Below are 57,671 nucleotides of genomic sequence, written 5' to 3' on the forward strand. Positions count from 1 at the left end.
TGGCCTTGATAGACATCGTTGCTGACGGCACCCGTTGCCGTGCCGGAGCTCTGGCCAATCGGGATGGTGATGATTTGACCATTGGCCAGGGTCACTACAACCGGACTTCCAGTCGCCGGCGCCCCCACGCTGGCGGTGTAAACGATGGTGCCGCCCTCGGCCACGGATGGCGTAGCTGTGAGGGTAACCGTGGTCGTGTCAGTTACATCAGTTACAGCAGTGCTGGCAGGATCCGTGTTGGCAACGAGGTTTTCATAGTTACCGCCGCTGACAGCAGTGATGCTATTTGTGACTGCATCATGTCCTTGGTAGACATCGTTGCTGACGGCGCCGGTTGCGGTGCCAGAGCTTTGTCCGACGGGGATGGTGATAGATTGACCATTGGCCAAGGTCACTACAACCGGACTTCCAGTCACCGGCGCCCCGACGCTGGCGGTGTAAACGATGGTGCCGCCCTCGGCCACGGATGGCGTAGCTGTGAGGGTGACCGTGGTCGTGTCAGTTACATCAGTCACCGCAGTACTGACCGGATCCGTGTTGGCGACAAGATTCTCAAAGTTGCCGCCACTGACGCTGGTGATGCTGTTGGTGACCGATTCATGCCCTTGGTAGACATCGTTGCTGACGGCAGCCGTTGCAGTGCTGGAGCTTTGGCCAACCGGAATCGTGATGAGTTGGCCACTGGCCAAGGTCACCACGACCGGACTGCCAGTCACTGGCGCGCTGACGCTGGCGGTGTAGACGATGGTGCCGCCCTCGGCAACAGCTGGCGTAGCGGTCAGGGTGACCGTTGTCGTGTCTGTTACATCGGTAACGGCAGTGCTGACGGGATCCGTATTGGCGACAAGACTCTCAAAGTTACCGCCACTGACGGTGGTGATGCTGTTGGTGACCGATTCATGTCCCTGATAGACGTCGTTGCTGACGGCGCCGGTTGCAGTGCCGGAGCTCTGGCCAACCGGGATCGTGATGGTTTGGCCGTTGGCCAAGGCCACTACAACCGGAGCGCCAGTCACCGGCGCTCCGATGCTGGCGGTGTAGACGATGGTCCCGCCTTCAGCCACGAACGGTGTCGCGGTCAGCGTCACAGTCGATGTGTCGATGGTATCGGTGACGCTGGTCACTGCAGCAGTGCTGTTGATCGCGAGGTTTTCGAAATTGCCGCCGGTTGCGTTGGTAATACGGGCACTGACCTGACCTGCATCGATGTATGGATCATCGCCAGGCGCAGCGACGGTGATGCTGCCAGTGGTTTGGTTGGCATTGATGGTAATGGCCTGGCCATTGCTCAGAGTCACAGTGACCGGCGACTGAGCGGCGTTGGTCAGAGTAGCGGTATAGACGATCTGGCCACCCTCAGCGACGGTTTGCGTGGCCGACAGGGAAACCGTTGTCGTGTCCGTTACATCGCTAACGACGGTGCTGACGAGGTCGGTGTTGGCCACGAGGTTTTCGAAGTTTCCGCCACTAACGCTGGTGATGCTGTTAGTGACCGCCTCATGCCCCTGATAGACATCGTTGCTGACAGCAGCCGTTGCAGTGCCGGAGCTTTGGCCAGCCTGAATGGTGATGAGTTGACCATTGGCCAAGGTCACTACAACCGGACTTCCAGTCACTGGCGCCCCGACGCTGGCGGTGTAAACGATGGTGCCGCCCTCAGCCACAGATGGTGTGGCGGTCAGGGTCACCGTTGTCGTGTCCGTTACATCGCTAACGACGGTGCTGACGAGGTCGGTGTTAGCCACGAGGTTTTCGAAGTCACCGCCACTGACGTTGGTGATGCTGTTGGTAACTGCCGCGTGGCCCTGATAGACGTCGTTGCTCACGGCGCCGGTTGCAGTGCCGGAGCTCTGGCCAACCGGAATGGTGATGATTTGCCCATTAGCCAAGGCCACTACAACCGGAGCGCCAGTCACCGGCGCGCCGACGCTGGCTGTATAGACGATGGTCCCGCCCTCAGCTACCGATGGCGTGGCGGTTAGCGTCACAGTAGTGGTGTCAGTTACGTCAGTGACCGAGGTGCTGACCGGGTCAGTATTGGCGACCAAATTCTCAAAGTGACCGCCACTAACGCTGGTGATGCTGTTAGTGACCGCATCATGCCCCTGATAGACATCGTTACTGACGGCATCTGTTGCGGTGCCGGAGCTTTGGCCAACTGGAATCGTGATGGTTTGGCCATTGGCCAAAGTCACCACTACCGGACTGCCAGTCACCGGCACGCCGACGCTGGCGGTGTAAACGATGGTGCCGCCCTCAGCCACCGATGGCGTAGCGGTTAGCGTTACAGTGGTGGTGTCAATTACGTCAGTCACAGCAGTGCTGACAGGGTCCGTGTTGGCAACGAGGTTCTCGAAGTTACCGCCGCTGATAGCAGTGATGCTATTTGTGACCGCATCATGACCCTGATACACATCGTTGCCGACGGCACTGATTGCAGTCCCGGAGCTCTGGCCAACCGGGATGGTGATGGTTTGGCCATTGGCCAAGGTCACTACAACCGGACTTCCAGTCACTGGCGCCCCGACGCTGGCGGTATATCCGATGGTGCCGCCTTCAGCCACGGTTGGTGTGGCGGTCAGTATCACCGTCGTGGTGTCCTGAACATCGGTTACGACAGTACTGACAGTGTCGGTGTTAGCGACGAGATTTTCGTAGTCACCGCCGCTGACGCTGGTGATGCTGTTGGTGACCGATTCATGTCCTTGGTAGACATCGTTACTGACGGCACCCGTTGCCGTGCCGGAGCTTTGGCCAACCGGAATCGTGATGATTTGCCCGTTAGCCAAGGCCACTACAACCGGAGCGCCAGTCACCGGCGCGCCGACGCTGGCGGTGTAAACGATGGTGCCGCCTTCCAACACAGACGGCGTGGCGGTGAGGGTTACTGTCGTTGTATCCGTTACGTCTGTAACGGCAGTGCTGACGGGATCCGTGTCGGCAACGAGATTCTCGTAATTGCCGCCGCTGACGCTAGTGATGCTGTTGGTAACTGCCGCGTGGCCTTGATAGACATCGTTGCTGACGGCACCCGTTGCCGTGCCGGAGCTTTGACCAACCGGAATGGTGATGATTTGGCCATTGGCCAAGGTCACCACGACTGGACTACCCGTCACCGCTGCGCCGACGCTGGCGGTGTAAATGATGGTGCCGCCCTCGGCAACAGATGGCGTAGCGGTCAACGTCACGGTCGAGGTGTCGATGGTATCGGTGACGCTGGTTACCGCTGCTGTTCCGTTGATCGCCAGGTTTTCGAAGTTGCCGCCAGTAGCGTTGGTAATACGGGCACTGACCTGACCGGCGTCGATGTACGGATCATCGCCAGGCGCGACGACAGTAATGCTGCCTGTGGTCTGGTTCGCATCGATGGTAATCGTCTGGCCATTACTCAGCGTCACAGTGACGGGAGATTGAGCGACGTTGCTCAGGGTGGCGGTATAGACGATCTGCCCACCCTCAGCGACGCTTTGCGTAGCCGCGAGCGAAACCGTGGTGGTGTCCTGCACGTCAGTGACTGCGGTGCTCACCACGCCCTTATCGGCGACCAGGTTCTCGTAGTTGCCGCCTGACACATTAGTGATGCTGTTGGTAACTGCCGAGTGGCCTTGATAAACATCGTTGCTGACCGCGCCGGTAGCGGTGCCCGAGCTCTGTCCGACCGGGATGGTGATTGATTGGCCATTGGCCAAGGTCACCAGAACCGGACTACCAGTCACCGGCGCGCTGACGCTGGCGGTGTAGACGATGGTGCCGCCCTCGGCGACGGATGGCGTGGCGGTCAGGGTCACGGTGGTGGTGTCCGTTACATCGGTCACGGCTGTGCTGACGAGGTCAGTGTTGGCGACCAAACTTTCGAAGCTACCGCCACTGACGCTGGTGATGCTGTTGGTGACAGCATCATGGCCTTGATAGACATCGTTGCTCACGGCGCCGATTGCAGTACCTGAGCTTTGGCCAACCGGAATGGTGATGATTTGCCCATTGGCCAAGGACACCAGGACCGGACTGCCAGTCACGGGCACGCCGACGCTGGCGGTATAAACGATGGCCCCGCCTTCAGCCACGGATGGTGTGGCGATCAGGGTCACGATGGTGGTGTCCGTTACATCGGTCACGGCAGTGCTGACGAGGTCAGTATTGGCGACCAGGTCTTCGAAGTTTCCGCCGCTAACGCTGGTGATGCTGTTGGTGACCGCCTCATGGCCCTGATAGACATCGTTGCTGACGGCGCCCGTTGCCGTGCCGGAGCTTTGGCCAACCGGAATGGTGATGGTTTGGCCGTTGGCCAAGGTCACTACAACCGGGCTTCCAGTCACCGGCGCGCCGACGCTGGCGGTGTAGACGATGGTGTCGCCTTCGGCGACGGATGGCGTAGCGGTCAGGGTTACCCTAGTGGTGTCCGGAACATCTGTGACGGTAGTGCTGACGGTATCGGAATTGGCGACGAGGCTCTCGAAGCTGCCGCCACTGACGCTGGTGATGCTGTTAGTGACCGCCTCATGACCCTGATAGACATCATTGCTGACGGCGCCGGTTGCAGTGCCGGAGCTTTGGCCGACTGGAATGGTGATGGTTTGGCCGTTGGCCAAGGTCACAACAACCGGACTGCCAGTGACCGGAGCGTTGACGCTGGCGGTGTAGACGATGGTGCCGCCTTCGGAGATGGATGGCGTAGCGGTCAGGGTGACCGTTGTGGTGTCAATTACATCGGTAACGGCAGTGCTGACGGGATCCGTGATGGCGACAAGATTCTCAAAGTTACCGCCACTGACGCTGGTGATGCTGTTGGTGACCGCATCATGGCCCTGATAGACATCATTGCTGACGGCACCCGTTGCGGTGCCGGAGCTTTGGCCAACCGGGATCGTGATGGTCTGGCCGTTGGCCAAGGTCACTACAACCGGAGCGCCAGTCACCGGCGCTCCGATGCTGGCGGTGTAGACGATGGTCCCGCCTTCAGCCACGGACGGTGTCGCGGTCAGCGTCACAGTCGATGTGTCGATGGTATCGGTGACGTTGGTCACCGCAGCGGTGCTGTTAATCGCCAGGTTTTCGAAGTTGCCACCGGTTGCATTGGTGATACGCGCGCTGACCTGACCTGCGTCGATGTAAGGGTCATCGCCAGGCGCAGCGATGCTGACGCTGCCAGTCGTTTGATTGGCGCCGATGGTGATGCTCTGGCCATTGCTCAGGGTGACGGTAACGGGTGACTGAGCGGCATTGGACAGCGTGGCGGTGTAGACAATTTGGCCACCCTCAAGGACGGTTTGCGTAGCCGAGAGGGAAATCGTAGTGGTGTCTTGCACGTCAGTGACTGAGGTGCTTACCACGCCTTTATCGGCGACCAGGTTCTCGTAGTTGCCGCCTGACACATTAGTGATGCTGTTGGTAACTGCCGAGTGGCCTTGATAGACATCGTTGCTGACCGCGCCGGTAGCGGTGCCCGAGCTCTGTCCGACCGGGATGGTGATTGATTGGCCATTGGCCAAGGTCACCAGAACCGGACTACCAGTCACCGGAGCGCTGACGCTGGCGGTGTAAACGATGATGCCACCCTCAGCCACGGCTGGCGCAGCAGTAAGGGTCACCGTGGTCGTGTCAGTTACATCGGTTACAGCAGTACTGACAGGATCGGTATTGGCCACAAGGTTTTCGTAGTTTCCACCGCTGACGTTGGTGATGCTGTTCGTGACAACCTCATGACCTTGATATACATCGTTGCTCACGACACCTGTTGCGGTGCCTGAACTCTGGCCAACTGGAATCGTGATGGTTTGGCCACCAGACAAGGTGACAGTCACCGAACTTCCTGTCACCGGCGCCCCGACGCTAGCGGTGTAGACGATGGTGCCGCCTTCAGCCACGGATGGCGTAGCTGTGAGCGTGACCGTTGTAGTGTCCGTTACATCGGTCACGGCTGTGCTGACGATGTCGATGTTGGCGACCAGGCTTTCGAAGTTACCGCCACTGACACTGGTGATGCTGTTGGTGACCGCATCATGGCCCTGATAGACGTCGTTGCTGACGGCGGCGGTTGCTGTGCCAGCACTCTGACCAACAGCAATAGTGATGATTTGGCCCCCAGCAAGGGCAACGAGTACTGGGCTCCCGGTCACCGGCGCGCTAATGCTGGCGGTGTATACGATGGTGCCTCCCTCGGCGACCGAGGGTGTAGCGGTCAGCGTTACGGTCGATGTGTCGATGGTATCGGTGACGCTGGTTACCGCTGCCGTGCTGTCGATTGCCAGGTGTTCGAAGTTGCCGCCAGTAGCGTTGGTAATACTGGCACTGACCTGGCCTGCGTCGATGTACGGATCATCGCCAGGCGCTGCAACGCTTATGCTGCCTGCAGTCTGGTTGGCGCCGATGGTAATGATCTGGCCATTGCTCAGGGTAACGGTGACCGGCGACTGAGCGGCGTTGGACAGGGTGGCGGTGTAGACGATCTGCCCGCCCTCTGCGACGCTTTGCGTAGCCGCCAGCGAAACCGTGGTGGTGTCCTGTACGTCAGTGACAGTGGTGCTCACCACGCCCTTATCGGCGACCAGGTTCTCGTAGTTGCCGCCAGACACGTTGTTGATGCTATTGCTAACTGCCGCATGGCCTTGATAGACGTCGTTGCTGACAGCATCCGTTACCGTGCCGGAAGTCTGGCCAACCGGAATCGTGATGACTTGGCCATTGGCCAAGGTCACTACAACCGGGCTTCCAGTCACCGGCGCGCCGACGCTGGCGGTGTAAACGATGGTGCCGCCTTCGGCAACCGATGGCGTAGCAGTCAACGTCACGGTCGAGGTGTCGACGGTATCGGTGACGCTGGTTACCGCTGCTGTGCCGTTGACCGACAGGTTTTCAAAGTTGCCGCCAGTGGCATTGGTGATACGCGCACTGATCTGACCGGCATCGATGTACGGATCATCCCCAGGCGCAGCTATGGTGACGCTGCCGGTAGTCTGGTTCGCGCCGATGGTAATGGTCTGGCCATTGCTCAGGGTTACGCTGACCGGCGACTGAGCGACGTTGGTCAGGGTAGCGGTATATACGATCTGGCCACCCTCAGCGACCGTTTGCGTAGCCGACAGTGAGACTGTGGTTGTGTCCTGCACGTCGGTGACGACAGTGCTGACGGTATCGGTGTTGGCGACCAGGCTCTCAAAACTACCGCCACTGACACTCGTGATGCTGTTGGTGACCGCCTCATGGCCCTGATAGACATCGTTGCTGACAGCAGCCGTTGCAGTGCCGGAGCTTTGGCCAACCGCAATGGTGATGGTTTGACCATTGGCCAGCGTCACTACAACCGGGGCGCCTGTCACCGGCGCGCCGACGCTGGCGGTGTAGACGATGGTGTCGCCTTCAGCCACGGATGGTGTAGCAGTGAGGGTCACCGTTGTGGTGTCCGTTACATCGGTCACGGCTGTGCTGACGATGTCGGTGTTGGCGACCAGGCTTTCGAAGTTACCGCCACTGACACTGGTGATGCTGTTGGTGACCGCCTCATGGCCTTGATAAACATCGTTGCTCACGGCGCCAGTTGCGGTGCCTGTACTCTGGCCAATCGGGATCGTGATGATCTGGCCATTGGCCAAGGTCACCACGACCGGACTACCGGTTACCAGCGCACCGACAGTTGCGGTGTAGACAATGGTGCCGCCCTCAGCCACAGATGGTGTGGCGGTCAGTATCACCGTCGTGGTGTCCTGAACATCGGTTACGACAGTACTTACAGTGTCGGTGTTAGCGACGAGATTTTCGTAGTCACCGCCACTGACGCTAGTGATGCTGTTGGTGACCGCCTCATGCCCCTGATAGACATCGTTGCTGACGGCACCTGTTGCGGTGCCGGAGCTTTGGCCAACTGGAATCGTGATGGTTTGGCCGTTAGCCAATGCGACTACAACCGGAGCGCCAGTCACTGGAGCGCCGACGCTGGCGGTGTAGACGATGGTGCCGCCTTCCAACACAGACGGCGTGGCGGTGAGGGTTACTGTCGTGGTATCCGTTACGTCTGTAACGGCAGTACTGACGGGATCCGTGTCGGCAACGAGATTCTCGTAATTGCCGCCGCTGACGCTAGTGATGCTGTTGGTGACTGCCGCGTGGCCTTGATAGACATCGTTACTGACGGCACCCGTTGCCGTGCCGGAGCTTTGGCCAACTGGAATCGTGATGGTTTGGCCGCCGGCCAGCGTCACTACAACTGGAGCGCCATTCACCGGCGCGCCGACGCTTGCGGTATAAACGATGGTCCCGCCCTCGGCCACGGATGGTGTGGCGGTCAGGGTAACCGTGGTCGTGTCAGTTACATCAGTTACAGCAGTGCTGGCAGGATCCGTGTTGGCAACGAGGTTTTCGTAGTTACCGCCGCTGACAGCAGTGATGCTATTTGTGACTGCATCATGTCCTTGGTAGACATCGTTGCTGACGGCGACGGTTGCGGTGCCTGAACTCTGGCCAACTGGAATCGTGATGGTCTGGCCACCAGACAAGGTGACAGTCACTGAACTTCCTGTCACCGGCGCCCCGACGCTGGCGGTGTAGACGATGGTGCCGCCTTCAGCCACAGATGGTGTAGCGGTCAGGGTCACCGTTGTGGTGTCCGTTACATCGGTCACGGCTGTGCTGACGATGTCGGTGTTGGCGACCAGGCTTTCGAAGTTACCGCCACTGACGCTGGTGATGCTGTTGGTGACAGCATCATGGCCCTGATAGACATCGTTGCTGACGGCGCCGGTTGCAGTGCCGGAGCTTTGGCCAACCGGGATCGTGATGATCTGTCCGTTGGCCAACGTCACTACAACTGGGGCGCCAGTGACCGGAGCGCTGACGCTGGCGGTATACACAATGGTGCCGCCTTCAGCGACTGATGGCGTGGCCGTAAGCGTCACGGTCGAAGTGTCGATGGTGTCAGTGACGCTCGTTACCGCTGGCGTGTCGTTGATCTCCAGGGTTTCAAAGTTGCCGCCAGTGGCAGTGGTAATACGGGCGCTGATCTGACTAGCGTCTGTATACGGGTCATCGCCAGGCGCAGCGACGCTTATGCTGCCAGTCGTCTGATTGGCGCCGATGGTGATGGTCTGGCCATTGCTCAGGGTTACGATGACCGGCGACTGAGCGACGTTGGTCAGGGTGGCGGTGTAGACGATCTGGCCTCCCTCTGCGACCGTTTGCGTGGCCGATAGCGAAACCGTAGTGGGGTCTTGGACGTCAGTGACTGCGGTGCTGACGGGATCCGTGTTGGCGACAAGATTCTCGAAGTTACCGCCGCTGACACTGGTAATGCTGTTGATGACCGCTTCATGTCCTTGATAGACATCGTTGCTCACGGCGCCAGTTGCGGTGCCTGCACTTTGGCCAACCGGGATCGTGATGGTTTGGCCATTAGCCAAGCTCACCACGACCGGACTGCCAGTGACCGGAGCGCTGACGCTGGCGGTGTAGGTGATGGCACCGCCCTCGGCAACAGCCGGCGTAGCGGTCAGGGTGATCGTTGTCGTGTCCGTTACATCGGTAACGGCAGTGCCGACGGGGTCCGTGTTGGCGACAAGATTCTCAAAGTTACCGCCACTGACGCTGGTGATGCTGTTGGTGACCGTATCATGGCCTTGGTAGACATCGTTGCTGACAGCACCCGTTGCGGTGCCAGAGCTTTGTCCGACGGGGATGGTGATTGATTGACCATTGGCCAATGTCACCAGAACCGGACTGCCAGTCACCGGTGCGCCGATGCTGGCGGTGTAGACGATATTGCCGCCCTCGGCTACGGATGGCGTAGCAGTCAGTGTCACAGTGGTCGTGTCAGTCACATCATTCACAGCAGTGCTGACAGGATCCGTATTGGCAACGAGGCTCTCGAAGCTGCCGCCGCCAACGGCAGTAATGCTGTTTGTAACGGCATCATGTCCTTGGTACACGTCGTTGGAAACGGCTCCAGTCGCCGTACCTGAACTCTGTCCAACCGGAATTGTTATGGTTTGGCCATTAGCCAAGCTCACCACTACCGGACTCCCAGTCACCGGCGCGCCGACGCTGGCGGTGTAGACGATGGTGCCGCCTTCAGCCACGGATGGCGTGGCGGTCAGGGTCACGATGGTGGTGTCCGTTACGTCGGTCACAACTGTGCTGACGATGTTGGTGTCGGCGACCAGGCTTTCGAAATTACCGCCACTGACGCTGGTGATGCTGTTGGTGACCGCTTCATGGCCCTGATAGACATCATTGCTGACGGCGCCGGTTGCCGTGCCGGAGCTTTGGCCAACCGGAATGGTGATGGTTTGGCCGTCGGCCAAGGTCACTACAACCGAAGCGCCAGTCACCGGCGCTCCGATGCTGGCGGTGTAGACGATGGTGCCGCCCTCGGCCACGGACGGCGTGGCGCTCAGGGTTACCGTAGTGGTGTCCTGAACATCAGTGACGGTAGTGCTGACGGTATCGGAATTGGCGACGAGGTTCTCGAAGTTACCGCCACTGACGCTGGTGATGCTGTTAGTGACAGCATCATGGCCCTGATAGACGTCATTGCTGACGGCAGCGGTTGCAGTGCCTGAGCTCTGTCCGACCGGAATGGTGATGGTTTGACCATTGGCCAAGCTCACGACGACTGGACTGCCAGTCACCGGAGCGCCGACGCTGGCGGTGTAAACGATGGTACCGCCTTCAGCCACGGATGGCGTGGCGGTCAATGTCACAGTCGAAGTGTCGATGGTATCGGTGACGTTGGTCACCGCAGCGGTGCTGTTGATCGCCAGGTTTTCGAAATTTCCGCCGGTTGCGTTGGTGATACGCGCGCTGACCTGACCGGCACCAATGTACGGATCATCGCCAGGCGCAGCGACGGTGATGCTGCCTGTCGTCTGGTTCGCGCCGATGGTGATGCTCTGGCCATTGCTCAGCGTTACGGTAACGGGTGACTGAGCAGCGCTGGTCAGCGTGGCGGTGTAGACGATCTGCCCGCCCTCAGCGACGGTTTGCGTAGCCGACAGGGAAACCGTGGTGGTGTCTTGCACGTCAGTGACTGCGGTGCTTACCACGCCTTTGTCGGCGACCAGGTTCTCGTAGTTGCCGCCCGATACGCTGGTAATGCTGTTGCTGACCGCCTCATGCCCTTGATAGGCATCGTTGCTCACGGCATCCGTTGCCGTGCCGGAGCTTTGCCCGACAGGGATGGTGATTGTCTGACCATTAGCCAAGGTCACCACGACCGGTGCGCCAGTCACGGGAGCATTGACGCTGGCGGTGTAGACGATGGTGCCGCCTTCCGCCACCGAAGGGGTGGCGCTCAGGCTGACGGTAGCGGTATCGAGCACATCAGTAACGGTGGTACTCACGGGCGTGGTCACGGCGACCAGGCTCTCGTAACTGCCGCCGCTGACGGCACTGATACTGTTGATGACCGCAGCGTGTCCCTGGTAAGCGTCGTTACTGACCGCTGCGGTAGCGGTGCCGGCGCTTTGCCCCACGGCAATGGTGATGACCTGACCATTGGCCAAGGTCACCACGACAGGGCTGCCAGTCACCGCAGCGCTGACGCTTGCCGTATAAACCACCGTACCGCCTTCGACAACGCTGGGCGTGGCCGTCAAGCTGACCGTGGTGACGCTCTGAACGTCGGTGACAACAGTGCTGACCGGCGCGGTGTTGGCCACCAGGCTTTCGAAGTTGCCACCGCTTACGCCGAGGATGCTATTGGTCACAGGGGCATGGCCCTGATAGACATCGTCGCTGACCGCGTCGGTCACCGTAGCGACGCTTTGCCCAACCGCAATCGTGATCTGCTGGCCGTTTGCCAGGGCCACGACGACCGGGCTACCCGTCACCGGTGCATTGACGCTGGCGGTGTAGACGATGCTGCCGCCCTCGACGACTGCAGGCGTGGCGCTGAGCGTGACCGTGGTGGTGTCGAGGGTATCGGTGATGGTGGTCAGTGCAGGCGCGCTGCTGATCGCCAGGTTCTCGAAGCTGCCTCCGCTGGCAGTGGTGATGCGCGCGCTGACCAACCCTTCGCCGCTGTAGGGGTCATTGTCCGGAGCCGGCACGCTGACGCTGCCAGAGGTCTGGTTGGCTGCGATGGTGATGACCTGGCCATTGCTCAGGGTCACGTTCACAGCCGTCTGCGCCGGGTTGCTGAGCGTCGCGGTATAGACAATCTGGCCGCCCTCGGCCACGCGCGGGGTGGCGCTCAGCGAGACGATCGTGGTGTCTAGGACTTCGCTGATCTGGGTGCTGACCGGGGTCGGGTCGGCGGTCAGGTTCTCGAAGCTGCCCCCGCTGACCGCGCTGATGCTGGTGCTGATCTGCCCTGGCCCCTGATAGGCGTCGTTGGCCACCGGCACGCTGACCGTGCCAACGCTCTGGCCCACGGGCACGGTGATGACCTGTCCATTCGCGAGGGTGATCAGCACCGGTGAGCCGGTAGCGGGCGCCGAGAGGCTGGCGGTATAGACGATGCTGCCGCCTTCGCTCACCGACGGTGTCGCCGTCAGGGTCACTGTGCTGCTGTCGAGCGTGTCGTTGATCACGGTCAGGGCCGGCGCCGGGTCGGCTACCAGCAGCTCGAAGTTGCCGCCGGTTACCGATGTGATGCTGGCACTGACCGTAGTGGCGCTTTGGTACGCATCGTTCGCCACCTGCAAGGCCACACTGGCGCTGCTTTGACCCGCAGCGATGGTGACGACCTGCCCGTTGGACAGGCCGACGACCACGGCTGTCTGTGCCGCATGGCTGAGGGTTACGGTGTAGACGATCGCTCCACCCTCGGCTACGGCGGGGCTGGCGCTAAGCGTGGCGGTGGTGGTGTCGAGCGTATCGACCACGCGGGTAGTGGCCGGGATAGCGTCGATGCTCACGCCGATGCCGCCGCCGCGGGCTTCGGTGATGGTGACCGACAGTACACGGTCGTCGATGTAAACCGTGTCGTTTGCCGGCACGGCAACCTTCACCGAACCACTGGTCTGGCCTGGAGCGATGGTGATTACCGCGCCATTGGACAACGTCACGGTCAACGCGCTGAGCGGCGCCTGGCCGACGCTGGCCACATAGGTGATGAGGCCGCCGCCTTCGCTGATCGAGGGTGTGGCGCTCAACGTCACGGCCGTGCCTGTACTCACCGCCTCGGTTGCAGTGGGGGCAAGACCGGCGAATTGTTCCAGGCGCAGGCCTTCGCTGAAATTCAGCGGCCCGGTTGGGTAGCCGACGGTCGGGTCGACGCGGCCCGCCGTTTCCTCGAGCATGACGAAGCTATGCCCACCGCCCAGCGCGCCGCCGCCGTTGGCGCTGGTCGGGCCAGCGGCCGTGGCCTCCAGCGCAGTGGTCGGGTCGGCACCCGCCTGGATCGCCTGCTGCAGCTGCTCGACCGACGGTGCGGCTTGCGCCGTGGCCAGGGCCATATCGGTGCCTCGGTCGGGCAGGCCTGCGCTCCACTGGCTGTCACGGCCAAGGTCCAGGTAACGGCCATCGGCCAACTGCAAGGTAACGGCGCCGCCCACGCCGGTGAGTACCTGCTCGCCTGCATACAAGCGATCACCCTCGATAAGTACACGGCGAATGCCTTCTGGGGATACCGCGATAACCTGGCCAACAATGCTTTTGACGATGGCAACAACCGTGCTCATGGGGCTCTCCAGATAACTCTACCGGTACATGTCGAGGGTGCGCGTGCCTAATATTTCAGGGGCGTTCACTCGGCAGGCGTCAAACTTACGTTGATCCAGATCGCGAACCATTAAAAGCGCCGCTATATTGACTCGCAGTAAGCTGGTGCAGAAAACTGCCAAACTAAGTCATACCGTTTAAATGGAAAAAACCAATACTTACTTTCGTATTAGTTGCATGGTGACGCGAGTTGCAGGCTTGTTCTGTCACGGCGCAGAGGCCCGGAATACCTGGGCTTGAGCAGTAAAGCGCACCCCGCTTGGATTTTTTTTGCGAAGTTTTGCACTTGCGCCCGCTGTATCTGAGGTTAGTCTTTAGTTATAGCGCTCTGGCTGCATTACACCATTCACGACATGCACACGAACCTTTGCGCGCTGCCACCGTCTGCTGCAAACAACACCGGGCCAATGTTGATGGGGGTTATGCCCCAACTACTGCAAGGAAGAGAGTGCCACGTGGAATCCGAAGTCCGTCGAGTTCAACTCAGTCATGACCCGCGCAGCCAGCACGACGATCCCTTGCTGGATTGCCTGCTGACCCTCTGTGTCCTGCATCAACGGCCTGCCAGCCGAGTCATGCTGACCACCGGATTGCCCTTGCCTGCGCAGCGCCTGAGCCCCGAATTGCTACCCCGTGCCGCCGCTCGTGCCGGCCTGCAAGGGCGTCTCTTGCAACGCAAGCTGGAGCAGATTCCGACCATCGCCATGCCGGCCATCCTGCTGCTCAAAGAAGGTCGCGCGGCAGTGCTGTTGGGCTGGGAGAATCCCGAAACGGCGCGCCTGCTGCTGAGCGAAAGCGACGGCGGCGAAGTACTGGTGACCCGCGAGGCGCTCATCAGCGACTACAGCGGCCGCGTCTTCTTCGCACAGCCCCAGCACAAGTACGACGTCAACCACGGTAACCTCATCCCACGCTCGCGCTCCTGGTTCCGCGACACCCTGCTGCGCAGCAAATGGCTGTACATCGATGCCATTGCAGCCAGCCTGGTCATCAACCTGATAGCCCTGGCCGCGCCGTTGTTCGTCATGAACGTCTACGACCGCGTGGTCCCCAACCAGGCGACCTCGACCCTCTGGGTGCTGGCAGTGGGCATTACCGGTGCCTACCTCTTCGACCTGATTCTCAAAGGCCTGCGCAGCCTGTGCCTGGACCTGGCCGGGAAGAAGGCCGACCTTATCATCTCGGCCACTTTGTTCGAGCGCATCGTCGGCATGGCCATGAAGTACCGCCCGGCGCGGGTAGGCAGTTACGCGCAGAACATCCATGAATTCCAGGGGCTGCGCGATTTTCTCGCCTCGCTGACGCTCACCAGCCTGATCGACTTGCCTTTTACGCTGATCATTCTCATGGTCATCGCCATCATTGGCGGGCACCTGGTATGGATTCCCATCCTGGCCTTCCCCTTGGCGCTGGGCATCGGCTATGCCTTGCAAAAGCCCTTGATGTCGACCATGGAAAGAACCATGGCGCTGGCCGCCGAACGCCAGTCCAGCCTGATCGAGACCCTTGCCGGTCTGGATGCAGTCAAGGTCAACAATGCCGAGAGCGAGCGCCAGTACCGCTGGGAACAAACCCTCGGCACCCTCAGCCGCCTTGAGCTGCGGGTCAAAGTGCTGTCGGGTCTGGCCATGAACATCACCTTGCTGATCCAGCAGCTCGCGGGCGTGGCGATGATCTGCGTAGGTGTCTACCTGATCATCGATGGCAGTTTGAGCATGGGGGGCCTGGTCGCCTGCTACATGCTCAGCGGCCGCGCGCTCGGCCCGCTTGGCCAGCTCAACGGCCTGCTCGCGCGTTACCAGCAGGCCAAGGTAACCATGACAGCCACTGACCAGATGATGGAGCTGCCGCAGGAGCGCAACTTCGAGGAGCGCCCGCTGAGCCGCCAGGTGCTGCAAGGCGCGATCGAATTTCGCGGAGTCGATTTCACCTATCCCAACCAGCAGAACCAGGCCCTGAAGAACATCAGCCTGAGCATCCGCCCGGGTGAAAAGGTCGGCATCATCGGCCGCAGCGGCTCGGGCAAGAGCTCCCTGGCCAAGCTGTTGGTGGGCCTGTACGAGGCGGACAACGGCTCGCTGCTGGTCGACGGCGTGGACATTCGGCAGATCGACGTCAGCGAACTGCGCCACAACATCGGCTACGTGCCACAGGACATCCAGTTGCTGGCCGGCACCTTGCGCGACAACCTGGTCAGCGGCGCCCGCTACATCGAGGATGAAATGATCCTGCAAGCTGCCGAGCTCTCCGGTGTGCACGAATTCGCCCGCTTGCACCCGGACGGTTACGAACTGCAGGTCGGCGAGCGTGGGCAGAACCTGTCGGGCGGTCAGCGCCAGAACGTCGCGCTGGGTCGGGCGTTGTTGCTCAACCCGCAGATCCTGCTGCTCGACGAACCCACGGCAGCGATGGACAACACCGGCGAGGAGCGCCTCAAGCAGCGCCTGCAGGCGGTGATCGAGAGCAAGACCGTGTTGCTGGTTACCCACCGTGCCTCGCTGCTGTCGCTGGTGGACCGCTTGATCGTCATCGACCGCGGCCAAGTGGTGGCCGATGGGCCGAAAGCCTCTGTCATGGATGCGCTGAAGAAGGGGCAGATAAGTGTTGCATAAGCTCGATATCGGTCATTTCAAGGATCAGCTGCGCCGCTATTTCAAGGGTTCGGAATCCCTGCATGGCCAGCCGCTGCCCGAGGTCAACAAGGCGCTGATCGAAGACGCGCCACGGGTCGTGCGCTTGACCATCTGGGGCGTCATCGCGTTCTTCGTGTTCCTGATCGTCTGGGCCAGCTTTGCGCCCATCGATGAGGTGACGCGCGGCGAGGGCAAGGCCATCCCGTCGTCCAAGGTGCAGAAGGTGCAGAACCTCGAAGGTGGCATCGTCGCCGAGATATTCGCCAAGGAAGGCGAGGTGGTAGAAGTCGGCGAACCGCTGCTGCGCCTGGACGAAACCCGTTTCGCCTCCAACAAGGGTGAAACCGAGGCCGACCGCGTGGCCATGGCTTTGCGCGTCGAACGTTTGAGCGCTGAGGTCGAGGGCACGCCACTGCAGATCGAAGACAACCTGCGCCAGGCCGCGCCCAACCAAGCTGCCAATGAAGAGTCGCTGTATCAGAGCCGCCGCCAGCAGCTGCAAGACGAGCTCGGTGGCTTGCAGCAGCAGCTGGTGCAAAAGCAGCAGGAGCTGCGCGAGTTCACCTCCAAGCGCGCCCAGTACGCCAACAGCTTGCAGCTGTTGCGCCAGGAGATCGGCATGTCCGAGCCGCTGGTGGCCAGGGGTGCCGTGTCCCAGGTCGAGATCCTGCGGTTGCGCCGATCGGAGGTCGAGCTGCGCGGCGAGCTGGATGCGACCGCCTTGGCCATTCCCCGCGCCGAGGCTGCCATCAAGGAGGTCGAAAGCAAGATCGAGGAGACCCGCGGCAAGTTCCGCAGCGATGCGCTGACCCAACTCAACGAGGCGCGTACCGAGCTGAGCAAGGCCACCGCCACCAGCAAGGCCCTGGACGATCGGGTCAACCGTACCCTGGTCACCTCGCCGGTGCGCGGTATCGTCAAGCAGCTGCTGGTCAACACCATTGGTGGGGTGATCCAGCCTGGCAGCGACATCATTGAAATCGTCCCGCTGGACGACAGCCTGGTGATCGAGGCCAAGATCCTGCCCAAGGACATCGCCTTCCTGCACCCTGGCCAGGAGGCCATGGTCAAGTTCACCGCCTACGACTACACCATTTACGGTGGCCTGGAAGCCAAGCTCGAGCAGATCGGTGCCGATACCATCACCGACGAAGACAAGAAGACCACGTACTATCCGATCCGCCTGCGCACCGACAAGAGCCACCTGGGCAGCGACGACAAGCCGCTGCTGATCATTCCCGGGATGGTCGCTACGGTGGATATCAAGACCGGCAAGAAGACCATCATGAGCTACCTGCTCAAGCCGATCATCAAGGCCCAGGACGAGGCACTGCGCGAGCGCTGAGAACGCTCACGGCTTGACGATGATGGCCGGGCCGGGCGAAGTCTGCAGATCGCGCTCGGGGATTTCCCAGATCACCAGCTTCGGTGGCGTCTGGGTAAAGGCGGCGCTGCTGAAATAGGCCCGCGCAGCGCCGTAGAACTCGCCGCCGTCCTTGGCGAAGTTGCCCACAGGCGCAGCCAAGGCCTGTTGCAGAAAACCGACGAAGTTGGAGTTGCGCGAGAACGAGGTGCCGATGAGTGCCACGTTGGGCAGGTTATCGTCGCCGAACAGGTCGTCGAGGCTATCCACCGCTTGCGCCTGTTCCTTGATGACCGAAGCTTGCACCCGCTCGGCTGCCGGCTGGAGCCTTGCCTCCAGCCAGTCCAGGCCGGCCAGGCGGACCAAGTCCCCTGCTCGCGGTGCCAGTGCCTGCTTGCTCACGTCGAACCCACGGTTCGGCGCAGGTTCGATACCCATGGCTTTGACGCGTGCCGCAATCGCCTGCGCGGCTGCCTGAGTGCCCACTTCGCTCCAGTGCGTGTCAAGCCGCAAGTAGGCAGGCGCGCCCAGAGGCTGCAGGGCTTCTGTCAGGTTCAGTACCTGCACCCCGGCCATGGTCAGGCTGTCAGCCCACTGCTGGGCGCGCTGCGCGAGGCTCGCCGGGCGCGGCAGGCCGCACAGCGCGCTGGCCGCGATGCGGCTCTTGTCGGGGACCACGCTCACCAGCAGGGCGATCCCGCGTGCCTGCAAGGCGTCACGCAGGGCAATCACCTGACCGGCCTTGGCCGCAGCGTTTCCGGCAGCGTTGCGATTGATCGTCAGTTCGTCACTGAGAAACAGCCAGCCGTCGCAGCCTTGGCGTACCCGTGGACCGGTGTCACCGAGCAGCAGCCAGCTGCCGCCACGCTCAAGCTGCGCGGCGTGTTCAGGCAGCGGCGCCTTGGCCAGCTCCTTGGCCACGCGGTGGGTGAGCTCACCGTGCAAAATGTCCTCGTTCGACGCAAGCTTGCCGGGCAGCCACTGGAAAGACCCTTGGGCCATCAGCCAGCCGCACGACAGCAGCCCTGCGCCGAGGAAGGCTGCCAATACGGCGCCAGCCAGTGTGCTGCTGCGCAGGGCGGTGGCGCTTGGGGGCGTTGGCCCGGTGCTCGGAGTTGGGGTCGTGGTGGTCATCAGAACTGGAAGTACAGAAAGGGCACGGCATCACGGCTGGCAATCAAGCTGAATGCCAACAGGAACCCGGCCACGGGCCACAGGGCAGCCCCAGCGGCATACAGCGCGCTGTGACTGAAACGTTGCTCGATGCGCGCCTGCCACAGCGGCGCGATCACGCAGAACACACCGAGCGCTGCCGCCAGGCCGTGCACCGGGCGCAGGGTTGCCGCCAGGGCCTCGCCGAGGGCGAAGGCATGCAGGCCGAACTGGCCGGCGTACAGGTCCAACGCAGTGGCGAAGTCCGGGGCACGGAACAGCGTCCACGCCAGGCACACGAACAATAACGTCAGGCTGTGGGCCAGCACCTTCGGTACCGCTGGCAGGCTGGAGCGGCTCCAGGCCCGGTCGACACACAGCGCCAAGCCATGGGCTGCGCCCCAGAGCAGGTAGTTCCAGCTGTCGCCACCGTGCCAGAGGCCGGCGATAGCCATGGTCAGGAACAGGTTGCGGTAGGTGTTCCAGGTGCCGAAACGGTTACCGCCCAAGCCGATGTACAGGTAGTCGCGCAGCCAGCTGGACAACGACAGGTGCCAGCGCCGCCAGAAGTCCTGGATGCTGCTGGCGAGGTAAGGCCGGTTGAAGTTCTCCGGAAAGTGAAAGCCCAGCATCAGCCCCAAACCGATGGCCATGGCGCTGTAGCCGGCAAAGTCGAAGAACAGCTGCAGCGAGTAGGCCAGGCAACCGACCCAGGCATCCATGAACGATGGCTCGGGCACATGAAACGCCACGTCCACCAGCGGCGACAGGGTATCGGCGATCAGTACTTTCATGCTCATGCCGATCATGAAGCGTCGCGCACCCAGGCAGAACAGGCTCCAGTCGAACTGGCGCTGCTGAAGTTCCAGGCGTACCCAGTCATAGCGGATGATCGGGCCGGCGATGGAGTGCCCGAACATCGACAGGTAGGTGGCGAAGTTGAGGAAGCTGCGCTCCACCGGCACCGTATGGCGGTGCACGTCCACCAGGTAGGAAATCGCCTGCAACACGATGAACGACAAGCCTGCCGGCAGCGCGACCCGTTGCCACTCCATCGGCAGCGCACCGTAGTGGGTGATCAGTTCGTTTACCGTGGCGGCCAGGATATTGGCGTACTTGTACCAGCACAGTACCAAGGTGTTGAACACGATCAACGCGATCAGCAGCCGCACCCGGCCGCGACCATCCTCGCGGCTGCGGTCCACGGCCAGCCCACCGGCCCAGGCGATCGCTGTCAGCAGCATGTGCAGCAACAGAAACAGCGGGCTCAACCAGCCGTAGAACAGCCAGCTGCCGATCAGCAGCACGCCATTGCGCCAGGCGGGTCGGCTCAGCGCATACACCAGCATGAACAGCGGCAGGAACAGCGTGAGGAACTCGAGCGAAGCGAAAACCATGATCGGCCAGGCGTCCTGTCAGTGAGCCAGCGTGTCGGTGGTCGTCAACAGCTGCGGACCATTGGCACCAGGTACCACCAGCACGCTGTAGCGCTCGCCCGCCTGCAACTCGCCCAGGTCCACCGGCGTGGCGACATTGGCATTGGCGCAGACCAGTTGCACCGACAGCTTCACCGGGTTGATCGAACGGCGCTGCACCGTGGTCCCAGCCTCCTTGAACAGGTCGGCTGTACGCCCGGCGGGGCGCAGGCTGGCATTGGCGCAGCGCGGATCGATACTGGCGAAGGCCAGCGAAGCCTTGAGGCCATTGAAGTCGTCAGGTTGCTCACGCAGCACGACCTGGCGCAGGCCCTTGCCCTCAGGCAGGGCCACCACGCTGGCGAACTCGCCAGGCGCGATGCTCAGCGCCACTTCGGCGCTGGCGCCGGCCTGTTTCAAGGTCCCCTTGATGGCCTTGCCCGCCGGCACCGGCAGGTAGGCCGACACGCTATTGGCGGCCTTGAGCTCAAGGCTGGCACTGGAGCCGGCGGCGACCAGCTGCAGCGCAGCGGGCGTGGCATTGACGAAGCGCAGGAACGCCGAGTCTTCGCTCGGCCCTGTGGGGTACAGGGCGATGTCAGCGTGGGCTGTGCCTGCGCATACTGCGCAAGCAATCGACAGCAGCAGGGCGCGACCCATCACTTGCCCCCTTTGACGGCTGGCGTTTGCAGCACCGCCTCAGCGATCGCCTTGCTCCAGGCCTGGTAGCCAGGGGCGGTGAGGTGCTGGCCATCGACAGTGGCCCATTGGCCCTGCTTGGAGAAGGTCAGCGAGTCGACGTAATCACAAGGGGCGACGTTGGCGGCCAGGAAGTCCGACGTCAGTTTCACGCGGGCATAGGTCTTGCCGTACTTGCCGCCTTCACTGCCCCAGTTGGGACCGACCCACACGCACTTGGCGCCGGTGCTCTTGATCGCGCTGGTGAAATCCTTGGTTTGCTGCCACAGCCAGGCCTTGGGGAATGCCGGCTTGGTGTAGCTGGCCATGGTATCGCCCATCACCACTACCACCAGGTCGGCTTTGTCGGCCTTGATCAGTTCGGCGACCGGCTGGGTCGCGGCCTTGCTGCCCAACACCAGCGCTTTGTCGGTGCCGCGGCGCTCGGCGCCGCCACAGGTGCCAGGGGTGACCTTGAGCCAGTCGCCGGCATTGGCCCCGCAGATTCCCAGCGAGTGCACCTGGGCGCCTTGTTGCTCGAAGTTGTCGTGCAGGCTCTTGATCAGGTAATCCGGCGTGGCCAGGTGACTGTCGCCGATCATCAGAATGGTCAGGCCTGCGAGAAGAGAAGACGCCATGAAAGAAACTCCTGGGGCTTAATTCGAATAAGGGGAACGGTACGGGCTGACAGGCAACGCCATCGCGCCACCGGCATCGTCGAACAGGTAACGCAGGTACAGGCCGCCACTCCATTGCTGGTAATCGCGGGCGTTATCCACACCCAGGCTGGCGCCGAAGAAGAAGCCATCGCCGAGGCGGTATTCACCGCTGGCGTTGAGCGAGTAGCCCACGCCGGATTTGTTCTGCGAGCTGTATTGGGTACTCAGCGACCGCCCATTGGCGGCGTAGTCGCGGGCGACCTGTTCCAGCGCGCCTTGCAGGGCGGCATCGCGCAAGTAAGGTGCGCCGTCCTGCTCGATGTGCTGCAGGCCGACGGCGCCCTGGACCTGATAGCTCCAGCGCGGCCCGCGCTTGGCCCAGCTCACCGGCACGCCGAGCGAGAAGAAGTTCTGCGGGCTGAAGTAGCCGCCATGGCCGTAGCTGAAGAAGCTTTGGTTCTTGTCGTAGCGGGTGCCGGACGCCGCCAGGCCCACGGTCATGCGCTCATCGAGGTCGTTGACCAAGTACCAGTAGATGCCGCTGCCCAGTTCCGCCCGGGTGTTGGACTCGACGTGGTGGCCGTCCAGGCTGTGCCAGGCGCCGTAGGCGTAGCTGCCGAACGATTGGTCGTCATAGCCCACCTGCAGGCGCCCGCCAGTGGCGGTCACGCCGCCCCATTGCAGGCCGCTGCGGGCATCGCGAACGCCGGCCCAGGAAGCGACGCTGTCGGTGACTGAGCGGCGCGAGAGATTGATGTTGTAGCGCCAGTCGCTGCCTTCGGCAAATGGCCGGTCCAGGCTGATGCCACCGACCACGGTGCTGTAGCGAAAGCCCATGGGGCTGGTGCCTATGTCGGTCTTCAGGCCCAGCGACGGTCGCTCGTAGGCCACTGCCACACCGACGCCCTGGTCTTTTTGCGAGCCCGTGCTGTCAGCGAAGAACGCGTCGGCGGCAGCTTCACGCTGCTCGGCAGTAGGCAGGGCCAGCAGGGCATCTGCCTGGGCGGGGTTCATGCCACCGAAGCGCGAGCCAGCGGACAGGTCGCTGCCGACCCCGCCAGCGTTGAGCGAAACCGGGGTGATGCGCAGCGCGACACGATCATCGTGCCACGGCATGCTGATTTCCAGCGGCGCCTCAACGTCGGTGATCTTGCCCATCCCCGCTTCGCTGTCGTTGCCACGGAACGTGACACCTTGCTTGACCTGCGGACTGCGGCTCTCGCGGACCTGGGCCAGTTGCTGCTCGATGGCGGTGCGCGGATCGGCCTCGGCTTCGGGCGCTGGGCGCGGGTCCGGCGACTCCCAGGCCGTCGCGTGCCCGCGCGACGATGCTTCGACACTGCGGCTGGCGACCAGCTCCGGCGCATCGAATGCCGCTTGCTGGCGCGTCTTCGCCTGGGCGGCCGCGGGCTCGGGGATCTCGCTGAAGGCGGCGTCGTTCAGGCGTGAGCGCTGACGCTGGCCGGGCTGGCCGACGAAGGGGTTGGCCGCGACCGCCTGGCCGAAGGGGTTGAGCAGCGCCTTCTCTGGCGGGGCCTGCAGGGCCAAGGCCTGGGCGTACAGCTGTTCGGCTTTGGCCAGCTTGCCACGGCCCCGGTAGTAGCCGGCGGCGCTGGTCAGGATCTGTGGGTTTTGCGGCGCCAGTTGCAGCGCCTTGCTAACCGCCTGCTCGGCTTTGTCGGCCTCGCCGTTGGCCAGCAAGGCCTGGGCAGCGCCCATCTGCACGTCGGCGTTGGCCGGTTGCTGGCGCAACAGCGGCGTGAACAGCTCGACAGCTTTCTGTGGGTTGCGGTTGTCCAGGTACATGCGCGCCAGCGACGACACCGCCTGGGCATCGTCCGGGCGCTGAGCCAGGGCAGGCGCAAGGGTGTCGTAAGCCGCTACCAGGTCGCCTTTCTCGCGCAGCAGGTCGGCTTGCCGCACGGTGTACTGGAACAGCACGTCGTCATACTGGCGCTGCTCGGCGCCCTGGAGGGGCTCACCGCGCAATTCTCGCAGCAAGGTGCTGACCTCTTGATCCTTGCCGGCTTCAAGCAAGGCGCCGGCATACGCCATGCGCAAGCCTGGCGTCGGCGCCGGGCTCTTGGCAATGGCGCTGCGCAGCAACGTCAGCGCTCGTTCGGTCTGGCCGATATCGATGTAGGCCGAGGCCAACGCCGACAGCGCCGTGGGGTTGTCAGCGGCGGTTGATTCGGCGCGCTGGAGCAGGCGCGTGGCTTGCTGGCGCTGGCCTTGGCCGGCCAAGGCCTGGGCTTGTTGCACCAGCGTTTGCAGGTCGATTTCCTCGGCCAGCGCGTGCATGGCACGGCTGCGCTGCGCCGCAGGAATCTGCTGCATGCGGGCCTGGGCGGTCGACCATTCGCCCAGCCGGCTGGCGAACAATGCGCCGGCGTACTGTGCTTCGGCCTGGCCGGGGTTGTTGCGCAGCAGCGTGTCGATTTCCTGCCTGGCCTGCTGCGGGTCGCCGGCTTTGACCTGCAACTGCGCCAGGTCGTACCGTGCCCAGACATTCGCTGGATCGTTGAGCACTGCCTCTTGCAGCGCTTTGCGAGCGCCGGCAAGGTCGCCGTTGCGTTCGGCGTCCTTGGCCTTGCCCATGGCAATGGCCGCTTTCAGGCTGCGCAGGTCGCCCAGGCGCTGACGCTGGGCATCACTCAAACCATCCAGCAGACGTTGACTCTGTGCCAGCTCACCACTTTGCGCCAGGACCGTGGCCAGACCGCGCAACGCGTTGGGGTTGCTGGCGTCGAGCTTCAATGCCTGGCGGTAGGAGGCCTGCGCCGCCTCGAGCTGGCCTTGGCTGGCGTGCAGGTCGCCCAGGCTGACGTGGCCTTGGATCTCCCGCGGGTTCAGGGCGATCGCCCGTTGCAGCTGCTCGCGGGCGGACTGGGGGTCGCCGTTGTCGCTGGCCTGGCGCGCCTGTTCCAGCAGTACCCAGTAGCGGTTGCTTTGCAGCGCGCTTTGCCAGCGGCTGTTGCTGCCACGGCTGAGGGCCTGCTTGAACAGGGCGTCGGCGTCGGCCAGGCGGCCTTGGCGTTGCCGCACCACGCCCAGTCCGCCGAGGGCGTCGGCATCCTGCGCTTGCTCACGCAGGCGCGCCTGGAACGCCTGCTCGGCATTGACCAGCTCGTTGGCGTCCAGGGCCTTGAAACCGCGTGCCAGGTGAGCGTTCTGCGCGTTACCGGCAGGCTGCGCGGCACGGGCGCCGGCGCTCAGTTGCTGGCGGATCTCCTGATCGTCCGGGTAGGCCTTCAGGTACGCGTCGAACAGTGCCTCCTCGCTTGCCCGTGGCGCGCCCAGCCAGGTCAGGCCCTGACGCCAGGCCTCGATCGACTCGCCGCCGATCACCGGATCGCCCGCGTAGGACGCCAGGCGGCGGATGCCCTCGATTCGGGTGGTTTCGTTGCGCAGCAGCAGCTTGGCCAGGTTGAGCTTGATCTTCATGTCGTCCGGCGACAGTGCTGCCAAACGCTCGAGCCCCTGACGCGCCTCCTGCCAACCGCTGGCGGTGTAGCCCAGGTAGCTATAGAACTCCAGGCCCAGCTCGCCCTGCGGCGTATGACCTGCGAAGAGCTTGCGATAGGCCGCCACGGCCTGGTCCAGTTCGCCCGAGATGGCCAGCTGCCGGGCCTCGTCCAACTGCTCCTCGTTGCCCGCCTCGTGCAGGGCGATTTCCTGCTCCAGCAGCAGCGTTTGACGCGCCTCGGGATGGGCGGCGCGCAGCTGCTCGAGGTAGCGCCGTGCGCCCTGCGGGCGCTTGCCGTCGAGTTCCAGCACACCCAGGCCATACAACGCGTCGGCCTGCTGCGGGTCGATCAGCAGCAGTTTGCGCCAGGCTTCGGTCGCGCGCGCCTTGTCCTTGCGCGCCTGCCAGTACTGGCCCTGCTCGAGCAGAACCTTGCCGTTGGGGCTGAGTTCGGCGTAGCCAGTGGTGTGGATCAGGGCCACCAGGACCCCCAAGGCTAGCGTGTTGCGGCGGGCGGACATGTGGACTCCCAGGAAGGTTGCAGCTTGCCGTCAGCGAGGAACTGGTAGTGCCGGTCGAGATGGCCAAGGGCGAAGAGGCTGAGCACGAAATCGTAATACGGGGGTTGGCGCTGCTTCAGCGCCTCGGCGGTGAGGCTGGCGGCCATCAGCTGCTCGACCCGCGCCTGCTGCTGGTCGAGCAGATAGGGCTGTTCCAGCGCCTTGAAATACGGCAGCAGGGCAGCGGAAAAACCGAACGGCCCGGTGCCGTGCAAGGCGCCACTGCGCATGTCGACTTTTTCCGGCGGTGTGCCTTGGCTGGCGACTGCGCGGCTCATGCCCTGCAGGCTGTCGAGCAGGGCCTTGGCCTGTGGGTCGGTGGCCGGGGTGAGGCCTGCCCACAGGTAGGTGCGGATGGCATCGTAGCTGCCGATCTCGCCCTTGCCCTGATCGATGACGAACATGCCGCTGTTCGGGCTGGTGCCGCGGTAACCGACCCAGTCGGCCACGAAACCGTTGGCGTTGCTGGCCTTGATCAAGCTGCCGGTGTTGCGCGCAATGGCCTGCCATGGCCCCTGCGGATCGAGCTGTTGCAACCTGCGCAGCACAGGGATCGGCAGGTAGCTGGGGTTCAGTTGCCAGTAATGATCGGGCTTGGCGAAGCTGTCGAAGCCAGGCAACAGCATCGTGCCCAGGCCCGGCAGCTCGGCGACCTCACGCTTGGCCACGTTGGCCAGCAACGCGCGTGCATCGGCAGCGTAGTGCGGGTCCTGCCACAGGCGTGCAGCTTCGAATAGCGCGTAGGCAAACCACAGGTCGGCATCGGAGGCCGAGTTGCGATCGAGCAGGCGCCAGGTGCCCTTGTCGTCCAGGCCCCACCACCAGCCTGGCAGGTTGGCAACGATATCACTCCCCGCCAGGTTGTCGCGGGCCCAGCGCCAGAGCTTGTCGAAGCTTGCCCGGTCGTTGCCGACCAGGGCAAAGAACATGGCGTATGACTGCCCCTCGGACGAGCTGTGTTGCTGCGGGGTGCTGGCGTCCAGCACGCGGCCATCAGGCTGCACGAAGTGCGTGCGGAAGGTCTGCCACAACGGCCAGGTGTCGGCCGTGCAGTGCTGATCCTGTGCTGCCGCCAGGCCAGGCAGGAGCAGGCAGGTCAGGGCGCTGGCAAGCCGGCGCGCGCGTGCGCCGATCGACGGGATGCGCATGGCTTCAATCCCCTTCGTTGAGGCGTCGCCGGGCCAGCGCGCGCAACCACAGGTAGCCGGTCAGGCTGACCAGCGCGACGCCCACTACCGTCAGCAGCAGCATGCCGAACACATGCTGCGAGAGCAGCCACTGCAGGTAGCGGAACGGCCCCAGGCTGCCGACGTAGTAGCTTTGCTCGGCCACCAGCGATTCCACGGACTTGCCCTTGATCACCGCCAGGCTGCCTTGCAGCGCCTGGGTATAGGCTTCACCGCCAATCAGCGCGTCGGTGACTTCGCCGAGCTGGGCCGGGGTTGGGCTGGACAGCACCACCACGCTACGGCCACTTTTGAGCGGAGATTCGAAGCCGGTCACGTAGGCGTTCGCCTCGCCGCTGAAGGTGAAGGCGCCTCGCGCCTTGCGCAGGTTGGCGACCGGGTCCGGGCTGATCCAGTCGCGCAGGCGCGTGGTCAGGTCGGAGAACTCCAGGTACTGACTGCTGCCGTCGTTGCGCCCGGGCAGGCGGTCAGCCCAGGTGTCGAGCAGCGGCTGGTTGTTGCCCGAGGCCAACAGCAGCAGATCCTTGTCAGCCAGGTTCGGCACCTGCGCAGCCTGGGCTACGGTGACGGCGGTGGCCGGGTAGCCAGTGGACTCGCCAAAGCGACCAAGTACCGTCAGGTAAGCGCTCCACTCGGCAGGTCCGGCCTGTTCGGGCAGCACCACGGCGGTCTGCGACAGGTCGGCCAGGCGCGTGAAGGGGAAGCCGCTGTCCTTGAACACCCCCAGGTTGGGCATGGCCATGAAGTGGTTGTAGTCACTGATGTCGAGCGTCGATTGCGGGTCGATGGCGCCGCGCATGTTGTCGATGATGATGTCGCGGCATTCGCCCTGCTTGATGTAGTCGTACATGAAGCGCAACTGCAGGCGCGATTGCAGCGCCACGCTGTCCAGCGGCAGGCGCAGGCGCACCTCGCGGGCCAGGCTGTCATCCTGCTTCAACGACGCCAGCAGGGCTTCGCCGGCGCCCATGGCCTGTACCGACGGCAGGTTCATCGACTGGATGAAACTGTCGTTGAAGCTCACCAGCAACGAGGAATTGGTAGCGGTAGGTTGCGGCGTATAGCGGTACTTGAGGTTCAGCTTGGCGCCTTGTTCACGCCAGTTGAACAGGTCAGGCGGCAGGCGCACGGGCACGGTGATGACGCCAGGGTTGTAGCCCGAAACACTCAGGCGACGGGTCTCGATCAACTCACCCAGTTGCACCGGACGGTCGGACGGCAGCCAGTTCGGGGCATCGTACGGCTGGCGCGGCTGCAACACATCAAGCTTGTCGATGGTGACACTGGCGCCGGCGAAACTGCGGTTGCCGATCACCAGTGCAGTTGCGGCGCGCTTGAGTTCAGCCGCGTCGCGGCCGCGCACCAGCAACAACTTGCCGTAGGGGTCGTTGGGGTTGTTCATCAAGCTCAGGCTGGGGCCTTGTACCGCCGCCAGGTCCAGGCCCTGCCACTGCTGCGGCTCGGCGCTGGCGATGAACACCACGGCGTTGCCTTTGGCCGGCAGGCGCTGCAGCTGCACCGGGAAGGTGGCGCCGCGGTAGCTGGCCAATGCGCCCATCCACGACGACACCGCGCCAGCAGCCTCGAGCACGCTGTTGTCCGGCGCGCCGGCGAACACGAACGGCAGGGTCAACGCGCGCGGGTCGCGACGGTCGAACAACGGCAGCGGCAGAATCGACAGATCATTGGGCAACGCGACCGGTGCGACCTGCACGTTCAGCTGGCTGTCATTGCTGACTTTGGCCCACAGGCTCGAATGCAGCGGGTCTTCGCACTGCATGGTGTAGTGGCCGATCAGCTGCACGCCGACGCGGTTGAACTCGGTCAGCAGATACGGCGGGATCTGCACCGTCTGCTTCTGCACCGTACCGGCGGTTTCCTTGGGCAGCGGCAGGCTGGCGGCGACCTCGTCATTGACCAGCACGTTGATCTGCGAAAGATCGCTGAGCAGGGCCGGCGAATAGGTGTACTGCAGGTCCAACTGCGCCCCGGTCACTACCTCATCGGCGCGCACATCGAAGTTCACCGTGTCGGTCGATTCGATGCCGCGCAGGCTCATGGTGTAGTTCTTGCCCAGCTGCTTGAAGCTCAGCTGGTAACCGTCCTGGACCGGGGCCGGCGCGGCTTGCGTTGCATCGTCGGCGGCTTCTTCAGCCAGCGCGGTGGTGCCAAGACCTGCCAGGCAAAGCAGTGAGCAGGCAAGCAGCAGACGTGGCCGGCGCAGCCGGTGGGGCTGGCGGTCGATGTGTCGCAGGTCGTTCATTGCGGGTCCAGGGAAGTATTCAGAGGAGGAGTCGACGGGCGCGCATAGCGTCGGTGACGCAGCGCGGCGAAGGTGGCGCGGGCCAGGTCGAGCATGCCGCGCACGCCGATGGCACTGACATCGCGCAGGGCCCCGAGCGGGGTGTCGGGCTTGCTGCTGCCCCAGGCCTGGGCCCAGGTGTCGGCGCGCGAAAAGGTCATGCGCACCATGTCGCTCTGCTGGCGCAGGGTCAGCGGCTTGAAGCGCGCACCTGCGGTGCGGCCCTTGGCGAACACCACATTGGCCGGCAACACGCAGGTCTGGTTGTTGCGCAGTAGGGTCACTTGCACGCTTGCGCCCTTGTCCACCAAGCCCGGCTCGGGCAGTTGCAGGCCCACGCCACTTTGCGAGAAGTCGACGGTGGTGCAGTCGATCACCTGGCCGTCGCTGGTGGTCAGCTTCACCGGCAGTTCGGCACGCACGCGCGGCTCGGTGCGCACTTGACGGGTTTCCGAGGCCACCGCCACGGCAGCACTGGTGATGATGATGTTGTAGACGGTCCAGGCCAGGTTGATCAGGATGGTCACCTCGGCGCCGGGCTGGCCCCAGATCAGCCCGAACACACCACACCCCAGGCCGATCAGGTTGAGGGTCAGCAGCACGATGTACGGCCGCGCCAGCTTCCAGTCGAAGTATTCCTTGTCGATGATCCCGCCCTTGTCGGTGACGTTGAAACCGCCGAACTTGGGGTTGATCAAGGCCATCAGCACCGGGCGCATGATGTACCAGGCCAGCACCGACTCGTACACCTCGTTCCAGAACGAATGGCGGAAACGGCCCTGGATGCGCGAGTTGGTCAAGCTGGCGTGGAAAATATGCGGCAGCACGTAGGCCGTGATCATCAGCGCCGAGGCATGGAAGATCTGCGCGCCGAAGATCAGGTAGGCCAGCGGTGCAGTGAGGAACACCAGGCGCGGCAAACCGTAGAAGAAATGCAGCATGGCGTTCACGTAGCACACCCGTTGGCCGAAGCTCAGGCCTTTGCCGAAGAACGGGTTGTCGGTGCGGAAAATCTGCGCCATGCCGCGTGCCCAGCGAATGCGCTGGCTGATATGCCGCGACAGGCTTTCGGTGGCCAGGCCCGCCGCTTGCGGGATGGCCAGGTAGGCAGTGTTGTAGCCCTTGCGGTTGAGCTTGAGCGCCGTGTGGGCGTCCTCGGTCACGGTCTCTACGGCAACGCCACCGACTTCCAGCAGGTGCGTGCGCCGGATGACCGCGCACGAGCCGCAGAAGAACGTCGCGTTCCACAGGTCGTTGCCGTCTTGCACCAGGCCATAGAACAGCTCGCCCTCGTTAGGCACCGAGCGGAAGGTGTCGAGGTTCTTCTCGAACGGGTCGGGCGAGAAGAAGAAGTGCGGGGTCTGCAGCAAGGCGAGGTTGGCGTCCTTGAGGAACCAACCCATTGCCACCTGCAGGAAAGACCGGGTCGGCACGTGGTCGGCGTCGAAGATCGCCACGAACTCGCCGTCGGTGACTTTCAACGCCTCGTTGAGGTTGCCGGCCTTGGCGTGACGATTGTTGTCGCGCACGATGTAGTTGACGCCGATCTGCCGGGCGAACTCGCGAAACGCTTCGCGGCGGCCGTCATCGAGCAGGTGCACGCGCAGTTTGTCCCTGGGCCAATCCATGGCTTGGGCCGCCAGCACGGTGAGTTTGACGATGCTCAGGTCTTCGTTGTACGTGGGCACGAAGACGTCGACCACTGGCCATTGCTCGGGAGCGATGGTGAGGATCTTCGGCTTGCGCTTGAGCGGCCAAGCGGTCTGCATGTAACCGAACGCCAGGACGATCAGCGCGTAGGTTTCGGCCGCCACCAGTCCGTAGCCGAAAATCATGTCCAGCCAGTTGTCGAAGCCCAGGGTGTCGGTCAGGCGCCAGTACACGTAGCGCAGAGTGGCCAGCAGTGACAAGGTGATCATCATCAGCACCGCCAGCCGCCCCGGCACTTTGCGCAACACCAGCAGGCAAACGAAGCACAGGCCGGCGAACGCGAATTGTCGCTCAAGCTCCAGCGGCGCGGTGATGACCGCCACCAGCGCCATCAGCCCGGCGACCACTGCACAGGCTTTGACCAAGCACTTCACAGCGCTGGGCAGGCGGGACAACCAGGCAGTCGCCCGCGCCACTCTCGACGCAGGCAGTGCCGGCGTTTGGGTTTGATGTGCGGTCATTGGGCGGCAGATTCTTTACGGCTGTGCTCGATTTCAAGTGTCAGATGCTCGGCGATCGCCCGTAGCGCCTGGCAGGCAGGGCTGTCGGTCGGCTGATCGAACGGCTCGTACTCGAAGGCCAGGGCCTGGTCGAGCTGCAGGTCCACGGGGATTTCGGCCAACCACTGGCTGCCCAGTTGCTGGCGCAGCAGCTCGCTCATGTCCAGGCTCAGCGGTTGTTGCGCATCGACCTTGTTGACCACATAGGCGCACACCTGCGTGGGCAGCAGCGACAGCCACGCTTGCAGCTTGTCCAGCACCAGGTAGGAAGCGGCATCAGCCTGGGTCAACGCGATCACCTGATCAGCCATGGCCAGCACCGGATTGAGCCAGGCCGACGTTCCGGTAGGCAGGTCGATCACCAGCACGTCGTCGCGGCCAAGCCTGAGGTCGGCCAGTTGGCGAGCCAACCAATCGGGCTGTTCGCTGAGCAATGCTTCGAAGTTGCGCAGGTCCCCGGCATTGGCAGGGCCAAACGCGATGCACTGCACGCCGGCCTCGGTCGGGGAGCAGGCATCGCTCCAGCCATGACCGTGCAAAACGGCCTGGTTGAGGCCGGGCGTGCTGCGCGGTAGATGGAAATGGCTTACGAGTGCGTTCTGCGCATCGAGGTCCAGCGCCACTACCCGGCCTTTGTGCTTGAGCAACTTGCTCAGCGCAGCGGCGACGGTCGTCTTGCCGACCCCGCCCTTGGCCGAGACCACGGCGATCACGTGAGCTTGTGGGCGACGGGCTGGCGAACTGGCCGGGTTGGACAGCGTGGCGACCTGCGCCGCAAGCGGGGCCCGCGAGCGTCGCTCATGGGCGATTTGCTCCAGGCGCTCTCGCAACGAGCGCGGTGGCAACGCAGCACCTGCCTGACGTGGCGTCATGACCGTGGTCGGCACCTTCTCCGGGAGCGGCTCGCTGACGGGCGCCGCACGCTTGAGCTCCACGATCTGCACCGCAGCGGCTTTCACCGGGGCTGGGAGGCTCGGCGGCGCATCAGGCGTTAGCGGCTCGTGAAACTCGAATTCGGAGTTGATCTCTTTGTAGCTTTCCGCGCTCGCTCCGAAACGGAGGAACAGGTTCCCGATATCATCTGCTTTGCTCATATACGGATATCCAGCCTACGACTATCTGAACGGCAAGGTCAGATCAGGCCGTTAACGGGGGCAAGAGTCTGATATCAAAATGCCTGTGTCAATAATTTGTTTGTTTAGCGCGCTATTTTTCCGATTGGCGGGCAAAAATACAGAAATTCCGCCGGAAATTTGACTAATTGATCAGCCTTATTGAGGTTTTCGGCCAGAGTGGCGAAAAATTGAGCTATTTCTCAATTTTTTAAAGCGAAGCTCTTAAAACCTTGTAGGACAAAGCGTACAGATGATAGCGATATTCCATTAGTAATAGGCGACCTGCGCATGGCAGATCGTCGGGAATCCGCTCACCGCTGGTCTCATATGCTTATTCAATAATGGTATTTAAAAGCTTTTCGTTATGCCGATATAGTTTCTGCCACTGCGTACCCGTCGACCAATCGATGCGCCGCACGACTTGAACCCACACGGGAAAACCCCGTGCGTTTCTGATCGTTGCGCGCCATTGAAGTCGCGCACTGCGTGGGAGTGAAACATGTCAGCCGCCTCGAACGCCTTGTCGTCCATCGACAGCGCCCAGCCGCAAGCTTTTGAAATCCGCCCGTTCTCAGGTGCCGTAGGCGCCGAGATCATCGGCCTGGATCTGGCCAAGCCGGTCAATGCCGAGGATTTCACCCGTATCCATCGCGCCCACCTCGATCACCATGTGCTGGTGTTCCGCGACCAGCGCATCAGTCCGGCTCAGCAAATCAGCTTCAGCCGCCGCTTCGGCGAATTGCAGATCCACGTGCTCAAGCAGTTCCTGTTGGCAGGCCATCCGGAAATCCTCATCGTCTCCAACATCATCGAAAACGGCCAGAACATCGGCCTGGGCGATGCCGGCAAGTTCTGGCATTCGGACCTTTCCTATAAAGCGCTGCCGAGCCTGGGCTCGATGCTGCATGCCCAGGAATTGCCCAGCGAAGGCGGCGACACGCTGTTCGCTGACATGCACAAAGCCTGGGACGCGGTGCCCGAGGCGCTGCGCAAGGTGGTTGCCGGGCGCAGTGCCGCTCATTCCTACACCGCGCGCTACGCCGAGACCAAGTTCGAGGGCAACTGGCGCCCGACCCTGACCGCTGAACAGTTGGCACAGGTCCAGGAAGTCATCCACCCGGTGGTGCGAACCCATCCGGAAAGCGGCCGTAAGGCGCTGTTCGTCAGCGAAGGCTTCACCACCCGCATCGTCGGGCTGCCGGACGATGAAAGCCGTGACGTGCTGCAGCAGCTGCATGCCTTGAGCGTGCTGGAACAGAACATCTACCGCCATCAGTGGCAGCCCCACGATCTGGTGTTCTGGGACAACCGCTCGTTGATTCACCTCGCTGCCGGCTGCCCTGCACACCTTCGCCGCAAATTGTTCCGCACCACCATCCAGGGCGACGCCCCGTTCTGACGACTGAGGACACTTTCATGCACAAATCCATCAGCCGCCTGGCGGCCACCATCGGCCTGGGCGCGAGCCTGGTCATCGGCAGCCTGGCCGCCCCAGCCGTGGCGCAGGCCGAGGGCAAAATTCGCATCGCCGAGCAGTTCGGCATCGTTTATCTGCTGCTCAACGTAGTGCGTGATCAGCACCTGATCGAGAAGCACGGCAAGGCGCAAGGGATCGACATCGACGTCGACTGGGCCCAGCTTTCCGGTGGTTCGGCAATCAACGATGCGCTGCTGTCCGGCTCGGTCGACGTCGCCGGGGCCGGGGTCGGTCCGCTGCTGACGGTGTGGGACCGCACCAAAGGCCGGCAAAACGTCAAGGCTGTGGCATCGCTGGGTAATTTCCCCTACTACCTGGTCAGCAGTAACCCTAATGTGAAGACCGTTGCCGATCTCTCCGAAAAGGACCGTATCGCGGTGCCTGCGGTGGGTGTCTCGGTGCAATCGCGCTTCCTGCAATATGCCGCGGCGCAGCAGTGGGGCGACGAGCAATACAACCGTCTCGACAAGTACACGCTCGCGGTGCCGCACCCGGATGCCACCGCTGCGCTTCTGGCCGGCGGTACCGAGCTCAATGGCCACTTCTCCAACCCGCCGTTCCAGGACCAAGCGCTGGCCAACAAAGCCGTGCATGTAGTGCTCAACAGCTACGACCTGCTGGGGCCGAACTCGCCGACCTTGCTGTTCGCCACCGAAAAGTTCCGCAAGGACAACCCCAAGACCTACAAGGCGTTCGTCGACGCCCTGGCCGAGGCGGCGGATTTTGCGCAAAACGACAAGGCCGCCGCGGCTGACACCTACATCCGTGTGACCAAGGCCAAGATCGACCGCGACGCGCTGATCGAGTTGATCGACAACCCGCAGTACGAATTCACCGTCACGCCGAAGAACACCTACAAGCTCGCCGAATTCCTTTACCGGGTAGGCGCGATCAAGCACAAGCCAGAATCGTGGAAGGACTATTTCTTCCAGGATGAACGCCCGTTGCAGGGGAGCTGACCGATCATGACCGCCCCATTGCCAGGCCACACGGCCAGCAACCTGAGCCCTGTCGCAACCCCGCCGCTGCTGCAGGTGAACAACCTGAGCCTCGAGTACCGTACCGCGCAGCGCGTGGTGCGGGCTACCCACCAGGTCAGCTTTGAAGTCGACCGTGCTGACCGCTTCGTCCTGCTTGGCCCTTCGGGCTGTGGCAAGTCCACCTTGCTCAAGGCCGTGGCTGGTTTCATCAACCCGCAGGAGGGGCAGATCCTCCTGCAGGGCCAGCCGGTCAACGGTCCTGGCCCTGATCGAATTGTGGTGTTCCAGGAGTTCGACCAGCTGCCGCCATGGAAAACGGTCAAGGAGAACGTCATGTTCCCGCTCCTGGTGTCCGGCCAGCTCAAGCGCGCCGAGGCCCAGGAGCGCGCCTTGGATTACCTGGACAAGGTCGGCCTGGCGGCGTTCGCCGACGCCTATCCGCATACGTTGTCGGGCGGCATGAAGGCCCGCGTCGCCATCGCCCGGGCACTGGCGACCCAACCCAAGATCCTGCTGATGGACGAGCCATTCGCAGCCCTCGATGCCCTGACCCGACGCAAGATGCAGGAGGAGCTCCTGCAGCTGTGGCAGGAGGTGCGTTTCACCCTATTGTTCGTCACCCACTCCATCGAAGAGGCGCTGGTGGTCGGTAATCGCATCCTGCTGTTGTCGCCGCACCCAGGACGGGTGCGCGCCGAAGTGCACAGCCACCAGTACGACCTGGGCAGCTTGGGCGGTAGCGACTTTCAGGCCAGCGCACGGCGCATCCATCGCTTGCTGTTCGACGAGGCCCTGGCCGCGGAACAGGTCGATGAGCTGGGCTTCAACGATATCCGCATCGCCTACTGACAGGAGCTTCAGTCATGACCACTCCACCTGTACGCCAGGAATACGAGGTGCAGCTGCAGCCCCTGCTCAGTGTGCCTGTGCAGCGCCCGCTGCCGCTGGGGCAACGTCTGTGGCAGCACGGTTGGCTGCGCAAGGCGGTGATCCTGCTGATCATCGCCGTCTTGTGGGAAGCGATCGCCCGCTACCAGGACAACGATCTGCTGCTACCGACGTTCCTGCAAACCGCCGCGGCGCTCTGGGATGGCCTGATCAGCGGCGAGTTGCCGGCCAAGGTCGGCGTCTCGCTGGTGATCCTGCTCAAGGGCTATGTACTGGGCATCGTCCTGGCCTTCGGCCTCACCAGTCTGGCGGTATCGACGCAACTGGGCCGCGATTTGCTGGGCACCCTGACCTCGATGTTCAACCCACTGCCGGCCATCGCTTTGCTGCCATTGGCGTTGTTGTGGTTCGGGCTGGGCGATAACAGCCTGATCTTCGTGCTGGTGCATTCGGTGCTGTGGGCGTTGGCGCTCAACACCTATGCAGGATTTCTTGGCGTGTCGGAGACCTTGCGCATGGCTGGGCGCAACTACGGCTTGAAAGGGCTGCGCCTGGTTCTGCACATTCTGGTGCCAGCGGCGTTGCCGTCGATTCTCTCGGGGCTGAAGATCGGCTGGGCGTTCGCCTGGCGTACCCTGATCGCCGCCGAACTGGTGTTCGGCGCCAGCAGTGGCAAGGGTGGCTTGGGCTGGTACATCTTCCAGAACCGCAACGAGCTGTATACCGACAAGGTATTTGCCGGGCTTGCGGTGGTGATCCTGATCGGATTGCTGGTCGAGGGGCTGGTGTTCAATACCCTGGAGCGGCTGACGGTGCGCCGCTGGGGGATGCAGCGTTAGCGCGTGCATCGGCGCCACGGTTACCTGCTGTAGCGTGCGGCTGCCTCGCTCAAGATCGAGATGATCTCCTCGCGCAACGCGTGAGGTTGCTCGATCATCAGCGCCTCACCCTGGGCAAGCACCCACGAGCGCAGTGGCCAACCATCCTCCACCTTGGCGCGCAACCGGTGGCCATGTTCCAGCGCAGTCAGTTGCATGTCAGGGCTCAATGGCGCTTCACGCAGCTGCTTGGCCAAGGCGTCGCTGATCCACGCCTGCAGCTCAATCCCCTCGCCATGCACTGCGCCCAGCCCATCAGCGCGGAGAAAATCCTGCAGGGCCAAGTGCCCGCGCTGCTCGCTATGGGCATTGGCCGCCCAATGCCAGCCAAACGGAATGCTCCTGTCGTTGCGCTCCAGCGGGAAGATCAGCGACAACTCATTGAGGTCCCGTTCGACCGTACGCTTGCTGACCTCGAATCCCAGGTCACGCAAGCGCATGGCCAGATCGGCACTGGTGATGCCTGGCGAGCGGTTGGGCAGTACACGCAACAGTGCCCATTGTCGGCTGAGGGTGGCGCGGGTGGTGGCGAACGGCAAAAGAGAGAGTCCTTGGCTAGGCTTGCCGCAACAGGGTGACGGCTTGAGCGGTTGTGGCAATTAGCCATGACTGGATTTGATTCAAGAATGCCGATTTGGTTGCCTCGGGCAAAATCGGTCGCGACGGGTTTTGACGTGTCAGCGCGCAGAATCGCTTCATCAAGACCCTTGTTCGGTCATGTGGCTGGTTCAATAAGGACGAACATGTCTGCTGCCAACAACATCCATTCGCTGCTTGCCTACTTGCTGCCCCGGCAGGTCATCGGTCCGTCCGTTCCTGACCGTGCGCGGCAACGACGCTTCGCCGGGGTGGGGACGCCCAGCCAGAAGGCGCTCCTGGTCACTCGCCTGGACCAAGCCAGCGACGTGCAGGCGATCTACGCCGATTTGCGCCGCCAGGCGGTGAACGGAAGTGTGGCTGCACTCAATGACCTGGGCTGGATCTGGCTCAACGGCAAGTACTGGCAAGCCGACACTGCGCTGGCCGGGCGCCTGCTGCGCATGGCGGCCGTCCAGGGCAGCGCCGCCGCCTGGTTCAACCTCGGACAGCAGCACTACTTTGGCAAAGGCGTGGAGCGGTCCTACCGCTGGGCTGGGCATTGTTATCGACAAGCCTTCGAGCGCGGCATGCTCAATGCGGCTGCGGCCCTGGGCGACCTGTACGAGGAAGAGGTCTGCGATGGCGAACTGGACTGGCGGCTCGATCCGCTGAAGGCCTATACCTGGTTCGAGCGTGGCGCAGCGTGCGGCGACGCACGCTGCCGGTTCGAAATCGGCTACCGCCTGCTGCACGGGCTGTGTGGCACGGCTGATAGCAAGGCGGGTCTGTATTGGCTGGAATTGGCGGCCGCCGATGGCGTGGTGCAAGCGGCAGAGGAATTGGCAGTGCACTTCACCGGGTGCGACGCGGAACGTTATCTGCATTGGCGCGACAGGGCGCTGCAATTGGGTAGCGCCCTGGCCGCCACCTTGAACCGCGACGACCAGCGCTAGCCTGCCGCTGAAACGGTAGTCGAGCGCGACAGCGGCGACGCTCCGTCGGCGATGGTTGACGACAGGGGTACGCACAGGCGTATATTGATAGTTAGCAAACTATGAATATCCGTGGTTCTTTATGTCGATTGACTCCCTGCGCTTGCAAGTCAGCAGCGGCATGGTCGTTGCCGCTCGCCACTGGCGGCGCATCTGCCATAACGCGCTGACTGGCTACGGTATTTCCGAAGCCTGCGCCGCCCCATTGCTGATGATCGTGCGCCTTGGCGATGGCGTGCATCAGGTTGCAGTGGCCCAGGCAGCCGGCCTGGAAAGCCCGTCGCTGGTGCGCTTGCTCGATCAGTTGTGCAAGGCGGGCCTGGTGCGCCGCAGCGAAGACCCGCTCGATCGTCGCGCCAAGGCGCTGAGCCTGACCGACGAGGGCCGGCGCTTGGCCGAGGCCATCGAGGCGGAGTTGGTGCGGGTGCGCCATGAGGTGTTGCAGGGCATCGATACTGCCGACCTGCAGGCTGCGTTGCGTGTGCTGCGGGCATTCGAGGCGGCAGGCCTGGGCTCGCCGGGCGGGGTGGCATGAACGGCTTTTTCAGTTCGGTACCACCGGCCCGCGACTGGTTCTACGGCGTGCGCACGTTCGCCGCATCGATGATCGCCCTGTACATCGCCTTGTTGCTGCAGTTGCCGCGTCCGTATTGGGCCATGGCCACGGTCTACATCGTTTCCAGCCCGTTCCTCGGCCCTACCAGTTCCAAGGCGCTGTACCGGGCGCTGGGTACGCTGCTCGGCGCTGGCGGTGCGATCTTCCTGGTGCCGCCGCTGGTGCAATCGCCGTTGCTGCTGAGCATCGCCATCGCCTTGTGGACCGGTACGTTGCTGTTCCTGTCACTGAACCTGCGCACTGCCAACAACTACGTGCTGATGCTGGCCGGTTATACCCTGCCGATGATCGCCCTGGCCGTGGTCGACAACCCCACGGCGGTATTCGATGTCGCCTCTTCGCGGGCTCAGGAGATTTGCCTGGGCATCGTCTGCGCGGCAGTGGTGGGCGCGATCTTCTGGCCGCGCCGGCTCGCTCCGGTGGTGGTAGGCGCCACCGGCAACTGGTTCACCGAAGCCATCCGCTACAGTGACAGTTACCTTGCACGCGAAGCCAATGGCGATAATGTCGGCGGCATGCGCGGCGCCATGGTCACCACCTTCAACTCGCTGGAACTGATGATAGGCCAGCTCGGCCACGAAGGTGCCGGGCCGCACACCTTGAGAAATGCCCGTGAACTGCGCGGGCGCATGATTCACCTGCTGCCGGTGGTCGATGCGCTCGACGATGCCCTGGTCGCGCTGGAGGGCCGCGCGCCGGCCCAGTTCGCGCAGCTTCAGCCAGTGCTGCAAGCGGCGCGGCACTGGCTCAAGGGCACCGCCGACAGCGCCAACGTCGCCCACTGGGCAGCGCTGCACGAGCAGATCGAACGCTTGCAGCCCGGTGCCGCAGCGCTCGACCAGCGTAGCGAACTGCTGCTGTCCAACGCCCTGTTTCGCCTGACCGAGTGGGCCGACCTGTGGCAGGACTGTTGCGCCTTGCAGCATGCCCTGCGCAGCGATGACCCCAGGCCGTGGCGGGCGGTCTATCGGCATTGGCGCCTGGGCCGGCTGACTGCGTTCTTCGACCGCGGCCTGATGCTGTACTCAGTGGCGTCCACGGTCCTGGCGATCGTGGTCGCCTGCGGTCTGTGGATTGGCCTGGGCTGGCACGACGGCGCCAGTGCGGTGATTCTCGCTGCCGTGTCGTGCAGTTTCTTTGCCGCCATGGACGACCCGGCGCCGCAGATCTACCGGTTCTTCTTCTGGACCTTGCTGTCGGTGATCTTCTCCAGCCTGTACCTGTTCCTGGTGCTGCCCAATCTGCATGACTTTCCGATGCTGGTGCTGGCCTTCGCCGTTCCGTTCATCTGTGTCGGTACCTTGACCGTCCAGCCGCGCTTCTATCTCGGCACGCTGCTGACGATCGTCAACACCTCGACTTTCATCAGTATCCAGGGCGCCTACGATGCTGATTTCTTCACCTTCCTCAATTCCAATCTGGCTGGCCCGGTCGGTCTGCTGTTCGCCTTCATCTGGACCTTGGTGATGCGCCCGTTCGGCGTCGAGCTCGCGGCCAAGCGCATGACCCGTTTCGCCTGGCGCGACATCGTCGAGATGACCGTTCCAGCCACATTGGCCGAGCAGCGCAAGTTGGGGGTGCAGATGCTCGACAGGCTGATGCAGCACCTGCCGCGCTTGTCGCAGACCGGCCAGGACAGCGGCGTGGCACTGCGCGATGTACGTGTAGGGCTGAATCTGCTCGACCTGCTGGCCTACCTGACGCGGGCCGGGCAGCAGGCCCGCGAGCGCCTCGCCACGGTGATCGACGAGGTCGGTGCGCATTACGCCGCCTGCCTGCGCGCTGGCGAGCGCCTGCACGCCCCGCCTGCGCTGCTGCGCAACATGGAGCGCGCGCGCCTGGCGCTGAACCTGGATGAGCTGTACGAGCGCGGCGATGCCCGCACTCACCTGTTGCATGCCTTGAGTGGCTTGCGCCTGGCCCTGCTGCCGGGTGTCGAGGTGATGCTCGAGCCTGCCGAACAACCGCAACTGCCCAACGGCCTCGACGGAGCGCCCCTGTGATCGGAGAAGTGGATGTCAGCGGGGTATTTCTGCCTACGCTGCTGGTCATGATGCTAGCCAGCTACTTGCTGTTTCTGGGCGTGCACGCCGTGTTGGTGCGCCTGCATTTCTACCGCCTGGTCTGGCACCGGGCGCTGTTCAACGTTGCTCTCTACGCCGTGCTGCTGGGCGCGGTCGACCATTTTTGCCGAAGCCTGATGCTGCCATGAAAAAACCTTTGCTGACCTTGGGCCGTGTGGTCCTGACCCTGTTGGTAGTGACCTTCGCCGCCGTGCTCGTGTGGCAGATGGTGGTGTATTACATGTTCGCCCCCTGGACCCGCGACGGGCACATCCGCGCCGATGTGATCCAGGTCGCCCCGGATGTGTCCGGGCTGATCCAGCAGGTCGAGGTGCGCGACAACCAGACCGTCAAGCGCGGCGATGTGCTGTTCACCATCGACCAGGATCGCTTCACCCTGGCCTTGCGCCAGGCCAAGGCGACGTTGGCCGAGCGCCAGGAAACCCTGGCCCAGGCCTCCCGAGAAGCACGGCGCAATCGCAAGCTCGGTAATCTGGTGGCCGCTGAGCAGCTGGAGGAAAGCCAATCCCGCGAGGCTCGCGCTCGCTCAGCTGTCAGCCAGGCCCAGGTCGCGGTCGATAGCGCCCAGCTCAACCTGGACCGCTCGGTGGTGCGCAGCCCGGTGGATGGTTACCTCAACGACCGCGCGCCACGCAATCATGAGTTCGTCACCGCGGGCCGCGCGGTGCTGTCAGTGGTCGACAGCGCCTCTTACCATGTCGATGGCTACTTCGAGGAAACCAAGCTCGGTGGCATCCACATCGGCGATGCCGTCGACATTCGCGTGATGGGCGACAACACCCGCTTGCGCGGCCATGTGCAAAGTTTCGCCGCCGGTATCGAAGACCGTGACCGCAGCAGCGGCGCCAACCTGCTGCCCAACGTCAACCCGGCCTTCAGTTGGGTACGCCTGGCCCAGCGCATCCCGGTGCGCATCGCCTTCGACGACGTACCGGCCGACTTTCGCATGATTGCCGGACGCACGGCCACGGTGTCGATTCTCGAGGGCCAGCAACCATGAAACAGCTGATCCTGGCAGGGCTGTGCCTGTCTCTGGGCGCATGCATGACGGTTGGCCCGGACTACCAGCTGCCGGCAGAGGCCGCAGTGCAGCGCAGCGACCTCAACGGCGCACTGCGCCAGGATGCTGCGCACGTGGTTTCGGCGCCGGTGCCCGAGGACTGGTGGCAGCTGTATCAGGATCAGCGCTTGAATGAGCTGGTACGCCAGGCGCTCAGTGCCAACAGCGACTTGCGCGTGGCTGCGGCCAATCTCGCCAAGGCGCGGGCTCAGGTCGATGTCGCCGAGTCGCAAGGCGGCTTCAATGGCGGGTTCAAGGCCGGGGCGCAGCGCCTGCAGGAATCCGGCGAGGCGTTCTTGCAGCCCGACAAGGTGCCGGTGGTCAACATCGGCGAAGCGATCATCAGCGCTTCCTACCAATTCGACCTGTGGGGCACTTTCAAGCGTGGCACCGAGGCTGCCAAAGCCAACGCCGATGCGGTGCAGGCCGCTGCCGACACCGCGCGCATCACCTTGGTGGCCGATGTGGTCAAGGCCTACACCCAGGTGTGCTCGGCCAATGAGGAGTACCACATCGCTCGGCAATCGCTCGACTTGCAGGAACAGAGCGTCAGCCTCAACCAGCGCCTGCGCGATGCCGGCCGTGGTGATGAAACCCAGGTGACCCGCTCGCAGACCCAGTTCAAATCGTTGCGCGCTGAGCTTCCGCGCTTCAAGGCCGAGCGCGAAACCGGCCTCTACACCCTGGCAGCGCTATTGGCCAAGCCTGTGGATAAGTTGCCTGTCGGCGTCGCTGACTGTGCACAACTGCCCCAGTTGAGCCAGCGAGTTCCGGTAGGCGATGGGGCGGCCTTGCTCAAACGCCGCCCCGATGTGCGCCAGGCCGAGCGGCAACTGGCTGCAGCCACCGCCCAAATCGGTGTGGCGACCGGCGCCCTCTACCCGGACATCAGCATCGGTGCGCAGGTGGGCACCATCGGGATCCTCGACAACCTCGGCGAGCCGTCGACCAACCGCTGGGGCATCGGCCCGCAGATCAACTGGTCCATTCCCACCAATGGCACGCGCGCCCGGATCCGCATGGCCGAGGCCACGACCCAGGCGGCGCTGGCGCATTTCGACGGGGTGGTGCTGAACGCCGTCCGCGAAGCTCAGACCCGTCTGGCGCAGTACAGCGCCTTGCTCGACCGCCGCGACGCCTTGGCCGAAGCCGAGCAGTCAGCCAAACAGGCCGCCGACCAAACCCACCGTTACTATCAGGCCGGACGCGAATCATTCCTCGCTGACCTGCAGGCGACGCGAACCTACACCGACGTGCGGGCGCAACTGGCGGCGGCCAATAGCCAGGTCGCGCTGGGGCAGATCGGTGTGTTCCTGGCCTTGGGGGGTGGATGGAAAGCAGCCGCCGAACCTCCCCGGTAAAGATGTCAGCCAGGCAATAATGCTTCGGTCACGCTTTGACGCAGCCGGATCCTGACAGGATCTCCATGCTTTCACGTTGGTCGGAGCCGTAGCGACGAATGGCGGTCAGCTTCATCGCGCCAGACTTCAGTCGTGATCTTCATGAAATTTGCCAGCGACGCTTGAGCGAAGCAAAGTGCAAGTGAACAATGTTCGCTTTCGCATTTCCCTTCGAGATTGCCATGAAAACCCGCTCCCGTCTGTTCGCCTGGCTGCCGGCTGTACTGCTTGGTCCGGTGCTCGCCCTGTGCAGCTCCCTGGCACAGGCCGAAGCGCCGGCTGAGGCCACCAAGGCTCTGCATCTGCTGGACTACATCGGTGCCGACTATCCGCCCACCGTGCGCAACGGCAGCGTCGTCGATGCTGGCGAGTATCGGGAACAGCAGGAATTCAGCAGCGTACTCGCTGATCTGATCAAGCGATTGCCAGCCAACGCCGAGCGCGACGGGCTCGAACAGGGCGTGCAAGCGTTGCGTCAGGCGATCGATCAGCGTCAGGACGGTGCGGCCGTGGCCAGGCAGGCTCGCCAGCTAGGCGCCCGCCTGGCGGTGGCCTACGAGGTCAGCCAAGCGCCGGTGATCACGCCGGACCCCGCGCGCGGTGCGGCGCTGTATGCGCAAAACTGTGCGATCTGCCACGGTGATACCGGGGCCGGCGATGGCCCTGCCGGAGTCGGCCTGGAACCTGCGCCGGCGAACTTGCGCGACAGCGCACGGCTTGACCAGTTGAGCCTTTTCGACCTCTACAACACCCTGGCCCTGGGTATCGACGGCACGGAAATGCCGTCGTTCGCCGATCAACTGGATGAACGCCAGCGCTGGGATGTCGCCGCTCATATCGCAGGCTTTACCGCCAACCCTGAGGCGGCCAAGGGCGATCAGCGCTGGAACATCGCCGACCTGGCCCGCCAGACCCCGGCTGAGGTGGCCGTCAGCGACGGCGCTGGCGCAGCCGACGCTTTCCGTGCCCAGCGTGCTCACCCGCCACAGGTCAAGCGTGGCCCGGCACAGTTGCTCGAGTACACCGCCAACACCTTGGACAAGAGCCTGGCTGCTTACCGGGCGGGCGATCACGACCAGGCCTACGACCTGTCGGTAGCGGCCTACCTGGAAGGCTTCGAGCTGGTCGAGAGCTCGCTCGACAATATCGATGCCGACGTGCGCAAAAGCACTGAACGCGCACTGATGGCCTACCGCCAATCGCTGCAGGACGGGTTACCTGTAGGCCAGGCCGAGCAGCGCCTTGCCGATGCCAAAGCCAAGCTCGATCAGGCCGCCAAGCTGTTGGGCAGCGATGGCCTGAGCTGGTCGCTGAGCTACATCTCCGGGCTGCTGATCCTCCTGCGAGAAGGCCTGGAGGCCATTCTGGTATTGGCGGCGATCCTGGCGTTTCTGCGCAACACGGGGCAGCAGTCGGCGATCCGCAGCGTCAACCTTGGCTGGGGCCTGGCCCTGGTGGCGGGGTTCGCCACCTGGGCGTTGGCAGCCTATGTCATCGATGTCGGAGGCGCCCAGCGCGAGCTGCTCGAGGGCAGCACGGCGTTGTTTGCCAGTGTCATGGTGCTGTGGCTTGGCGTGTGGATGCACGACCGCCGGCATGCCGCGGCCTGGCAGGACTACATCAAGAGCAGCCTGGTCGGCGGCGGCGGGCGCTTTGGCTTTGCCGTGCTGGCGTTCTTCTCGGTATACCGCGAGCTGTTCGAGGTCATCCTGTTCTACGAAACCCTGTGGTTGCAGGCAGGCCCAGCGGGGCATCAGGCGGTACTGGCCGGTGGTGCTACAGCGCTGGTGCTACTGGTGGGCCTGGCCTGGGTGATACTGCGCGGCTCGGCGAAGTTGCCGCTGGCGCTGTTCTTCACCGTCAACGCCGCCCTGTTGTGTGCATTGTCGGTGGTGTTCGCCGGGCATGGCGTGAAGGCACTGCAGGAGGCCGGCGTGCTGGGCACACGGCCAGTGGCGTTCGTTGAATTCGATTGGCTGGGGATACATCCGGATGTCTACTCGCTCAGCGCACAGGCGCTGGCGCTGCTGGCCATTGTGGTGTTGTATGGGCGTAGTCGCCTGAACGACAAGCGCCGGGCGGCCGTCCGCGGCTAAGCCGGCACAGCGAAGAGAGACTGAACACATGCGTATCTGGATCGACGCCGACGCTTGCCCGAAAGCAGCCAAGGACCTGATCGTCAAATTTGCCCTCAAGCGCCAATTGGAGGTGGTGATGGTGGCCGGCCAGGCCGTGGCCAAGCCAGCCTTCGCCATCGTGCGCCTGATCGTGGTGCCCAGCGGCATGGACGCCGCTGACGATTATCTGGTCGAGCACGCGGTACCCGGCGAACTGGTGATCTGCAGCGATGTGCCGCTGGCCGACCGCTTGATCAAGAAAGGCGTTGCAGCCTTGGACCCGCGCGGCCGCGAGTTCGATGAGCGCAACATGGGCGAACGCCTGGCCGTGCGCAACCTGTTCACCGAGTTGCGTGAGCAGGGCCAGGTCGGGGGAGGGCAGGCGCCTTATGGCGAGCGCGAGAAGCAGGCGTTCGCCAATGCCTTGGACCGGATCCTTACTCGGCTGAGTAGATAACCGGTCCAGCTCGGCATCACGCGCCTACTGATCGCCTTCGTGGGTCAGTTCCAGCACCCGGTCGACCAGTTTGTAGATGCCGCCGGCCGCTTCGCTGATCGACTGGGCCACCATGTAGGCCGGGGTGCTCACCAGCTTGCGCTGGCTGTCTTCGACGATGTCGTGCACGTCGCACTCTTGATGCTTGGCGCCCATCTTTTCCATGGCTGCGGCAGTGTCGGCATCATTGCCGATGGTGCAGAGCACACCTGGGCCGTAGATCTTGGCCGCCAGGGCGGGTGAAATACAGATCAGCCCCACTGGCTTGCACGCCTCGGCGAAGGCTTCGGCCAGCGCCAGCACGTCGGGATTGACGCTGCACTCGGCGCCCTGTGCGGCAAAATCGGAGAGGTTCTTGGCCGCGCCGAAGCCGCCTGGGACGATCAAGGCATCGAATTCCTCTGCCTTGGCCTCACGAACGTCCTTCACGTCGCCACGGGCGATGCGTGCCGATTCAACGAGCACATTGCGTGATTCAGGCAGTTCTTCGCCGGTCAGGTGATTGATCACGTGCATCTGCGCGATGTTCGGCGCAAAGCATTGCACCTGGGCGCCACGCTGGTCGAGGCGCAGCAGCGTGATCACGCTCTCGTGGATTTCGGCGCCGTCATAAACGCCGCAGCCGGAAAGAATCACCGCAACTTTCTTGGTCATGCTCATTGCTCCATTGACGCGCCTAACGGTGGTCGCCCTGTTTGGACTGTTTTTCGGCCACTACGTGCTGCTCGGGCGCAGCCGCCTGACGTTCTGCGGCGGCGCGGCGCTCGGCGCGCAAGTTACGAAAACGCCGGCGCACCCACAGCAGGATGCCGAGCAGCAGCAGGGCTGCGAGTACCCACAGCTCATACTTCTTGATACTGCCGAGCATGCCCTCGAGCACTGCACCGAAATGATAAGCCGCCAGGCCCAGCACCAGCGCCCACACGGCAGCACCAATGCCGTTGAGCAGCAGATAGCGACGTGGCGGATAGCCGGACAAGCCGATGGCCACCGGCATCACCGTGCGCAGGCCATAGACGAAGCGAAAACTCAGTACCCAGATATCCGGATGGCGCCGGATGTGCTCCAGCGCCCGGTCGCCCATGGCCTGCCAGCGTGGCTTGCGCGCAAGGATCTTGCGTCCATGGCGGCGCCCCATGAAGTACCAGAGCTGGTCCCCTGCGTAGCTGCCAAAGAAGGCAACCATGACCACCAACTTGATGTCCATGTATTCGCGAAACGCGAGGAAGCCCGCAAGAACCAGGATGGTCTCGCCTTCGAAGAAGGTGCCGAGAAAAAGGGCAAAGTAGCCGAAATCCTGCAGGAATTGTTGGAGCATTTTCTGAGGTGCTGGCGAAATGAACGCGCAGCCTACCCCTTCGCGCGCGTTGTTGAAAGTGTCCAAATGTGTCTCGACGTGAACATTTCCTACACAGACAATACTGTCAGCCTGAAGCCGCCGCTTGCGCCAAGCTGTCACACCGTCGTCATAATGGACGCTTATCTTGCCGCTCAATTGATCATAGGGCGTTAACGTCCTCAGGAACGTCAGATGAATAATGAAGTGCTAACCCCTGTCGCGATCAAGGACGCCCAGGCAGTCCCCGAACAGCTGGTACAGACCCCTCCGGACCTGCCGCAGGCTGTCGAGCCTGCGGTCGAGGCCATCGCCCCGCAGCCGGCGCCAGCGCCAGCGCCGGCCGTCGTCGCCCCGAGCCTGGACGACAGCAGCCTGTACATTCATCGCGAGCTGTCGCAGCTGCAATTCAATATCCGCGTGCTCGAGCAGGCGCTGGACGAATCCTATCCGCTGCTCGAGCGCCTGAAATTCCTGCTTATCTTCTCCAGCAACCTCGACGAGTTCTTCGAGATCCGCGTGGCCGGGCTGAAGAAACAGATCAACTTTGCCCGCGAGCAGGCCGGTGCCGACGGCTTGCAGCCGCATCAGGCGCTGTCGCGTATCAGCGAGCTGGTGCATACCGAAGTTGATCGACAGTACGCCATTCTCAACGACGTGCTGCTGCCAGAGCTGGAAAAGCATGCGATTCGCTTCATCCGTCGACGCTACTGGACCCCCAAGCTCAAGACTTGGGTGCGTCGGTATTTCCGCGACGAAATCGCCCCGATCATCACCCCGATCGGTTTGGACCCGACCCATCCATTCCCGCTGCTGGTGAACAAGAGCCTGAACTTCATCGTCGAGCTCGAAGGCGTCGATGCCTTCGGCCGCGACTCGGGCCTGGCCATCATCCCCGCGCCACGTCTGCTGCCACGGGTGATCCGCGTGCCGGAGGAGGTTGGCGGTGCCGGTGACAACTATGTGTTCCTGTCATCGATGATTCACGCCCACGCCGACGATCTGTTCCAGGGCATGAAGGTCAAAGGCTGCTATCAGTTCCGTCTGACCCGCAACGCTGACCTGGCGCTGGACTCCGAAGAAGTCGACGACCTTGCCCGCGCCCTGCGGGGTGAGCTGTTCTCGCGTCGCTACGGCGATGCAGTGCGCCTGGAAGTTGCCGACACCTGCCCGAAACATCTCTCGGATTACCTGCTCAAGCAGTTCAGCCTGAGCGAGAGCGAGCTGTACCAGGTCAATGGCCCGGTCAACCTGACGCGCCTGTTCAGCATCACTGGCCTGGACAGCCACCCTGAGCTGCAATACACGCCGTTCACCCCGGCCATCCCCAAGCTGCTGCAAAACGCCGACAACATCTTCAGTGTGATTGGCAAGCAGGACATCCTGCTGATGCACCCGTTTGAGTCGTTCACCCCGGTGATCGACCTGCTGCGCCAGGCGGCCAAGGACCCGCATGTGCTGGCTGTACGCCAGACGCTGTACCGCTCCGGCGCCAACTCGGAAATCGTCGATGCCCTGGTCGATGCCGCCCGGAACGGCAAGGAAGTCACGGCAGTGATCGAGCTGCGCGCGCGCTTCGACGAAGAGTCCAACCTGCAGATGGCCAGCCGCTTGCAGGCTGCTGGCGCGGTGGTGATCTACGGTGTGGTCGGGTTCAAGACCCACGCCAAGATGATGCTCATCCTGCGTCGCGAGCATGGCGAGATCGTTCGCTACGCGCACCTGGGCACCGGCAACTACCACGCCGGCAATGCCCGCCTCTACACCGACTACAGCTTGCTGACCTCCGACGACGCGCTGACCGAGGACGTCGGCAAACTGTTCAGTCAGCTGATCGGCATGGGCAAGACCCTGCGCATGAAGAAGCTGCTGCATGCGCCATTCACCCTGAAAAAGGGCATGCTCGACATGATCGCCCGGGAAACCCAGTTCGCCCTGGACGGCAAACCTGCGCACATCATCGCCAAGTTCAACTCGCTGACCGATGCAAAGATCATCAAGGCGCTGTACAAGGCCAGCCAGTCGGGTGTGAAGATCGACCTGGTGGTGCGCGGCATGTGCTGCCTGCGTCCGGGTATCGCGGGGGTTTCGCACAACATCCAGGTGCGCTCGATCATCGGTCGCTTCCTCGAGCACACGCGGGTGTTCTATTTCCTCAATGGCGGCGAGGAGCAGATCTACTTGTCCAGTGCCGACTGGATGGAGCGCAACCTCGACAAGCGCGTCGAGACGTGCTTCCCGGTCGAGGGCAAGAAGCTGCTGCTGCGGGTCAAGAAAGAGCTTGAAAGCTACCTGACCGACAACACCCACGCCTGGACCTTGCAGTCGGATGGGCGCTATGTGCGCAGCACGCCCACCGGCAACCAGAACCCGCGCAGTGCCCAGGCGACCTTGCTGGAACGCCTGAGCAACCCCGTGCTCAACGTACGCTGAGGACGAAGCCGACCCGGGCCAGCCACTCCGCCTCGTTGGCGAAGTCGGCCTGGGTCAGCTGGTTGTGCTCCAGCCAGCCGTCGGGGAACACCACTTCGAGACTGTGATCGCCCGCTTGCAGCACCACCTTCGGCATCTGCTGATTGCCACGAATGTGATGGAACAGGATAGCGAAGCGCAGCAACACGCACAGGCGAATCAACTGGATCGCCTCGTCGCCGAATTCGGCGAATCGGTCCTTGGGGATATTGCGACGATGGCCACGCACCAGCAGCGCCATCATTTGCTGTTCGTCGCGCGAGAAGCCCGCCAGGTCAGAGTGCTCGATCAGGTACGCCCCGTGCTTGTGGTAGTGGTAGTGGGCGATGTCCAGGCCGATTTCATGAATCTTCGCCGCCCAGCCCAGTAAGTCGCGCCAATTGCCGTGGTCCAGTTTCCACGCCTGGGCCACCTGGTCGAACGCGTGCAGGGCCTTGCGTTCGACCCTGGCTGCCTGGCCCTGGTCGACGTGATAACGCTCCATCAGCGAATTCAGGGTGCGCTCGCGGACGTCCTCATGATGGTGACGCCCTAGTAAATCGAACAGCACCCCTTCGCGCAGCGCACCGTCGCAGTGATCCATGCGCTGCAGCTCGAGGGCATCGAAGATCGCCTCGAGAATCGCCAGGCCCGCTGGGAAGATGGCGCGACGGTCGGGTTTGACGCCTTCGAAATCGATTTTTTCCACTTCGCCCAGCTTGAACAGCTTGCGCTTGACCCAGGCCAGGCCCTCGGCGTTGACCTCGCCGTTGCCCAGCCCACCGGCCTTGATCGCCGCGCCAATGGCCCGGATGGTCCCGGAAGAGCCTATGGCTTCATCCCAGGTCAGGCGGTGCAGGCCGTTCTCGATACTCATGAGTTCGAGCCGCGCCGCAGTGTAGGCCTGGGCATAACGGGCCGGGGTGATCTTGCCATCGCGGAAATAGCGTTGGGTAAAACTCACGCAGCCCATCTGCAGGCTCTCGCGCAGCAGCGGCTCGAAGCGCTGGCCGATGATGAATTCGGTGCTGCCACCGCCGATGTCGGCGACCAGACGCTTGCCAGGGGTGTCGGCCAGGGTGTGCGACACGCCCAGGTAGATCAGCCGCGCCTCCTCGCGCCCGGAAATGACTTCGACCGGGTGGCCCAGGATGGCCTCGGCGCGCTGGATGAATTCGTTGCGATTGCGCGCTTCGCGCAGGGCGTTGGTGCCGACGATGCGCACCGAGCCTGCCGGCATGCCGTTGATCAACTGGGCAAAACGCTTGAGGCACTCCAGGCCTCGCTCCATGGCGTCTTCGCTGAGCCGGCGCTCTTCGTCGATGCCGGCGGCCAGCTGAACCTTTTCCCCGAGCCGTTCGAGAATGCGGATCTCGGTATGGTGGGCCTTGGCCACGACCATGTGAAAGCTGTTGGAGCCCAGGTCGATGGCGGCGATCAGAGACAGGTTCTTCGCGGTGGTATGCGGCATTCTGTGAGTTCTCGGTCGGTAACCCGGCAATCGTGCCACGATCCATCGTTGTCGCCAACGCGTGGCACGCCAGGCGTTGATGCAGGGCAATGGGCCGTTCGATGCTATGACACTTACATGACAGTTTCGATTCGTGGCATCTTGCTCAACTATAGTTACACTCAATCGACCCCGACTTCCTGTAGGGCGTGGGTACGGCTATTATGGGCCACGTTTTTTGCTTACGACCCTGGAGATATCCATGAGCAGCGATCTGATCAAACACGTCACCGACGCCACCTTCGACGCCGAAGTCCTGCAGGCTCAAGGCCCGGTGCTGGTCGACTACTGGGCTGAATGGTGCGGCCCCTGCAAGATGATCGCTCCGGTTCTGGACGACATCGCGGCCACCTACGAAGGCAAACTGACCGTCGCCAAGCTGAACATCGACGACAACCAGGAAACCCCTGCCAAGCACGGCGTGCGTGGGATCCCGACACTGATGCTGTTCAAGAACGGCAACGTCGAGGCGACCAAGGTCGGCGCCCTGTCCAAATCGCAGCTGGCCGCGTTCCTCGACGCCCACCTGTGAAGTGACGAAAAAAGCCCCGCAAATGCGGGGTTTTTCTTTTTCAGAGCACTAGACGCAGAAAAAAGCAAGTGTTACATTCGGCCTCGCACTGCTTTTCCAGTGCCCTCTGCACGCCGTCGCCGAAGCATCCCTAATTCGAATCAGTACGCGATCCTGTCGCCATCTAGCGGCGCGGCCTCATTAAGCACAGCTTAATCCTCCCTTCTTACATGATTACGTCATTCCCCTTATGAACCTGACAGAACTCAAGCAAAAGCCGATTACCGATCTTTTGGAAATGGCCGAACAGATGGGCATCGAGAACATGGCCCGTTCGCGCAAACAGGACGTGATTTTCTCCCTGCTGAAAAAGCATGCGAAAAGCGGCGAAGAGATCTCCGGTGACGGCGTGCTGGAGATTCTCCAGGATGGTTTCGGTTTCCTTCGTTCGGCTGACGCGTCCTACCTGGCCGGCCCTGACGACATCTATGTGTCGCCGAGCCAGATCCGCCGTTTCAACCTGCGCACTGGCGACACCATCGTCGGCAAGATCCGCCCGCCAAAAGAAGGCGAGCGTTACTTCGCGCTGCTCAAGGTCGATACCATCAACTTCGACCGTCCAGAAAACGCGAAGAACAAGATCCTCTTCGAGAACCTGACGCCGCTGTTCCCCAACAAGCGCCTGAAGATGGAAGCCGGCAACGGCTCCACCGAAGACCTCACCGGTCGTGTCATCGACCTGTGCGCCCCGATCGGCAAGGGCCAGCGTGGTCTGATCGTCGCGCCGCCGAAAGCCGGTAAGACCATCATGCTGCAGAACATCGCAGCGAACATCACCCGTAACAACCCCGAGTGCCACCTGATCGTCCTGCTGATCGACGAGCGTCCGGAAGAAGTCACCGAGATGCAGCGCACCGTGCGCGGCGAAGTGGTCGCCTCGACCTTCGATGAGCCACCAACCCGCCACGTGCAGGTCGCCGAGATGGTCATCGAGAAGGCCAAGCGCCTGGTCGAGCACAAGAAGGACGTGGTGATTCTGCTCGACTCCATCACCCGTCTGGCGCGTGCCTACAACACCGTGATCCCAAGCTCCGGCAAAGTGCTCACCGGTGGTGTCGACGCCCATGCCCTGGAGAAGCCCAAGCGTTTCTTCGGCGCTGCCCGTAACATCGAGGAAGGCGGCTCGCTGACCATCATCGCCACCGCGCTGGTCGAAACCGGCTCGAAGATGGACGAAGTGATCTACGAAGAATTCAAGGGCACGGGCAACATGGAGCTGCCGCTGGATCGCCGCATCGCCGAGAAGCGTGTGTTCCCGGCCATCAACATCAACCGCTCCGGTACGCGTCGCGAAGAGCTGCTGACTGCCGACGACGAACTGCAGCGCATGTGGATCCTGCGCAAGCTGCTGCACCCGATGGACGAGATCGCCGCCATCGAGTTCCTGGTCGACAAGCTCAAGCAGACCAAGACCAACGACGAGTTCTTCCTGTCGATGAAGCGCAAGTAAGCGTTTCAGGTTGCTGAATGACTGGGGCCGCAGCGTGCCCCTTCGCGGGTTGACCGTGAAGGGGCACAACGCGGCCCCAGTGCATTTTTGCCCAACCAGACGCTGAACGGCGCTACACTCTGCAACCCCGACCGATACGGCCAATACGAGGCTCATGCATGCAGTATCGCGATTTGCGCGACTTCATCCGCGGCCTGGAGCAGCGCGGTGAACTCAAGCGCATCCAGGTTCCGATTTCCCCCGTCCTGGAAATGACCGAGGTCTGCGACCGCACGCTGCGCGCCAAGGGCCCGGCGCTGCTGTTCGAAAAGCCCACCGGCTTCGACATTCCGGTGCTGGGCAACCTGTTTGGCACCCCGGAGCGCGTGGCCATGGGCATGGGCGCAGAGTCGGTCGACGAACTGCGCGAAATCGGCAAGCTGCTGGCCTTTCTCAAGGAGCCTGAGCCGCCCAAGGGCTTGAAGGACGCTTGGTCGAAGTTGCCGATCTTCAAGAAGGTCGTGTCGATGGCGCCCAAGGTGGTCAAGGACGCGGTGTGCCAGGAAGTGGTGCTCGAGGGTGACGATGTCGACCTTGGCGCGCTGCCGATCCAGCATTGCTGGCCGGGCGACGTGGCGCCGCTGATCACCTGGGGCCTGACCGTGACACGCGGCCCGAACAAGGACCGCCAGAACCTGGGTATCTACCGCCAGCAGGTCATCGGCCGCAACAAGGTGATCATGCGCTGGCTGAGCCACCGCGGCGGCGCCCTGGACTACCGCGAGTGGTGCGAGAAAAACTCGGGCCAGCCGTTCCCGGTCGCCGTGGCCCTGGGCGCCGACCCGGCCACCATTCTCGGCGCCGTGACGCCGGTGCCCGATACCCTTTCCGAATACGCCTTCGCCGGCCTGCTGCGCGGTAACCGCACGGAGCTGGTGAAATGCCGTGGCAGCAACCTGCAAGTGCCGGCCACCGCCGAGATCATCCTCGAGGGCGTGATCCATCCCGGTGAAATGGCGCCGGAAGGCCCGTACGGCGACCATACCGGCTACTACAACGAAGTGGACAGCTTCCCGGTATTCACCGTCGAGCGCATCACCCACCGGCAAAAACCGATCTATCACAGCACCTACACCGGCCGGCCACCTGATGAGCCGGCAATTCTCGGGGTCGCGCTCAACGAAGTGTTCGTGCCGATCCTGCAGAAGCAGTTCCCGGAAATCGTCGACTTCTACCTGCCGCCTGAGGGCTGCTCGTACCGCATGGCGGTGGTGACCATGAAGAAGCAGTATCCAGGCCATGCCAAGCGCGTGATGCTGGGTGTGTGGTCGTTCCTGCGACAGTTCATGTACACCAAGTTCGTTATCGTCACCGACGATGACATCAACGCCCGCGACTGGAACGACGTGATCTGGGCCATCACCACGCGCATGGACCCCAAGCGTGATACGGTGATGATCGACAACACGCCGATCGACTACCTGGACTTCGCGTCACCGGTGTCGGGCTTGGGATCGAAGATGGGCCTGGATGCCACGCACAAGTGGCCGGGCGAGACTACACGCGAATGGGGCCGGGTCATCGTCAAGGATGAGGCCGTCACCCGCCGTATCGATGAGCTGTGGGATCAGTTGGGAATAGATTGATGCAGGTAACGTTGCAGCCTTCCGGGGCAGTGCTGGCGCTCGAACCCGGAGAGCGGATCCTGGATGGCGCGCGGCGCCTGGGCTATGACTGTCCGAGCAGCTGCCGTAATGGCAATTGCCATGTCTGCGCTGCGTTGTTGGTCGAAGGGCGCGTACGCCAGGATGGCGTGGTGCGTGACCACGGCGAGTTGTTCACCTGTATCGCCGAACCGCTGGAGGACTGCGTCCTCTTGTGGGACGGTGTGCTCGCCCTGGGCGAGCTACCGGTGCGCAAGCTGGCGTGCAGCGTCAGCGAATGCATCGAGGTCGGTGGCGATGTCTGGCGGGTACGCTTGCGCGCGCCGGCGGGCAAGCCGCCGCGTTACCACGCCGGGCAGTACCTGATGATCGAGCGCGAAGGCGGCAAGCCGGCGGCCTTCTCGCTGGCCTCGGCGCCACATGCCGGGCGCGACCTGGAACTGCATGTGCTGGGCCGCGAAGCCAGCGCCCTGCAATTGCTTGAGCAGTTGCAGCGCGAGCGCGTTGCGCGGATCGAGATGCCCTTTGGTGATACCCACCTGGCCGAGCTGCCCGACGGGCCATTGGTGCTGATTGCCGCCGGCACCGGCATGGGCCAGATGCACAGCCTGGTCGAGCACTGTCGAGCCCAAGGTTTCAAGCACCCGGTGCACCTCTACTGGGGCGTGCGCCGACCGGAAGATTTCTACACCATCGAGCATTGGCCGCAATGGGAACGTTTGCCCAACCTGTTCCTGCACAAGGTCGTCAGCGACCTGTGTGGCTGGGAAGGGCGCTGCGGCATGCTGCATGAAGCGGTGTGCGAGGACGTGGCCGATCTCAACACCGTGCATGTCTATGCCAGCGGTTCGCCGAACATGGTCTATGCCACCCTCGATGCGCTGGTAGAAGCCGGCATGGACGCTCATCGCATGCGTGCCGATGTATTCGCCTACGCCCCTCGCGGTTAATAACCAAAGTTTGCGAACAGGGATATAAGGCGGTAATTGCTACCGCCTCGGCCTTAAACTTTCGCACCTGTTGAAACAGTGAATCCCAGTCGTCGGAAGTGCGCGTCAAACAGGTTCGCCAGGGCTTGAGCAGTGGCGGCTTTCTATCCTATGGTTAAGCAAAGCGCCCAGCGCGCTGCGGCGCCAGCCGCATCCATTACGACGCACGCTCTATCTTTTAGCTTCTGGGGAACACTGGCGGCAGCTTATGTCGGCACTTGAAAGTTTATCTTGGGAAGTTGCCTATCCACCGCAGCTCGACTTCGGCCAGCAACTGACTCGCGAGCAACTGCTCAACTCCATGCACACGACCATGTCGCGCCACCAAGGAGGCCCGGTCTGGTTGTTTGCCTATGGCTCGTTGATCTGGCGTCCCGAATGCAATTCCCTCGAGCGCCAGCGCGCGCGCGTGCATGGCTATCACCGCGGGCTGTATCTGTGGTCGCACGAGCATCGCGGCACCCCGGAAACGCCCGGCCTGGTGTTTGGCCTCGACCGAGGCGGCTCTTGCAGCGGGTTCGCCTACCGCCTCGATGAAAGCTGCCTGGATGACTCGCTGCTGGCATTGTGGCAACGGGAAATGCCGTTCCCGGCGTACCGGCCGCACTGGCTCAACTGTCGCCTGAGTGATGGCAGCAAGGTGCAGGCATTGGGGTTCGTGCTGGAACGTCATCTACCCTGCTATGCCGGCAACCTGCCGGACACCTTGCTCAGTCAGATCCTCGCCAGCGCCAAGGGCCGCTATGGCACAACGCGCGATTACGTCGAGCAGACCCTCAACGCGCTGCGCAGCCATCAGATGCCTGATCGCAATCTCGAAGCCCGATTCAGGCGCTGTCACAACCTGCGCGAGCTGTGAAGGCCAGTGCAGTGGAGGCTTAGCGGGTCAGCACCACCAACTTACCCACAGCCTGTCGCTGCCCAAGCGCGTCGATCGCAGTGCCAGCTTCAGCCAGTGGATAAGTCCTGGACACCAAGGGCTTGAGCTTGCCTTCGGCATGCCAGGCGAACAGCTGCTGGAAATTCGCTGCGTTGTCCTCGGGCTGACGCTGGGCGAAAGCGCCCCAGAACACCCCCATCACCGCAGCACCCTTGAGCAGCACCAGGTTCGCCGCCAGCTGTGGAATGCTGCCGCTGGCGAAGCCGACCACCAGCAGGCGGCCTTGCCAGGCCAGTGAGCGTACTGCCTGGTCGAACAGCTCGCCGCCTACCGGGTCGTAGATCACATCGGCGCCGTTGCCGCCGGTCAGGCGCTTGACCTCCTCCTTGAGACTGGCCTGGCTGTAATCGATCAATTCATCAGCGCCGGCAGCTTTGGCCACGGCAAGCTTCTCGGCGCTGCTGGCCGCCGCGATCACCCTCGCACCCAAAGCCTTGCCGATTTCCACGGCCGCCAGGCCCACCCCGCCTGAGGCGCCCAGCACCAGCAAGGTTTCGCCAGCCTGCAGTTGACCGCGCTGCCTGAGTGCGTGCATGGACGTGCCATAGGTCATGCCGAATGCTGCAGCCGTGGCGAAATCCATGTGCTGCGGCACCGGCATGACATTGTAGAAGGGCACAGCCACCTGCTCGGCGAACGCACCCCAGCCAGTCAAGGCCATGACCCGGTCGCCGACCTTGAAGCGGCCCGCTCGTTCACCCACTGCGCCGACGATGCCAGCAGCCTCGCCACCCGGAGAAAACGGCAAGGGCGGTTGAAATTGATATTTGCCTTCGATGATAAGCGTATCGGGGAAGTTGACCCCGGCCGCCTGCACGTCGATC

Annotated in this window: 35 protein-coding genes (1 of these 35 running past the window's edge); 20 read left to right on the forward strand and 15 right to left on the reverse strand. The window is 63.0% G+C overall.

Annotated features, from left to right (window positions below):
- On the reverse strand, positions 1–13,610 hold a 13,610-nt coding region (locus FS665_RS17170; RefSeq protein WP_145190891.1), incomplete at its 3' end, for a retention module-containing protein.
- 495 nt (positions 13,611–14,105) lie between these two features.
- Between FS665_RS17170 and FS665_RS17175 the strand changes: the two genes are divergently transcribed.
- Together FS665_RS17175 and FS665_RS17180 are read left to right on the forward strand one after the other, a co-directional pair.
- Positions 14,106–16,262 (forward strand): type I secretion system permease/ATPase, encoded by a 2,157-nt coding sequence (locus tag FS665_RS17175; RefSeq protein WP_145190894.1) that lies wholly within the window; start codon positions 14,106–14,108, stop codon positions 16,260–16,262.
- Positions 16,252–17,628 carry an HlyD family type I secretion periplasmic adaptor subunit gene (locus tag FS665_RS17180; protein ID WP_145190897.1) on the forward strand — a complete coding sequence of 459 codons (1,377 nt, stop codon included), beginning with the start codon at positions 16,252–16,254 and terminating at the stop codon, positions 17,626–17,628. The genes FS665_RS17175 and FS665_RS17180 overlap by 11 nt, the downstream gene beginning before the upstream one ends.
- Positions 17,629–17,634: 6 nt before the next feature.
- Here the strand turns inward: FS665_RS17180 and FS665_RS17185 are convergent, their stop codons facing one another.
- The 9 genes from FS665_RS17185 to bcsQ are packed head-to-tail and all read right to left on the reverse strand — an operon-like array spanning position 17,635 to position 32,369.
- Positions 17,635–18,780, reverse strand: a complete 1,146-nt coding sequence (locus FS665_RS17185; protein ID WP_145190899.1) for a cell division protein FtsQ — start codon at positions 18,778–18,780, stop codon at positions 17,635–17,637.
- On the reverse strand, positions 18,780–20,195 hold the full coding sequence (locus FS665_RS17190; RefSeq protein WP_145190901.1) for an MBOAT family protein: 1,416 nt from the start codon (positions 20,193–20,195) through the stop codon (positions 18,780–18,782). Before FS665_RS17190 ends, FS665_RS17185 begins: the two co-directional genes overlap by 1 nt.
- An 18-nt stretch (positions 20,196–20,213) precedes the next feature.
- Positions 20,214–20,873, reverse strand: a complete 660-nt coding sequence (locus FS665_RS17195) for an alginate O-acetyltransferase AlgF (protein WP_145190904.1) — start codon at positions 20,871–20,873, stop codon at positions 20,214–20,216.
- Positions 20,873–21,529, reverse strand: coding sequence for an SGNH/GDSL hydrolase family protein (locus FS665_RS17200; protein WP_145190907.1), 657 nt, complete (start codon positions 21,527–21,529; stop codon positions 20,873–20,875). The genes FS665_RS17195 and FS665_RS17200 overlap by 1 nt, the downstream gene beginning before the upstream one ends.
- A gap of 18 nt (positions 21,530–21,547) precedes the next feature.
- A complete protein-coding gene (locus FS665_RS17205) occupies positions 21,548–25,537 on the reverse strand; it encodes a cellulose synthase subunit BcsC-related outer membrane protein (RefSeq protein WP_145190910.1) in 3,990 nt (1,329 codons plus the stop codon).
- On the reverse strand, positions 25,513–26,718 hold the full coding sequence (gene bcsZ / locus FS665_RS17210; RefSeq protein WP_371921288.1) for a cellulose synthase complex periplasmic endoglucanase BcsZ: 1,206 nt from the start codon (positions 26,716–26,718) through the stop codon (positions 25,513–25,515). The genes FS665_RS17205 and bcsZ overlap by 25 nt, the downstream gene beginning before the upstream one ends.
- A gap of 10 nt (positions 26,719–26,728) precedes the next feature.
- The gene (bcsB, locus tag FS665_RS17215; protein ID WP_145190916.1) at positions 26,729–29,026 is read right to left on the reverse strand and encodes a cellulose biosynthesis cyclic di-GMP-binding regulatory protein BcsB; all 2,298 of its coding nucleotides are present in this window, start codon (positions 29,024–29,026) and stop codon (positions 26,729–26,731) included.
- Positions 29,023–31,236 (reverse strand): UDP-forming cellulose synthase catalytic subunit, encoded by a 2,214-nt coding sequence (gene bcsA / locus FS665_RS17220; protein ID WP_145190919.1) that lies wholly within the window; start codon positions 31,234–31,236, stop codon positions 29,023–29,025. Before bcsA ends, bcsB begins: the two co-directional genes overlap by 4 nt.
- On the reverse strand, positions 31,233–32,369 hold the full coding sequence (gene bcsQ / locus FS665_RS17225) for a cellulose biosynthesis protein BcsQ (RefSeq protein WP_145190922.1): 1,137 nt from the start codon (positions 32,367–32,369) through the stop codon (positions 31,233–31,235). Before bcsQ ends, bcsA begins: the two co-directional genes overlap by 4 nt.
- 520 nt (positions 32,370–32,889) lie before the next feature.
- On the opposite strand from bcsQ, the gene FS665_RS17230 reads away from it, so the two are divergent.
- Genes FS665_RS17230 through FS665_RS17245 form a run of 4 tightly spaced genes read left to right on the forward strand, consistent with a single transcriptional unit; the run spans position 32,890 to position 36,574 of the window.
- Entirely contained in the window at positions 32,890–33,789 is a 900-nt protein-coding gene (locus tag FS665_RS17230; protein ID WP_145190925.1) for a TauD/TfdA family dioxygenase, read from the forward strand.
- A 17-nt stretch (positions 33,790–33,806) separates the two neighbouring features.
- The gene (locus tag FS665_RS17235; protein ID WP_145190928.1) at positions 33,807–34,826 is read left to right on the forward strand and encodes an ABC transporter substrate-binding protein; all 1,020 of its coding nucleotides are present in this window, start codon (positions 33,807–33,809) and stop codon (positions 34,824–34,826) included.
- Positions 34,827–34,832: 6 nt separating this feature from the next.
- Positions 34,833–35,696, forward strand: a complete 864-nt coding sequence (locus FS665_RS17240) for an ABC transporter ATP-binding protein (RefSeq protein WP_145190931.1) — start codon at positions 34,833–34,835, stop codon at positions 35,694–35,696.
- A gap of 14 nt (positions 35,697–35,710) precedes the next feature.
- The gene (locus FS665_RS17245) at positions 35,711–36,574 is read left to right on the forward strand and encodes an ABC transporter permease (protein ID WP_145190934.1); all 864 of its coding nucleotides are present in this window, start codon (positions 35,711–35,713) and stop codon (positions 36,572–36,574) included.
- A 20-nt stretch (positions 36,575–36,594) separates the two neighbouring features.
- Here the strand turns inward: FS665_RS17245 and FS665_RS17250 are convergent, their stop codons facing one another.
- Positions 36,595–37,152 (reverse strand): WYL domain-containing protein, encoded by a 558-nt coding sequence (locus tag FS665_RS17250; RefSeq protein WP_145190937.1) that lies wholly within the window; start codon positions 37,150–37,152, stop codon positions 36,595–36,597.
- Between the two features lie 204 nt (positions 37,153–37,356).
- Between FS665_RS17250 and FS665_RS17255 the strand changes: the two genes are divergently transcribed.
- From FS665_RS17255 to FS665_RS17290, 8 genes are all read left to right on the forward strand, one after another.
- Complete coding sequence (locus FS665_RS17255; RefSeq protein ID WP_145190940.1) at positions 37,357–38,145, forward strand: tetratricopeptide repeat protein; 789 nt, start codon at positions 37,357–37,359, stop codon at positions 38,143–38,145.
- A 121-nt stretch (positions 38,146–38,266) separates the two neighbouring features.
- Positions 38,267–38,719 (forward strand): MarR family winged helix-turn-helix transcriptional regulator, encoded by a 453-nt coding sequence (locus FS665_RS17260; RefSeq protein WP_145190943.1) that lies wholly within the window; start codon positions 38,267–38,269, stop codon positions 38,717–38,719.
- Positions 38,716–40,803 (forward strand): FUSC family protein, encoded by a 2,088-nt coding sequence (locus FS665_RS17265; RefSeq protein WP_145190945.1) that lies wholly within the window; start codon positions 38,716–38,718, stop codon positions 40,801–40,803. Before FS665_RS17260 ends, FS665_RS17265 begins: the two co-directional genes overlap by 4 nt.
- Complete coding sequence (locus FS665_RS17270) at positions 40,800–41,012, forward strand: DUF1656 domain-containing protein (protein ID WP_145190948.1); 213 nt, start codon at positions 40,800–40,802, stop codon at positions 41,010–41,012. The genes FS665_RS17265 and FS665_RS17270 overlap by 4 nt, the downstream gene beginning before the upstream one ends.
- Positions 41,009–41,884 (forward strand): HlyD family secretion protein, encoded by an 876-nt coding sequence (locus FS665_RS17275; protein ID WP_145190951.1) that lies wholly within the window; start codon positions 41,009–41,011, stop codon positions 41,882–41,884. Before FS665_RS17270 ends, FS665_RS17275 begins: the two co-directional genes overlap by 4 nt.
- The gene (locus FS665_RS17280) at positions 41,881–43,305 is read left to right on the forward strand and encodes an efflux transporter outer membrane subunit (RefSeq protein WP_145190954.1); all 1,425 of its coding nucleotides are present in this window, start codon (positions 41,881–41,883) and stop codon (positions 43,303–43,305) included. Before FS665_RS17275 ends, FS665_RS17280 begins: the two co-directional genes overlap by 4 nt.
- Positions 43,306–43,493: 188 nt before the next feature.
- Complete coding sequence (locus FS665_RS17285) at positions 43,494–45,440, forward strand: FTR1 family protein (RefSeq protein ID WP_145190957.1); 1,947 nt, start codon at positions 43,494–43,496, stop codon at positions 45,438–45,440.
- A 28-nt stretch (positions 45,441–45,468) separates the two neighbouring features.
- Positions 45,469–45,918: a YaiI/YqxD family protein gene (locus tag FS665_RS17290; RefSeq protein ID WP_145190960.1), complete on the forward strand. Its 450-nt coding sequence runs from the start codon at positions 45,469–45,471 to the stop codon at positions 45,916–45,918.
- 24 nt (positions 45,919–45,942) lie between these two features.
- Here FS665_RS17290 and elbB read toward each other — a convergent pair whose 3' ends face one another.
- Both elbB and FS665_RS17300 read right to left on the reverse strand, forming a co-directional pair.
- Positions 45,943–46,611 (reverse strand): isoprenoid biosynthesis glyoxalase ElbB, encoded by a 669-nt coding sequence (elbB, locus tag FS665_RS17295; protein ID WP_145190963.1) that lies wholly within the window; start codon positions 46,609–46,611, stop codon positions 45,943–45,945.
- 22 nt (positions 46,612–46,633) lie between these two features.
- On the reverse strand, positions 46,634–47,275 hold the full coding sequence (locus FS665_RS17300) for a DedA family protein (RefSeq protein WP_145190966.1): 642 nt from the start codon (positions 47,273–47,275) through the stop codon (positions 46,634–46,636).
- 213 nt (positions 47,276–47,488) lie between these two features.
- On the opposite strand from FS665_RS17300, the gene ppk1 reads away from it, so the two are divergent.
- Entirely contained in the window at positions 47,489–49,726 is a 2,238-nt protein-coding gene (ppk1, locus tag FS665_RS17305; protein ID WP_145190969.1) for a polyphosphate kinase 1, read from the forward strand.
- On the opposite strand, the gene ppx is transcribed toward ppk1, so the two are convergent.
- A complete protein-coding gene (ppx, locus tag FS665_RS17310) occupies positions 49,713–51,215 on the reverse strand; it encodes an exopolyphosphatase (protein ID WP_145190976.1) in 1,503 nt (500 codons plus the stop codon). The two genes, ppk1 and ppx, sit on opposite strands and share 14 nt — an antisense overlap.
- Positions 51,216–51,456: 241 nt before the next feature.
- On the opposite strand from ppx, the gene trxA reads away from it, so the two are divergent.
- From trxA to FS665_RS17335, 5 genes are all read left to right on the forward strand, one after another.
- Positions 51,457–51,786 (forward strand): thioredoxin TrxA, encoded by a 330-nt coding sequence (gene trxA, locus FS665_RS17315; RefSeq protein WP_085676410.1) that lies wholly within the window; start codon positions 51,457–51,459, stop codon positions 51,784–51,786.
- A gap of 229 nt (positions 51,787–52,015) precedes the next feature.
- The gene (rho, locus tag FS665_RS17320) at positions 52,016–53,275 is read left to right on the forward strand and encodes a transcription termination factor Rho (protein ID WP_023532437.1); all 1,260 of its coding nucleotides are present in this window, start codon (positions 52,016–52,018) and stop codon (positions 53,273–53,275) included.
- A 158-nt stretch (positions 53,276–53,433) separates the two neighbouring features.
- Positions 53,434–54,900 carry a 4-hydroxy-3-polyprenylbenzoate decarboxylase gene (ubiD, locus tag FS665_RS17325; protein ID WP_145190979.1) on the forward strand — a complete coding sequence of 489 codons (1,467 nt, stop codon included), beginning with the start codon at positions 53,434–53,436 and terminating at the stop codon, positions 54,898–54,900.
- Positions 54,900–55,868: a CDP-6-deoxy-delta-3,4-glucoseen reductase gene (locus FS665_RS17330; protein ID WP_145190982.1), complete on the forward strand. Its 969-nt coding sequence runs from the start codon at positions 54,900–54,902 to the stop codon at positions 55,866–55,868. Before ubiD ends, FS665_RS17330 begins: the two co-directional genes overlap by 1 nt.
- Positions 55,869–56,115: 247 nt before the next feature.
- The gene (locus FS665_RS17335) at positions 56,116–56,766 is read left to right on the forward strand and encodes a gamma-glutamylcyclotransferase (protein WP_145190985.1); all 651 of its coding nucleotides are present in this window, start codon (positions 56,116–56,118) and stop codon (positions 56,764–56,766) included.
- Positions 56,767–56,785: 19 nt separating this feature from the next.
- On the opposite strand, the gene FS665_RS17340 is transcribed toward FS665_RS17335, so the two are convergent.
- On the reverse strand, positions 56,786–57,671 hold the 3' portion of the coding sequence (locus FS665_RS17340) for an NADPH:quinone oxidoreductase family protein (RefSeq protein ID WP_145190988.1). It continues 92 nt past the right edge of the window; 886 of the gene's 978 nt are visible here — the last part of the coding sequence; the start codon falls outside the window, past its right edge; its stop codon occupies positions 56,786–56,788.

Source organism: Pseudomonas sp. URMO17WK12:I11, assembly GCF_007677725.1.
Lineage (GTDB): Bacteria > Pseudomonadota > Gammaproteobacteria > Pseudomonadales > Pseudomonadaceae > Aquipseudomonas.

Bases quoted from the DNA above. Each gene is read 5' to 3' on its own strand.
- FS665_RS17185 (WP_145190899.1), bottom strand. From the start codon at position 18,780: ATGACCACCACGACCCCAACTCCGAGCACCGGGCCAACGCCCCCAAGC.
- FS665_RS17190 (WP_145190901.1), bottom strand. From the start codon at position 20,195: ATGGTTTTCGCTTCGCTCGAGTTCCTCACGCTGTTCCTGCCGCTGTTC.
- FS665_RS17195 (WP_145190904.1), bottom strand. From the start codon at position 20,873: ATGGGTCGCGCCCTGCTGCTGTCGATTGCTTGCGCAGTATGCGCAGGC.
- FS665_RS17200 (WP_145190907.1), bottom strand. From the start codon at position 21,529: ATGGCGTCTTCTCTTCTCGCAGGCCTGACCATTCTGATGATCGGCGAC.
- FS665_RS17205 (WP_145190910.1), bottom strand. From the start codon at position 25,537: ATGTCCGCCCGCCGCAACACGCTAGCCTTGGGGGTCCTGGTGGCCCTG.
- bcsB (WP_145190916.1), bottom strand. From the start codon at position 29,026: ATGAACGACCTGCGACACATCGACCGCCAGCCCCACCGGCTGCGCCGG.
- bcsA (WP_145190919.1), bottom strand. From the start codon at position 31,236: ATGACCGCACATCAAACCCAAACGCCGGCACTGCCTGCGTCGAGAGTG.
- bcsQ (WP_145190922.1), bottom strand. From the start codon at position 32,369: ATGAGCAAAGCAGATGATATCGGGAACCTGTTCCTCCGTTTCGGAGCG.
- FS665_RS17230 (WP_145190925.1), top strand. From the start codon at position 32,890: ATGTCAGCCGCCTCGAACGCCTTGTCGTCCATCGACAGCGCCCAGCCG.
- FS665_RS17235 (WP_145190928.1), top strand. From the start codon at position 33,807: ATGCACAAATCCATCAGCCGCCTGGCGGCCACCATCGGCCTGGGCGCG.
- FS665_RS17240 (WP_145190931.1), top strand. From the start codon at position 34,833: ATGACCGCCCCATTGCCAGGCCACACGGCCAGCAACCTGAGCCCTGTC.
- FS665_RS17245 (WP_145190934.1), top strand. From the start codon at position 35,711: ATGACCACTCCACCTGTACGCCAGGAATACGAGGTGCAGCTGCAGCCC.
- FS665_RS17255 (WP_145190940.1), top strand. From the start codon at position 37,357: ATGTCTGCTGCCAACAACATCCATTCGCTGCTTGCCTACTTGCTGCCC.
- FS665_RS17260 (WP_145190943.1), top strand. From the start codon at position 38,267: ATGTCGATTGACTCCCTGCGCTTGCAAGTCAGCAGCGGCATGGTCGTT.
- FS665_RS17265 (WP_145190945.1), top strand. From the start codon at position 38,716: ATGAACGGCTTTTTCAGTTCGGTACCACCGGCCCGCGACTGGTTCTAC.
- FS665_RS17275 (WP_145190951.1), top strand. From the start codon at position 41,009: ATGAAAAAACCTTTGCTGACCTTGGGCCGTGTGGTCCTGACCCTGTTG.
- FS665_RS17280 (WP_145190954.1), top strand. From the start codon at position 41,881: ATGAAACAGCTGATCCTGGCAGGGCTGTGCCTGTCTCTGGGCGCATGC.
- FS665_RS17285 (WP_145190957.1), top strand. From the start codon at position 43,494: ATGTTCGCTTTCGCATTTCCCTTCGAGATTGCCATGAAAACCCGCTCC.
- FS665_RS17290 (WP_145190960.1), top strand. From the start codon at position 45,469: ATGCGTATCTGGATCGACGCCGACGCTTGCCCGAAAGCAGCCAAGGAC.
- elbB (WP_145190963.1), bottom strand. From the start codon at position 46,611: ATGACCAAGAAAGTTGCGGTGATTCTTTCCGGCTGCGGCGTTTATGAC.
- FS665_RS17300 (WP_145190966.1), bottom strand. From the start codon at position 47,275: ATGCTCCAACAATTCCTGCAGGATTTCGGCTACTTTGCCCTTTTTCTC.
- ppk1 (WP_145190969.1), top strand. From the start codon at position 47,489: ATGAATAATGAAGTGCTAACCCCTGTCGCGATCAAGGACGCCCAGGCA.
- ppx (WP_145190976.1), bottom strand. From the start codon at position 51,215: ATGCCGCATACCACCGCGAAGAACCTGTCTCTGATCGCCGCCATCGAC.
- trxA (WP_085676410.1), top strand. From the start codon at position 51,457: ATGAGCAGCGATCTGATCAAACACGTCACCGACGCCACCTTCGACGCC.
- rho (WP_023532437.1), top strand. From the start codon at position 52,016: ATGAACCTGACAGAACTCAAGCAAAAGCCGATTACCGATCTTTTGGAA.
- ubiD (WP_145190979.1), top strand. From the start codon at position 53,434: ATGCAGTATCGCGATTTGCGCGACTTCATCCGCGGCCTGGAGCAGCGC.
- FS665_RS17330 (WP_145190982.1), top strand. From the start codon at position 54,900: ATGCAGGTAACGTTGCAGCCTTCCGGGGCAGTGCTGGCGCTCGAACCC.
- FS665_RS17335 (WP_145190985.1), top strand. From the start codon at position 56,116: ATGTCGGCACTTGAAAGTTTATCTTGGGAAGTTGCCTATCCACCGCAG.